The following is a 57,483-nucleotide window of genomic DNA, read 5'->3' as shown; positions in this document are numbered from 1 at the left end:
GACCAGCACGTCCTTGTCATCTACAGAGCGTCGGTAGAATATCAACTGCACATTGCATGCCATGGGGAATATGCGGTAGTCGCACCATCCCACTGCGGGCAGCTGCTCGATGTCGCTCACGGGGCGTCCGTAGCCATTGAGGTCGAGCAGACACACCAGCGGCATCACCATCGTGTCGTGGCCGTAGCGCAGCGTGGCACCGGGGTGGGGCAGAGCTATGCAGCTGTCGGCCTGGGATATAATCTTGTGGAGCAGATTGCGTTGAGAGAAGGGCTGGTTTCCGCCATTGATGGTGCTGGGGCCATAGGTGAGATACCAGAAGGCATTGTTGCAGAGCCAGTGCTGGTAGAGTTCCTCGTCGGTGAAGATGTCGTAGAGCGAGAGTTGGTGGCGCAGCTCGGTACTCTGTACATTGCTTGCCAGCTTGAAGAGTCTGTCGGCCAGTTTGTCAGCTTTAGCCTTGTCGAGCCAGTTGGGGTCGCGGAAGATGAGACCCAGCATGTGGCTGTCGTCACGGTGGCGGCGCTTGAAGCTGTCGAGCAGCTCCTTGGTGCCACCCGCCATCTTCTGCTTGTAGAGCACCTTGTCGTCCTGGTTCATGTAGTACATGTCGTGGTGGCTGGCGTCGTGGGTGATGTTGAGCTTGGGGTTGATGCTCACCAGCTCCTGCAGCGCGTTCTCCATCGACAGGATGCAGCGTATCACCACGGTGCTCTTGGCGTCTACATTGGTCTTGCCCTCAAACACTTCGGGAAACCTCTCCCACATCCTTCGGGCTATCTGTCGGTGCTGCTCGGCTCCGCGCTGGGTGAGCTCGCCGTCGCGGTGCATGGCTTCCTGACGTATCTGTGCCACCTTGTCGAGCACCTCACGTCCCTTGGCGGTGAGCTGACCCAGACTGTCGGCGCGCATGAGGGTAAGATAGGCACGGTCGTAGTCGGCAGTACCGATAAGGTAACGCGAGCCGTGGCGTCCATAATGACTCAGATAGAAAGGCTTGTATCCCTTGGGCGCGGGGGTAAGCCGGTGTTGCGGACCGGGGTAAGCCAGATAGCCACTGGCCGATACGCGGGGGTTCTTCTTGATTTCCTGACGCGCGTTCTGCGCCTCTGCGCACACTGTCAGCGACAGCAGCGCGATGATAACTAAGAGTTTTCTCATATCTTGCTACATTTATACGATTACTTGATACAGGTCGGCGAAGTCGTCGATGACATGCTGCGCACCGCACGCCTCCATCTCCTCGCGCGAACCGTTGCCGTAGGTCACGGCGGTGGTGTGTACTCCGGCGTTGACTCCCATCTGTATGTCGTAGACGGCGTCGCCCACCATCATGGTCTCGTCGGGCGTCGCTCCCATGCGCTCCATAGTCTGGACGACCATGTCGGGTGCGGGCTTGGCATGCTCCACATCGTTGACGGTGACGATGTGGCTGAAGAGATGCTCTATCTGCATATCTCTGAGGAAGACCATGAGCGAGAAGCGTTGGCGCGAGGTGGCGATGGTCAGCGTGAGTCCGGCGTCATAGAGCTTCTGCAGCGTCTCCCTCACGTGGGGGAAGAGCTGGACCACTCCGGGCTGGTTATCGCGTGCGAATATCTCCTGGTAGAGTTGGGCGCAGGCATCTCCGGTGGCGTCGGTCATAGGAATAAGCCGCGTGAAGGTCTCCTTGAGCGGCAGCCCTATCATAGCCCTTATCTCCTCGCGGCTGCGGGGCTCGAGGTGCATGGCCTCGATGGTCTTCATCATCGTCTGGGTGATGAGTGTCTCGGTGTCGGCTAAGGTGCCGTCAAAGTCGAATATGACAAGTTTCATTGTTGATTACTATTGCTATGGTTTTCATTCTGATATAGTCGCGGGAGATGTACATCATGCCTCCGAACGGATTGTCCGTGCCCCAAGAGTTCTTGGCGATGTAGTAGGGACGGCCCTGGCGGTCGTGGGCACGGCCTATGATGCACATGCAGTGGTCGTCGGTGGTCTGTCGGCGCTCAAACCAGCGCTGTCGCAACTGCTGGTCGTAGCGGGGAGAGTGGGGTAGGGTGGCAACACCACGGCTGAAGGAGAAACCGGGCTCAGAGATGTCGCCCTCCCAGCACACGGCGTAGCCCTGGTCGAGCGCCCGGTCTATGGCGTGCATCAGCGTGTCGAGAGGCACATTGAGGAAGCTGTCGCGGCGGTGGTTGTCGGGCAGCTCGAGCACCACCCTGCGTCCGAAGGGATGATGGGTGAAGCTGGTGAGAGCCTGGTAGTCTTGTGCATATACGCTTCGGGCAAACTCGCCGAAACTGTATTGGGCATGGAGCATATAGACACGCTGGGGGAGAGCACCCATACGGCTGTCGAGCATATCGCCCACCTGCCGGCGCAAGTGGCTGAGAGACTGTGAACGGCGTGCCATCGCGTTGACACCACGTGCCAAGGCGTCATAGTTCACTCCCTCGGCGGGATAGCTGTCGTAGGGCGCAGCGCCATAGGTGTCGAGCAGACTCAGAGCCATACAGGCAGTGCCGCGCATCGTGATGGCGTGGCGCCTGCCACCGAGCATGGCCTCGGCAGCCCCTTCCTCGATATAGCGGCGCAACGGGAACGCCACAGAGAGATTGACGGAGTCGCCCTGGCTGAGCCGGTCGGTCTCAATGGTCGAGAGCATGGCATACATCCAGCACACGCTGCTCGCCCCCTGGTTCTTGACAGGTGTGGTGGCAAGCCGCAGCTCGTCGGTGAATTGACTGTCGGCTGCCGGGTTGGCTGGCCTCTCGCAGGCCATCATCACCAGCGCCGCCAAGACTAAATACGTTATTCGTATATACATTATTAATAAATATAGGAACAAAGTTACACAATAAATACAACATAAGCAGCGAAATAATCATGGAAATTGCTTGGCTAATAGAAAATAATGGCTTAACTTTGGAACTGGAAATAAACAGCAAGAGTATGAATATCGACACCGTAGACTTTATCACTTACTGCATAGGTAACCTCTCGCGCAAGCTGAACCTATGCCCCAAAGAAGTCTATCATCGACTGAAATCTTCTGGCATATTGAGCGGTTACATCATTCCAAGTTACGACGTCCTCCATACCTTCGGCAAAGATTACCTTGTCGAAGACCTGATTGACTATATGAAAGAAAAAGGAGTAATTGGCTAATGGAAGTATATCATGCGTCAAGCGTTATTGTAGACAGGCCGGATGTGGTTCACTCAAGGGCTTTTCTGGATTTTGGGAAAGGCTTCTACATGACCACCATCAGAGAGCAGGCCGAGAAATACGCTCTGCGCTTCCTGCGGCGCAACAAGGAGGCTTGGCTCAACATCTACGAGTTGGACGAGGCTTACCTCGCTTATCGCGTAAAGACCTTTACCAAATATAATGAGGAGTGGCTTGACTTTGTAGCCCAATGCAGAACCGGCAGAGATGTCGAGAACTATGACATCATTATGGGTGGAATTGCCAACGACAAGGTGTTCCGCACCATAGACCTGTTCTTCGCTGGAGACATTACCAAAGAAACAGCCCTGAAGCGACTTGTCTTTGAAAAAGTCAATCACCAGATTTGCATCAGTAACCAAGAAGTTATTGACAGATGTCTTACTTATAAAAGCAGTATCCGATTATGAACGTACACGACGATTCCTTTCATGCTATACTTGAGGCCAAGTATGCGCGAATCATCAAGGAGATAAGCGAGATGCACGACATCACGCTGAAGGAGGCGATGGATATGTTTTATGACTCTGATATGCTGCCGCTCCTTGAAGATGGAGTTGCCGACTTGCACTGCCGCAGTGACAAATACCTGGCTGAAGAAATCTGGAATGAGAATAAAGACAACTCTCATGAAAATAAGCATCAAAATGCTTGTGGGAATTGATTATTTGGCTTAACTTTGTAATTACCAAGTTTATATATAGACACATACTGTATTACTATGATACCTAAGAAGATACATTTCTGCTGGATGAGCGGCGACCCGTACCCAGCCAAGATTAAACGGTGCATGAAGACATGGCGTCGGGTGATGCCCGATTACGAGATAAAGCTGTGGAACGCCCAGAACTTTGATGTCGAGGGTGCTCCCGACTATGTGCGCGAGGCCATCCGCCAGCGCAAGTGGGCCTTCGCCGCCGACTACATACGCATGTACGCCCTCTACCATGAGGGTGGCATCTATCTTGACTCCGATGTGCTGGTTCTGAAGCCCTTCGACGACCTGCTCAACCACTCTTTCATGTCGTCATTAGAGTATCACCCCATCCAAATAGAGCGCGATGGTGCGATGGCGATGATAGACAGCGAGGGCAAGCGCATCAAGGAGGGATTTGTGTCGGGCATCCAGATACAGGCAGCCGTGATGGGCGCCGAGCCAGGCTCTCCCTTCATCAAGGATGTGCTCGACTGGTATAAGGACAAGCCATTCATCAAGCCCGACGGCACCCTCGCCACCGACGTAGTGTCGCCGCAGATCTATGCCCGTGTCGCCGAGAAATACGGATTTATCTATGCCGACCGCGACCAGCAGCTCAGCGACAACATCATGATCTACCGCTCAGAGATATTCGCCGGCAACCGCCACGAGGTCACCCCCGCATCTTACTGCATACACTACTGCGCCCACAGCTGGCATCCCTCGGTCAAGGAGAAACTGCAGAAACTGTGGCGCCGTATCACCCGAAAATAACACAGCACGTCATGGAGAATAACGAACACAAGATTTCGGTGGTCATCAACACCTACAACGCCGCCGCCATGCTCGAAGAGGTCATCCGAGCCGCCGAGGGATTTGACGAGGTGCTGGTGTGCGACATGGAGAGTACCGACGACACCGTGGCCATAGCCGAGAGACTGGGAGCACGCGTGGTTACATTCCCTAAAGCTGACCATAAGAGTGCCGAACCAGCCCGAACCTTTGCCATACAGTCAGCTCTATACCCTTGGGTGCTGGTCGTCGATGCCGACGAGATTATTACCGCCGAGTTGCGCGACTATCTCTACCAGCGCATCAGCCAACCCGACTGCCCACAAGGACTGTATATACCGCGAAAGGGATACTTCATGCACCGCCTCTTTGCCTATCCCGACTACCAGTTGCGCTTCTTCATCCGCGAGGGAACCGTCTGGCCGCCTTATGTACACACATTCCCCACCGTCCAGGGCCGCATAGAGTATATCCCGAGGCGTCGCCGCGAACTGGCGTTGATACATCTGGCCGACGACTCGATACGCACACGCGTCTACAAGACCAATGAGTATACCGACAACGAGGTCGAGAAGAAGCGCGGCAAGCACTATGGCGCCTTCAAGCTGGTCTTTGACCCCCTGTTCCGCTTCGTCAAGGCCTATTTCTTCAAAGGGCAGATATGCAAAGGCGTACCCGGATTTATCAATGCGTCGCTCGACGCCTATTATCGGTTTATCACCATCGCCAAGGTGATAGAGTCGAGAAACGCCGAGCGCGACATACGCCACCGGAAGTGACCCCCACCATGACAGCCATTACGACCAACCGTCTCACCGTAGGATATCGCGGCCACAGAGTAGTCGAGGACATCAGCCTCTCGCTGCCCTGTGGCCGTCTGGTATGTCTGCTCGGTCCCAATGGTGCAGGCAAGTCGACCCTCCTGCGCACGCTGTGCGGATTTCAGCCACCCATAGCGGGCACGGTTACCATCTCCGGCAGCGACATCACCACAATGAGCGCCGCCGAGGTGGCACGCCTCGTGAGCGTGGTGCTCACCGACCGTCCGCTCACCCCCTCGCTCACCGCCGCAGAGATGGTGGGCATGGGCCGAGCCCCCTACACGGGGTTCTGGGGCAGGCTGAGCGACGATGACCGCCGCCTCGTCAGCGAGGCAATGCAGACGGTAGGCATAGCCCCGCTCGCTACCCGACGCATGGGCCAGCTGAGCGACGGCGAGCTCCAGAAGGTGATGATAGCCAAAGCCCTGGCACAGCATACGCCCGTCATCGTGCTCGACGAGCCTACCGCCTTTCTCGATTATCCCAGCAAGGTGGCCGTGATGAAGACCCTCGCCCGACTCGCCCACGACGAGGGCAAGACCATACTCATGAGTACACACGACCTGGAGCTCGCCGCACAACTGGGCGACGAACTGATGAAAATAGAGAACAAGCATATCCGAAAAATCACCGCCGATGAGGTGAGCCGCATCATCGGACGGCTGTTGCGCGGCTAACCCTGCAATATTCTGTCTACATCTTCACGACTGCCCGTGAAGACTCCGGCACGCTCTATCTTGAGTGTGCACATGGCGGCAGCCAACCGGCCCGCCTCGCCATAATCCATGCCCATAGAGCGACCATAGAGATAACCCGCCGAGTAGGTGTCGCCACAGCCCGTGACATCGACCACCTCTCGTGGAGCGTAAGCCGGAACATCGTAGAAGCTGCCGCCGGCATAAATCATAGAGCCCATGCTGCCAAAGGTGAGCACCACCTCGCTTACGCCCATCGATGCGATGTAGCGGGCCGCCTCGTGGGCATCTGTCATGCCCGTCACCACCTGCATCTCCATCTCGTTGAGCTTCACCACATCGACCTGAGAAAGCAGCGAGCGGCTCTGGTCCCAGTCTATGGGCACCACGTCCTCGCCCACCACCTGGCGCAGATAGCCCTGGACGTCGATAGACACGATGCCACGTTGGCGGAGCCAGGCAATGGTGTCGAGCGAGAAATCATCGGGAAGCAGCGTGCCGAGATGATAGACACGGGCAGAGGTGTGCATCAGCTCGTCGATGGTGAATGGCTCTGCCTTGGCGAGCACGCGCTGCCGGCGGTCGTCGAGGTTGGAGCCGTAGACATTCTCGAAGAACACGGAGTGGGGGCAGCCGTATCGGGTCACATCGACACCAGCCTCGCGGAGCCTCTGTACCTCGTCCATCGACTCGTTGCCCACCTTGGTGACCAGACTGAAGTCGAATGTAGGGTCTATGGCGTGGAGCGCCCACGAGAAGTAAAGTGCCGTACCTCCCGCCATCTCCATGGTGCGCTGGGGAGTGATAATACGGTCGTGAGTGATATGTCCTATACAGCAGATTTGGTTCATCAGTATCGATTGTTGTCGCCCTGGGGCGCGTTATAGTTCATTATTTTACCACCTGATAGCCAGCCACCACCGCCGCCATGCCCAGCACCATGCTCAGCACGGTGTAGAGCAGCGCCGCCAGCATCTGTCCGTCGCGGGCCATCAGCAGGTTGTCGTTCATGAATGTAGAGAAGGTGGTGAAGGCTCCACAGAACCCCGTCACCAGCAGGAGCTTGGCCATAGGCGATATTCCGCCGACATTGGCCATCGCCGCCAACACGCCTATCAGGAAGCACCCCACCACATTGACCGCCAATGTGGCATAGGGAAACGACGCTGCCGGCACCCAGAGCTCCATCCATCGGCCCACGAGATAACGCAGACAGCCGCCGAAGCAGCTTCCCACACATACACACATCATTTCTTTCATGGTACAAAGGTAGTGCAAGGTGAGAGAAATACAAAATAAAATCATTTATTTTTATTTCCGAACCGCCGCCTACCTTCACGGCGAAAGCCGTAGAGGTAGTGCAAGTCGAAGACAATGCAAAGGAAAAACGAATGTTTTTTACTGGCATTGTTGAGACGCAGCCTACCTTATTCAAAGGTAGGCTAAAAGGTGAGAGAAATACAAAATAAATTCTTTATTTTTATTTCCGAACCGACGCCTACCTTCACGGCGACAGCCGTAGAGGTAGTGCAAGGTGAAAACAATGCAAAGGAAAAACTTATGTTTTTTTATACGCCATCCCCCGACCATCCTCGTCAGCTCACAGTCTAACCCAAGCGCACAGGAAGACAGCTACAGCCACACCGTGACCGCCCTTGCTGGCTCGTATCAATAGTCACGAGGGCTCGTATCGTAAGTTACGTGACCGCGTATCATAAGGCACGTGACCACGTATCGGAAGGCACGAGCCAGCCGAGGTCCATCCCACTGATGCTCATTGGCTCTCCACGACCGCCGGAAGTCATCGCAGCGGTCGTGGAGAGGGTAGGGCGCCGGGCGAGCTGCGCCCCGAGAGTGGCTGAAGTGGTGGCGGGAAGGGCTAATTTCTCTCTTTTACAAGAGATTTTAACCTCGGGATAAGCCTCGTGTCGGAAATAATACGTAACTTTGCACATTATTTATATAGATAACACGTAATTATAACAATAACACGACTATGATGAAAAAGTCTCTTACGCTGGCGCTGCTACTCTTGACAGTAGTGATGGCGCAAGCCCAAATGAACATGACGGTACCTATGGATACCGCAGTACGCATGGGTAAGCTGGATAACGGTCTGACTTACTACATCCGCCACAACGGATGGCCCGAACATCGTGCCAACTTCTACATCGCCCAGAAGGTAGGCTCGCTGCAGGAGAATGAGAGCCAGCGCGGTCTGGCCCACTTCCTCGAGCACATGTGCTTCAATGGCACCGAGCACTTCCCCGACAATGGACTGATACGCTATCTGGAGACTCTGGGTGTAAGATTTGGAGCCGACCTCAACGCCTATACCAGCATTGACCAGACGGTGTACAACATCGACAACGTGCCCACCGCGCGCCAGTCTGCACTCGACTCGTGCATGCTGATACTCTACGACTGGGCCAACGCCCTGACTCTGGCTCCCAAGGAGATAGACAAGGAGCGCGGAGTGATACACGAGGAGTGGCGACTGCGCTCGAGCGCTTCGCAGCGCATGTTTGAGCGCGCCCTGCCTGCCCTCTATCCTGGCAGCAAGTATGGCCAGCGCATGCCCATCGGTCTGATGAGCGTGATAGACAATTTCAAGTATCAGGAGCTGCGCGACTACTATGAGAAGTGGTACAACCCCGAGAACCAGGGCATCATCGTGGTGGGCGACGTGGATGTGGCCCACACCGAAGCGCTCATCAAGAAGCTCTTCAGCGGCATCCAGGCCAGCCCCGAAGCCGGTAAGGTGACAGAGGAGCCCGTGCCCGACAACGCGAAACCAATCGTAGTGATAGACAAGGACAAGGAACAGAACAGCAACGTGGTCCAGGTGATGTTCAAGCACGACGCCACCCCCGACAGTCTGCGCTCTACACTCATGTACATGATAAGCCGCGAGGCCCAGGCTCTGGGAGAGGCCATGCTGGCAACCCGCTACAACGAGGCGGTGCAGAAGGCCGACTGCCCCTACGTGGCCGCTTCGGGCAACGATGGCAACTACATCTTTGCCAAGACCAAGGACGCCTTCACCATTGGCATCATTCCCAAGGAGGGACAGACAGAAGCCGCTCTGACAGCCGCTCTCGTAGAGGCACGACGCGTGGCAGAGTTCGGATTTACAGCCTCCGAGTTTGACCGCGCACGCAAAGACGCGCTGAGCATGCTCGAAAAGCAGTATACCAACCGCGACAAGCGCACCAACACCCAACTCTTCAACCAGATACTGGGCAACTTCCTCAACAACGACTGTCTGCCCTCTATCGACTTCAGCTATGCGGTGATGAAACAGGTGCTGCCCACACTCAACGTAGACATGATCAACGCCATGTTCAAGGAGTATATCACCATGAACGACAGCAATATGGTCATCATGAACTTCAACGTGGAGAAGGAAGGCGCTGCCTATCCCACCCAGGAGTCTCTGCTCGCCGCCGTCGAGGCTGCCCGCAAGGCTGAAGTGACTGCCTACGTGGACAACGTGAAGAACGAGCCTCTCATCCAGAAGCTCCCCAAGGCAGGAAAGATAAAGAAAGAGACCGAAAACAAGACTCTGGGCTTCAAGGAACTCACGCTGAGCAACGGCATCAAGGTGGTGCTGAAGAAGACCGACTACAAGAAGGACGAGGTACGCATGACCGGCGAATGTGCAGGCGGCAGCTCGCTCTACGGCATGGACGACTGGGCCAATCTGCAGCTCTTCGACGAGGTCATCGGCGTAAGCGGACTGGGCAACTTCAGCAGTACCGAGCTCGACAAGGCTCTGGCAGGCAAGATAGCCAATGCTGACCTGAGTCTGGGACAGACCTCGGTCAACGTGACCGGCAGCTCCACACCTCAGGACGTGGAGACCATGCTACAGCTCACATACCTCTATCTCACCCACATCAACAAGGACCAGGACGCATACCAGAACCTGATGACCACCATGGCTCTGACGCTCAAGAACCGCGCCTCGGACCCCATGTCGGCATACTCTGACTCGCTCACCGCCACACTCTATGGCCACAACCCACGCCATCGCGCCGTCAAGGAGAGCGACCTGCAGCACGTGAACTATGACCGCATCCTGCAGATAGCCAAAGAGATGACCGCCAACACAGGCAACTTCACTTTCACCTTCGTGGGCAACTTCGACGAGGCGGCTCTGCGCCAGTTGGTGTGCCAGTATCTCGGCTCGCTGCCCTCTAAGAAGAAGGCCAAGAAGGGTCACCGTCTGGGCCAGCTGGTCAAGGGCGAGGTAGTCAACAACTTCACACGCAAGATGGAGACTCCCAAGGCCATGAACGTCACCATGTGGTACAACGACCAGATGCCCTGGACACTCGAAAACAGCATCAACAGCCAGGTGGTAGGTCAGGTGCTCTCCATGATTTATCTGGAGAAGATACGCGAGGAAGCCAGCGCTGCCTACTCTGTAGGTGCCTACGGCGGACAGAGCCACGAAGAAGACGGCTATACCCTGGCACAGATTATGGCTCAGTGCCCCGTGAAGCCCGCCAAGGCCGACACCGCCCGCACCATCCTGCTGGGCGAGGTAGAGGCTCTGACCAAGACCTGCGACGCCGAGAAGCTGCACAAGGTCAAGGAGCAGATGGGCAAGCAGTTTGAGCTCGCCGTCAAGACCAATGGCTACTGGATGAACACCATCAACACCTACAACAAGTATGGTGTGGAATGGCACACACGCTATGCCGATGTGCTCAAGAGCATCAAGCCCGAGGACATCTGCAACTTCATGAAGGAATTTGTAAAGCAGGGCAACCGCATCGAGGTGGTTATGCTCCCTGCCGACTTTAAGGAATAAACTAAATACAAAGAAAAAAAGACATGTCATATCTATTTTCATCTGAGTCGGTATCCGAAGGACATCCCGACAAGGTTTCCGACCAGATATCAGACGCTTTGCTCGACCAGTTTCTGGCTTACGACGACAAGGCACACTGCGCCATCGAGACCTTTGTGACCACCGGACAGGTGGTCATCATGGGCGAAGTGACCTCTGAGGCTTACATCGACCTGCAGGCCATCGCCCGCAAGACCATCAAGAATATCGGCTACACCAAAGCCGAATACCAGTTTGACGGCAACTCATGCGGCATACTGAGCGCCATCCACGAGCAGAGCGCCGACATCAACCGCGGCGTGAGCCGTGAGGAGGAAGACAACCAGGGTGCCGGCGACCAGGGCATGATGTTCGGCTACGCTTGCAACGAGACCGAAAACTACATGCCCGTTTCGCTCGACCTGGCCCACCTCATCATGACCACTCTCGCCGACATACGCAAGGAAGGCAAGGAGATGACCTATCTGCGCCCCGACTCCAAGAGTCAGGTCACCGTGGAATACAGCGACGACAACGTGCCCCAGCGCATCGACACCATCGTGGTGAGCACACAGCACGACGAGTTCGACGATGACGACGACCGCATGCTGGCCCGCATCAAGGAAGATGTGCTCCATATACTCATGCCCCGCGTCAAGGCCCAGATACACAGCGAGAAGGTGCTGGCGCTCTTCGGCGACGACATCAAGTACTACGTCAACCCCACCGGCAAGTTTGTCATCGGAGGTCCCCACGGCGACACCGGTCTTACCGGCCGCAAGATTATCGTCGACACCTATGGTGGCAAGGGCGGCCACGGTGGTGGCGCATTCTCTGGCAAAGACTCGAGCAAGGTAGACCGCTCGGCTGCCTATGCCGCCCGCTACATCGCCAAGAACATGGTGGCTGCCGGAGTGGCCGATGAGATGCTCGTGCAGCTGGCTTACGCCATCGGCGTGGCAGAGCCCGTGAGCGTATATGTAAACACCTACGGACGCAGCCACGTGGCTATGAGCGACGGCGAGATAGCCGCCAAAATCAAGGAGATGTTTGACCTGCGCCCCAAGGCCATCGAGCGCAAGTTCAAGCTGCGCCAGCCCATGTATCTGGAGACTGCAGCCTACGGACACATGGGTCGCAAGAACGAGGTGGTGACCAAGACCTTCACCAGCCACTATCACGAGACACGTACCATCGATGTAGAGCTCTTCACATGGGAAAAGCTCGACAGCGTGGACAACATCCGTAAAGCGTTCGACCTGAAATGATGCAACAGCAGACTGACACGCTGACCCACACGATGGACACGGCTGCCACACAGCAGCCCGCGGCCCATCACGAGCTCACCCCCGCCGAGGTGCTGAGCTGGCTGCCGCGCACGGCTACGCCCGCCCAGATGGATTCTGCCATCAGGGCCAACATCAAGCCATGCAAAATCACATGGAGCCAGTGTCCCGATACGCTCCATCTGCCTGGCTGGCCTGCGGGGAAGAGCTACAAGAAGTTCAGTCTGCCACAATATTATAAGGAATCCTTCTTCGCGAAGGATTCCCTTTTTCATCCCGAGCTGCGGGGAGGCCGACTGGGAGTGGCAGGCACGCCTGTGCCCTACACCATCGCCAACGACGACTTCTTCGTGAGCATCCTCCTAGGTGGGTTCGTACTCATCATGGTAGCCTTCACCCAGAGCAAGGGTTTCTTTATGCGCCAGGTAAAGAAATTCTTCTACACCAATCACAGCGACAACACCACCGTCATCCCCGAGACCTCCAGCGAGATAAGATTCCAGGTGGCGCTGATGATACAGACCTGCCTGATGCTGGCACTGAGCTTCTTCTTCTACACCCGCACCCGAATAGGCGAAACATTCATGATAGAAACCTATCAGGTGATAGCCATTTACGTGGCAGTAATCATGGCCTATTTTCTGGTCAAAACCGCCCTGTCGTGGGTGGTCAACTGGACGTTCTTCGGCAGTAAAGAAAATTTACAGATTCAGAAGTCCAACCTCTTCGTGGCAGCCACCGAAGGCGTGGTGTTATTCCCTGTAGTCATGCTACAGACTTTCTTTGAAATGCCCGTCTATTTCACGCTCTTTTATGTAGGCTTGACCATCGCATCTGCCAAAATACTGACTCTTTGCAAGCAGTTTATCATTTTTTTCAGTAAGAATTCCCTTAGTTTCCAAATATTTTTGTACTTTTGTGCCCTTGAAATAGTACCTCTACTCATGCTTTGGGGAGGACTGACGATAATCAACGGGTATTTGAAAATAAATTTTTAGGACAAAATAATGAAGAAAATTTTAATCTCACAGCCAAAACCATCCAGTGAAAAATCCCCTTATTACGACATAGAGAAAGACTATGGAGTAGAGTGTGTCTTTCGCCCATTCTTCAAGGTTGAGGGATTAACCGCAAAAGAGTTTCGTCAGCAGAAAATAAACCTCCTCGATTATACAGCTGTGGTCTTCACCTCGCGCCATGCCATAGACAACTATTTCAAGCTGGCCAAGGAGATGCGCATCACCATCCCCGAGGACATGAAGTACTTCTGCGTGCTCGAGACCATAGCCCTGTACATACAGAAATATGTGCAGTATCGCAAGCGCAAGGTATTCTTCACCAATACTGGTAAAATCAAGGACCTTATTCCTCTCATGGTGAAGCACAAGACCGAAAAGTATCTCGTGCCGATGAGCGACGTACACAACGACGACGTCGAGAAGATGCTCAACGAGAAGAAGCTGCACCACCAGGAGTGTGTGATGTATCGCACCGTGAGCAACGACTTCAGCGAGGAGGAGAAGAAGAAGTTTGACTTTGACATGCTGGTGTTCTTCAGTCCTACCGGCGTCAAGGCGCTCAAGAGCAATTTCCCCGACTTCGAGCAGGGCGACATCAAGATAGCCGCCTTCGGTCCTGCCACCGCCAAGACCATCACCGATGAGGGTCTGCGCCTCGATCTGGCAGCCCCCAGCAAGGAACATCCGTCAATGACCAGCGCCCTCAAGGCATATCTCAGCAACAGCAAATAAGCACAACCATACCCATGTCGGCTGCTGAAAGATTCACGCTATCCAAGGAAGAGCGTATATGCAGCAAGAAGCTGATAAACGAGCTCTTTACAGGAAACGGACGTTCGATGACGGCGTTTCCGCTGAGAGTTGTGTTTATGAAGCGCACCATCGTCGACGACCAGCCCCGTGCCGCGATGCTCGTGAGCGTTCCCAAGCGCTACTTCAAGCATGCCGTAGACCGCAACAGGGTGAAGAGACAGGTGCGCGAGGCTTTCCGACGCCACAAGTCGATGATTACCCAGAACCTCACCGACGACCACGAATCCGTAGCCATGGCCTTCGTGTGGCTCACCAATGAGAAATACCCCTCCTCTGAGGTAGAAAACCGTATGGTCAGACTCCTGACCCGTATCAGCGAATGTCTATGAACGCCATCAAGTCTATAGGCCGCTGGATGGTAAAGGCGCTGACATGGCTCTTGCTTTTACCCATACTTTTCTACCAGAAATGTATCACCCCATTCACTCCGGCATCATGCCGATTTACCCCCACATGCTCTGAATATGCGCGACAAGCCATCGTCAAGCACGGGCCCATACGCGGACTCTGGCTCGCCGTGCGTCGCATACTGAGATGCCATCCCTGGGGCGGTTCGGGCTACGACCCCGTGCCTTAGAGACCAAGACAGAAACAACGAACAAAAACATAAACAGAATGAAAAACTTTGTAGAAGAACTGAAATGGCGCGGTATGCTGGCGCAGATAATGCCAGGTACCGAAGAGTTTCTGCAGAAGCAGATGGTATCGGCATACCTGGGCACCGACCCCACCGCCGACTCACTCCATATAGGCCACCTCTGTGGCATCATGATGCTGCGACACCTGCAGCGCTGCGGCCACAAGCCTTACCTGCTCGTGGGAGGTGCCACGGGTATGATTGGAGACCCATCGGGCAAGAGCCAGGAGCGCAATCTGCTCGACGCCGACACCCTCTACCACAACCAGGAAGCCATCAAGAAGCAGGTATCCAAATTCCTCGACTTCGACGGCAACGAGCCCAACAAGGCAGAGATGGTCAACAACTACGACTGGATGAAGGACTTCACCTTCCTCGACTTCGCACGCGAGGTGGGCAAGCACATCACCGTAAACTATATGATGGCCAAGGACAGCGTGCAGAAGCGACTCAACGGAGAGGCCCGCGACGGACTCTCATTCACCGAGTTCACCTACCAGTTGCTCCAGGGCTACGATTTCCTGTACCTCTATCAGAGACACGGCGTACAGCTGCAGCTCGGCGGTAACGACCAGTGGGGCAACATGACCACAGGCACCGAGCTCATACGTCGCACCCTCGGCTCAGAGGCCGAAGCCTACTGCCTCACCTGTCCGCTCATCACCAAGGCCGACGGCAAGAAGTTTGGCAAGACCGAGAGCGGCAACATCTGGCTCGACCGCAACCGCACCACGCCTTACGCCTTCTACCAGTTCTGGCTCAACGTGGGCGACGAGGAAGCCGAGAAGTACATCAAGATATTCACCTCGCTCGACCGCGAGACCATCGAGGCGCTCATCGACGAGCACCGTCAGGACCCAGGCCGCCGCGTGCTGCAGCGTCGTCTGGCAGAAGAGGTTACCGTAATGGTACACTCAGAGGAAGACCTGCAGATGGCTATCGAGGCCAGCAACATCCTCTTCGGCAAAGCCACCAAGGAGAACCTGCAGAAACTCGACGAGGCCACACTGCTCGATGTCTTCGCCGGAGTGCCCCACTTCACCCTCGCCAAGGACCAGTTGGGTCAGCCCGCCGTAGAGCTCTTCACCCGCGACGATGTCAAGATTTTCGCCAGCAAGGGCGAGATGCGCAAGCTCGTACAGGGTGGCGGCGTATCGCTCAACAAGGAGAAACTCACAGCCTTTGACCAGGTCATCACCACCGACGACCTCATCGACGGCAAGTACCTCCTCGTACAGCGCGGTAAGAAAAACTACTATCTTGTCACTGTGAAGTAAGAACATAAATATAGATAGCCCAAAGCGTGGTCCGGAGTCTCCGAGCCACGCTTTTTTGATGAGTAAATGCCGAATCTATGAAAAGTAAAGCCTACTGACGGTGAAGACATCACAGACAGCAGGCTTTATCCTAATATTGTTATCTCCAGAGTGGCTCATTTTCCCATCCTTGAGGGAAACCAAGTGCATTCAAATCTACCTCTGGATAATCTGCAAATAACGTCTTCATCTTCTGAAGCATATCATTGTTTGGAGATATGACATCCAAGAAATACTTAATGATACATATATTATAGTAGATGCGAAGCGAATCCGTCTGAAGCGTAATCCAAGGATAGACCATCCTATTAGGTACCATTGGACGGATAGTATTGTGCTTGTTCCAAACTCTCGAGTGATGGCAACATGCATTCCTTGTCAGTGTCACAATAGTCAGCCAAGATTCAAATGGCGCTATTTGCAGCCCAAATGATTGAGAGATTCTTTTCTTTATCTTTTTATCCTTGATGTTGCTGTATATGTTTGTGATGATACCGAAAGGAAGTATTTCTGAAACAATCCATGCTGGTGGATATGGGTCAGAATATGTCTCCTTGAAATGGATAATGAATTCCTCTTTTGATTTGCGAAGCTCATGGTCTATCAAATCTATTGTCTTTTGAAACTTTGGGGAGCTGACAAAGTTAGCGGAATCTGTTATCCAGAAGGGGGCACCTGTCATTGAACTACCGATGTTGACTATCGCACTACGCACAGCAATTTCAATCTTCTCAAGATCATTAAACAATAATAGACGCAGCTTTTTATCAAATCGATACAACATCATTACCTTGCTGAATGTCGCATCGGGTTTATATATATGACGCTCTTTCGGCATCTTGAGCAATGGATGCATATAAGCAGAGAGTCGGTAATAGCCGATATGCTCCAAGTAATGTTCCGCCTTCGATGTGTCGGAAATGGAAAGACCTCTTGATTGCAGCAACGAGACGAGGTCATGTGGCGATGAATAGCCCTTGGTGAACGGTATAGTATTTGACATATGGTTAATAAAAAAACGACCCGCACATTTGAGCATCGTTGAGAGGCTTGGCGGGTTCTAGCACTGCAAATATAGAAAGATAATATGAATTGTGCAAGCATTAAGTCGAGAAAAAAACTTTCCAATAACGATTTCTTGTCTTTTAGATAGAAACATAACATTTTTGGAGGTTTTTTTAGGAGAAATATGTGCAATTACATTAATTATCATGGTATGAAAGACAGCTATGATTTGATGCTGGATATTATTGATTTGCCCTCATTAGGTCATCAACGGCAAGTACCTCCTCGTACAGCGCGGCAAGAAAAACTACTATCTTGTCACTGTGAAGTAAGAGTCATCTCTCATCGATACTGGAGGTGTATCTGCAACCATCAGGCAGATACACCTTTTCTCTTTTGTCACCCCCGGAGTTGATATGGTCAGCCCGAATTATCCCGACCTTTCTCTGGCGCAAGCCCTCTGCTTCCCGGCTCAACGCAAAGCTAAAGGAGGGGGGTGGGGAATATGCCCAAAATAGGATGGAAATGGCAAAAAAGTGGCGATAGTGTGCGAAAAGACATCAAAAAAGTACCCTTTTCGCACACTATCGCCACTTTTTTCGTTTTTTTTACGTAACTTAGCACCGTCAGAAACATAGTTTTAACCTAAAACGAGTAATATGGCGACAGTCAATATCATCGGTAGAAAGAAGGAACTTGACCTGCTGGATAGATACTACCATTCGGGCAAAGCCGAGTTTGTGGCTCTCTATGGCAGAAGACGTGTGGGAAAGACTTTTCTTATCCGTCAGCGCTTCAATGGACAGTTTGACTTTGACATGACGGGCGTGCTGGAAGGCAGCAAGGCCGAACAGATGACCGCTTTTCATGCTGCAATGAAGTTGAATGGATATAAAGGAAGGAAGAACACCAACTGGATGGATGCCTTTGTGGCTCTGCGCCAGCTGCTTGCCGAGAAGATAACGCCCGGAAGGCGCTGCCTGATATTTATCGACGAACTCCCGTGTCTCGACACGCCCAAAGCCGGTTTTGTAAATGCCCTCGGGCATTTCTGGAACAGTTGGGCCAACTGGCAATCAGAGATTATGCTGATTATATGTGGCAGCGCCACGTCGTGGATGGTGCGCAATGTGATAGACAATCATGGCGGCCTGCACGACCGGATTACCCATGAAATGCCCTTGCATCCCTTTACCCTCGCCGAAACCGAAGAATACTTCCATACCAATGGATTCCCATGGCAGCGACTAAGTATCCTGCAGGCTTACATGGCTGTGGGCGGTGTACCTTACTATATGAGCCTCTTTGAGAAGAACGAGAGTCCGGCAATAGGCATCGACAGAGTCTTCTTCGGGGAGAATGCAGAGCTGGCCAAGGAATACAGACGCCTCTTTGCCTCGTTATTTCGCAACAGCACACCCTATGTGGAAATCATCAATATCCTCGCCAAGCATCCGCAGGGCTTGACGCGCGCTCAGATGGCCAAAGAACTGAAGCAAAGCAACAACGGAAGGTTAGGGGATATGCTCAACGACCTGGTGTACTGTGACTTCATTTCCAAAAACAATGTCAGAGAGAAGAAGGTCAACACCAACTCCGCCCTCTATCAGCTCACAGACTTCTACACCATCTTCTACAATACTTTTGTGACCAAAGGCCACACCAACCAGCACTACTGGAGCCAGCATGTGGGCACGCCAGAAGTGAATACATGGTACGGGCTCGCCTATGAGCGTATATGCAAAGCCCATATACCACAGATAAAGAGAGCACTGGGCATCGCGAGCGTAGCCACCGAATACTACTCATGGCGCAGCAGGAAGAATAAAGATGCGGCACAGATAGATATCATCATCGACAGGGCCGACAGCATGATTAATCTGTGTGAAGTCAAATACAGTGAGGCACTATACACCCTGGACAAGGACGAATATCTGCGAATCATGCACCGCCGCGACGCTTTCCGTGCAGAGACCGAAACCCACAAGTCGATTATACCCACTATGATAACCACGTTTGGTATGACGCAAGGAGCTTACAGCGACCAAATGACGGTGAAACTGGATATGAACGATATGTTTGACAACGACTGAAATGGTCTAAAAAGTGGCGATAGTGTGCGAAAAGGCAGCTGAAAAGTACCCTTTTCGCACGTTATCGCCACTTTTTTCGTTTTTTCCCTTGTTTCGGGAGAGGTGGAGAGCAGCTTGGTGGGGAAATCGGGGCGCGAAATATGGATATCTGTGTTCGCTATGATGATATCATGCCCTGAATTAGTGAAAATAAAGCGCGGAAACAAGATTAAAGAGGTGCGCAGCGGAGTGGTGGGCACGGCAGGGGGCACGATGGCGGTGCGCAGCGGGAGATATGTGGTGCGCAGTGGGATGGTGGGCACGGCAGGCGTGAGGGATGTGGTGCGCAGCGGGATGGCTATGAGGTCGGCTGTGGGGTAGGGGAATTGCGCTTATGCGGTACACCTTATTAAATTATAGGGGAGTTTATTCGTATTTATCGGCATTTATCAGTAACTTTGCAGTCAACAATATTTTAGCTAAAATGGAACAAACATTATTGATTTATAACACGCTGACGCGCAAGAAGGAGGCCTTCAAGCCTTTGCATGCCCCCAACGTGGGCATGTATGTGTGCGGCCCCACCGTATATGGCGACCCCCATCTGGGCCACGCCCGCCCCGCCATCACGTTTGATATCCTCTTCAGATACCTGAAGCATCTGGGCTACAAGGTGCGCTATGTGCGCAACATCACCGACGTGGGCCATCTGGAGCACGACGCCGATGAGGGCGACGACAAGATAGAGAAGAAGGCCCGACTGGAGCAGCTCGAGCCTATGGAGATAGCCCAGCACTATACCAACCGCTACCACCAGGCTATGGATATGCTCAACGTGCTTCCCCCCTCGATCGAGCCCCACGCCACGGGCCATATCATCGAGCAGGAGCAGCTGGTGCAGCAGATTCTTGACAACGGCTATGCCTACGTGAGCAACGGCTCTGTGTACTTCGATGTAGAGAAATACAACAAAGACCATAAATACGGCATCCTCTCGGGCCGCAATCTGGAGGATGTCATCAACCACTCGCGCGACCTCGCCGGCACCGACGAGAAGCACAACCAGGTGGACTTTGCCCTGTGGAAGAAGGCCCAGCCCGAGCATATCATGCGCTGGCCCAGTCCCTGGAGCGACGGATTCCCCGGCTGGCACTGCGAGTGTACCGCCATGGGCCGCAAGTATCTGGGCGACCACTTCGACATCCACGGTGGCGGCATGGACCTCATCTTCCCCCACCACGAGTGTGAGATAGCCCAGGCTGTGGCCAGTCAGGGCGACCAGATGGTGCACTACTGGATGCACAACAACATGATTACCATCAATGGCCAGAAGATGGGCAAGTCGCTGGGCAACTTCATCACCCTCGAGCAGTTCTTCACCGGCGACCACGCTTCGCTCGACCAGGCCTACTCGCCGATGACCATCCGCTTCTTTATCCTCTCTGCCCACTATCGTGGCACTGTAGACTTCTCCAACGAGGCTCTGAAGGCTTCGGAGAAGGGTCTGGAGCGACTCATCAACGGCATTACCGATATGGAGCGCATCCAGGCTGGCAAGGAGAGCGACGCCGAGACCCACAAGTTTGTGGCTGCGCTGCGCCAGAAGTGCTACGACGCCATGAACGACGACTTCATGACTCCCCTCGTGATAAGCTATCTCTTCGAGGCTTGCCACGTCATCAATACTCTCATCGACCACAAGGCTGCCATCTCTGCCGACGACCTCGCCGAGCTCTCGTCTACGATGCAGCTGTTTGCCTTCGACCTGCTGGGTCTGAAGAGCGAGAAGGGCATGAACAACGATGCCCGCGAGGAAGCCTATGGCAAGGTGGTCGACATGGTGCTCGAGCTGCGCGCCAAGGCCAAGGCCGACAAGGACTGGGCCACGAGCGACAAGATACGCGACGAGCTTGCCGCCGACGGTTTTGAAATCAAAGACACCAAAGACGGTGTGACCTGGAAACTGAACAAGTAACACAAACTGGATAACGACATGGAATATAACTTCAGAGAAATAGAGCAGAAGTGGCAGAAAAACTGGGTGGAGATGAACACCTACAAGGTAACTGAGGACGAGAACCGCAAGAAGTTCTATGTACTCAACATGTTCCCCTATCCCTCGGGCGCCGGACTCCACGTGGGTCATCCCTTGGGCTATATCGCCTCCGACATCTTTGCCCGCTACAAGCGTCTGCAGGGCTTCAACGTGCTCAACCCTATGGGCTACGACGCCTACGGTCTGCCCGCCGAGCAGTATGCCATCCAGACGGGTCAGCATCCTGCCATCACGACCGTCAACAATATTGCCCGCTACCGCCAGCAGCTCGACAAGATAGGCTTCTGCTTCGACTGGGACCGCGAGGTGCGCACCTGCGACCCCGGATATTACCACTGGACCCAGTGGGCCTTTGAGAAGATGTTCAACTCTTACTACTCCAACACCCAGCAGAAGGCGCTGCCTATCAGCAAGCTCATCGAGCACTTCGAGGACAACGGCACACTGGGCATGGATGTGGCCTGCTCTGAAGAGCTTGTCTTCTCTGCCCGCGACTGGAAGAGCATGAACGAGCACGAGCAGCAGAAGACGCTCATGAACTACCGCATAGCCTACCTGGGCGAGACTATGGTCAACTGGTGTGCCGGACTGGGCACCGTGCTGGCCAACGACGAGGTGGTAGAGGGTGTGAGCGTGCGCGGCGGCTATCCCGTGGTGCAGAAGAAGATGCGCCAGTGGTGTCTGCGCGTGTCGGCCTACGCCCAGCGTCTGCTCGACGGTCTGGAGACTGTAGACTGGACCGACTCGATGAAGGAAACGCAGCGCAACTGGATAGGCCGTTCGGAAGGAACCGAAGTCCAGTTCAGCGTCAAGGACAGCAATGTACGCTTCACCATCTTCACCACCCGTGCCGACACCATGTTTGGCGTCACCTTTATGGTGCTTGCTCCCGAGAGCGAATATGTGGCCCAGGTGACCACCCCCGAGCAGCAGGCCGAGGTCGAGGAGTATCTCGCCTATGTGAAGAAGCGCACCGAACTGGAGCGTATGTCAGACCGCAAGGTCACTGGCGTGTTTACCGGTTCGTATGCCATCAACCCATTGACAGGCGACGCTCTGCCCATCTGGGTTTCTGAGTATGTGCTGGCGGGCTATGGCACCGGCGCCATCATGGCAGTTCCCGCCCACGACTCTCGCGACTACGCCTTTGCCAAGCACTTCTCGCTGCCCATCATCCCGCTGATAGAGGGTGCCGACGTGAGCGAGCAGAGCTACGACGCCAAGGAGGGCATCGTGTGCAACTCGCCCGTAGAGGGCAAGCAGACCGAGTTCTCGCTCAACGGACTCACCGTCAAGGAGGCCATCGCTGCCACCAAGCGCTATGTGACCGAAAAGGGACTGGGCCGCGTCAAGGTCAACTACCGTCTGCGCGACGCCATCTTCTCTCGCCAGCGCTACTGGGGCGAACCCTTCCCCGTGTACTATAAGGACGACATTCCCTACATGATACCCGAGCAGTATCTGCCCATCGAGCTGCCCGAGATAGACAAGTACGAGCCCACCGAGAGCGGCGAGCCTCCATTGGGCCGCGCCAGAAAATGGGCTTGGGACACCCAGAACAACCAGGTGGTCGACAAGGAGCTCATCGACGGCAAGACCGTATTCCCCATCGAGCTCTACACCATGCCCGGATTTGCCGGTTCGAGCGCCTACTATCTGCGCTACATGGACCCCCACAACGACCATGAGCTGGTAAGCCGTGAAGCCAACGACTACTGGCAGAATGTAGACCTCTATGTGGGTGGTACCGAGCACGCCACAGGCCACCTCATCTACTCGCGCTTCTGGAACAAGTTCCTGCACGACTACAATGTGACCTGCAAGGAAGAGCCCTATCAGAAACTCATCAACCAGGGTATGATACAGGGTCGCTCCAACTTTGTATACCGCATCAACAGCGACAACCACAGTGCCGCTCCGCGCTTTGTGTCGCTCGGTCTGAAGGACCAGTATGACGTCACACCTATCCACGTCGATGTCAACATCGTGCATGGCGACGTGCTCGACACCGAAGCCTTCAAGGCATGGCGCCCCGAGTTTGCCAACGCCGAGTTTGTGCTCGAAGACGGCAAGTACGTCTGCGGATGGGCCATAGAGAAGATGTCGAAGTCCATGTTCAATGTGGTCAACCCCGACATGATCGTCGAGCAGTACGGCGCCGACACGCTGCGTCTCTACGAGATGTTTCTCGGCCCTGTAGAGCAGAGCAAGCCCTGGGATACCAATGGTATCGACGGCTGCCACCGCTTCCTCAAGAAGCTGTGGAACCTCTACTTCGCCCCCCGCACCGACGAGTTCCGCGTCAACGACGACGAGCCCTCGAAAGAGAGCCTTAAGAGTGTGCACAAGCTCATCAAGAAGGTGACCGCCGACATCGAAAACTTCTCATACAACACTGCCATCTCTGCCTTTATGATTTGCGTCAACGAGCTGGGACAGCAGAAGTGCTACAACCGTGAGCTGCTCACCATCCTGACCGTGCTCATCGCTCCCTTCGCGCCCCATATCGCCGAAGAACTGTGGAGCCGACTCAACATGAAGGGCAGCGTATGCGACGCCCAGTGGCCCGTATGCAACGAGCAATACCTGGTAGAGAGCGAGGTGCAGCTCACCATCTCCTTCAACGGCAAGGCCCGCTTCCAGAAGAAGTTTGCCGCCGATGCCACCAACGACGCCATACAGCAGGCAGTGCTCGCCGACGAGCTGAGCCAGAAGTATATCGACGGCAAGCAGGTGGTGAAGGTAATCGTAGTGCCCAAGAAGATTGTGAATGTCGTCGTGAAGTAATCGGGCGGCAACGCACACCAAGAATACTACATCAGAGGAAGTTGCCGCTTGCACACACCACAACCCGGCGTGTGCAAGACGACGACTTCTTTTGCTTAGAGACAAACAGTAAACAACAATGCAACTATAACTCCTATGACAATCGACCGTAATATGATCTGGCAGGAGACGAAGGACTACTTCAACATCACCCTCGGACTCATGCTCTACACCTTCGGTTTCACCGTATTCCTGCTTCCCTATCAAATCGTGACCGGAGGCATCGCGGGTATCGGAGCCATCATCTTCTATGCCACCAAGTTCCCAGTGCAGTGGACATTCTTCATCATCAACGCCCTGCTCATCGTGGCGGCACTGAAGGAACTGGGCATCAAGTTTCTCACCAAGACCATCTATGCCACGGTGGTAATAACCGTGATGCTCGACCTGGCTCAGAAGGTAGTGGAACAGCCCGACGGCACGTTCTACAAGCTCATGGGCGAAGGCAACGATTTCATGTCGCTCATCATCGGCTGTATGCTCACCGGTACGGCACTTGCCATAGTCTTCCTGAACAACGGCAGCACCGGCGGCACCGACATCATTGCCGCTGTAGTCAACAAGCACTTCAATGTCTCGCTCGGCAAGGGACTCATCATGGTCGACCTCGTCATCATCAGCAGCTGTCTTGCCATCGATACCTTTGGTGAGTTTCCACAGCGATGCCAGATGGTGGTCTTCGGTCTATGCACGATGGTCATCGAGTGTACGATGATAGACTACGTGATGAACGTACAGCGCCAGTCGGTACAGTTTATGATTTTCTCCAAGGACTACAAGAAGATAGCCGAAGCCATCACGCGCAAGACCGACCACACGCTGACCATCCTCGACGGTCACGGATGGTACACGGGCAAGGAGATGAAGGTCATCTGTCTCCTGGCCAAGAAGCGCGAGAGTGTGCTCATCTTCCGACTCATCAAGATGATAGACCCACGCGCCTTCGTCAGCCAGAGCAGCGTCATCGGTGTCTATGGCGAGGGCTTTGACCCCATCAAGGTCAAGATCAAGAAGAATAAGGAACACGAGCAAGAACTGCAACAGCAGCAACAAGAAAATGAATGATATGAACCCATCATCACACACCGCCCACAGCGCTGCCGAGGTGGAGCAGCAGGGCAGGGCGATAGTCTTTGCCACCAACAACTCACACAAGCTCGACGAGATACGTGCCATCCTCGGCGACAGGTTCAAGGTACTGTCGCTCCGGGACATCGACTGCCACGTAGACATACCCGAGACCGCCAATACCCTGGAGGGCAACGCCATCCAGAAGGCACGCTACATAGCCGAGCACTACGACTACGACTGCTTTGCCGACGATACCGGTCTGGAGGTCACTGCCCTCGGCGGCGAACCCGGCGTACACTCGGCGCGCTATGCCGACGGCACCGACCACGACTCAGAGGCCAACATGCAGAAGCTGCTCGCCCGACTCAAGGACAAAGACGACCGCAGGGCGCAGTTCCGCACCGTCATCTGTCTGGCCCGCAAGAGTGACATAGCCGACTACACCCTCTTCGAAGGCATCGTGCGCGGCACCATCGCCAAGGAGAAGCAGGGCAGCAGCGGTTTCGGCTACGACCCCATCTTCGTCCCCGAAGGCTACGACGAGAGCTTTGCCGCCCTGGGCGATGAGGTCAAGAACCGCATATCACACCGCGCCAGAGCCGTGGCCAAACTCGCCGATTATCTCAAACAGTAACTCACCCTCGACACTCTCGGTTATGAAACGCTATATCCTCACCATGCTCCTTGCCATCGCGGCAGTCTTCGCCCATGCCGACAACAGTCTGTGGAAGGCATATATGGCCTATCACGACATCACCCGGATAGAGCAGGGCGGCAAGAGACTCTATGTGCTTGCCTCGGGCAATCTCTTCACCTACAATACCGCCGACGGCGAGGTGCGCACCTTTGACAAGTGCAACGGACTGAGCGACTGCGCCATCAGCCACATCGCCTGGTGCCAGCAGGCAGCAAGGCTGGTCATCGTCTACAGCAACCAGAACATCGACCTGATGAGCGGGCGCAACAACGACGACATCACCAATCTGCCCGACTACTACCGCAAGAGCATGACCGAGGACAAGACCATCAACCACGTGTGTATCGACGGCGTCTACGCCTATCTCTCCACCGGTTTCGGCATCGTCAAGGTCAATGTGAAGAACGCCGAGGTCAGCGAGACCTACAATCTGCATACCCCCGTGGCATACAGCTATGTAGAAGGCGGCTATCTCTATACTGCCCAGCGCGGCAAGGGCATCTACCGAGCCGCTCTCGGCACCAACATGATGGACCCAGCCAACTGGACCTACGCCCGGGCTTACAGCGACATCTGGGAGACGCCCGACAGCAAGCTGCTCGACATGGTGAAAGACCTGGACCGTGGCGGACTCAAGTACAACAACTTCGGCTGTCTGCGCTTCTACAACGGCCGTCTCTACACCGTGGGCGGAGGCTACACCGTGAGCCAGGACCTGCATCTGCCTGGTGGCATCCAGGTCTACGACGGTAGCAACTGGGAGGTCTATCAGGACGATATCAACAGCCAACTGGGCGACGGCTACTTTGAAGACATCAATGCCATCGATGTAGACCCACGCGATGCCAACCACGTGTTTGTCTCGGGCCGTACGGGTATCTACGAGTTCAGCGACCGGCGGTTTGTGCGTCACTACAGTTATGACAACAGCGCCCTCTCGCCCACCTATCCCGACGACAAGATGTATGTAGTGGTGCATGATGTCAAGTTCGACACCGAGGGTAATCTCTGGGCGCTCAACAGCATCAACAAGGAGAAGAACATCATACGTCTGGGCACCGACGGACAGTGGACATCACTCTACAAGGAACCTCTGAAGTCGCTGACCAACCTGCGCGATATCACCTTTGATAGCCGCAGCCTCATGTGGTTTGTCAACGACAGCTGGAAGAAGACCGGCCTCTTCTGCTACCAGCCCTCGAGCGATGCCATCAACAGCTATACCTCCTTCGTCAACCAAGACGGCACCACGGTCAACGTGGAATACGTACACTGCGTGGCCGAAGACAAGGACCATCAGATGTGGATAGGCACCAATGTGGGCCCTCTGCGACTCTCGCCCAGCGAGATAACCTCGCAGTCGCCCGTATTCGAGCAGGTCAAGGTGCCCCGCAACGATGGCACCAACTATGCCGACTATCTGCTCGATGGCGTCAACATCTCGTGCATCGTCATCGACGGCGGCGGACGCAAGTGGATGGGCACCTACGGCAACGGCATCTATCTCATCAGTGCCGACTGCATGACCCAGATAGCCCACTTCACCGAGACCAACAGCAAGCTGCTCTCTGACAATATCCAGGCGATGGCCATCAATCCCGCCACCGGCGAGGTGTTTATCGGCACCGACAAGGGACTCTGCTCCTACAGCAGCGGAGCCACCGAGCCCGTGGACGAGATGAACAAGGACAACACCTATGCCTATCCCAACCCCGTGAACCCAGACTATACCGGCCCTATCACCATCGTGGGGCTGAGCTACAATGCCGATGTCAAGATAGTCACCGCCTCGGGCACGCTCGTAGCCCAGGGCCGCAGCAATGGCGGTACCTTCGAGTGGAACGGATGCGACCTCAAGGGTCGCCGCGTGGCGAGCGGAGTGTATATGGTGCAGACTGCCACTGCCGACGGCAGCAAGGGCACCGTGTGCAAGATAGCCATCGTAAACTGAGGTGTCTATGCCGCCGAGCAACCATCCTTCTGAACGACTGGAGTGGCTGAGCCTGATGCGCGGGCTGAGCATCGTGCTGGTGGTGATGTTTCATGTGCAGCTGGTCGACATGGCCACTGGCGAGAACCACAGTCTCTGCACCACCCTGCCCACTATTTTCACTCCCATACGCATGCCCTTCTTCATCTTCACCTCGGGCGGGCTGCTCTACCTGAGCCGCATACGCCGCGAGTGGACCACCCGGGCACTCTATGCCGACAAGCTGCGGCGCATAGCCATCCCCTTTGTCTTCTTCGTCACCTTCTACTATCTGTTCAAGCTCCTGGCTGGCACCTGGGCCAAGACCCCCGTGCCCCTGTCGCTCTCCTACTATGCCGAGTGCTTCTACCGGTTTACAGGGCATCCCTCTGCCCATCTGTGGTTTCTCGCCACGCTGCTCATGCTCATGGCGCTCTATCCCCTCTTTGTGGCGGTATGCCGCAACCACACTGCCTCGGTGGCGATGCTGCTCTTCAGCGTGGGCATCTATCATGCCGACTTGGAGAGCGTGCTGCCCGACGTGTTCTACATCAATCACCTGCACCGCTATCTGGTCTATTTCTACTTCGGCATCTTCTTCTTCAGATACCGTCTCTATCGTTTCACAGACAGTCCGCTGGTTGCCGTGGCGGCCGTGGCGGTCTATGCTGCGTCCTACTGCGTCGTGGGCGGACTCGCCACATCCATGGCAGGCATCGTGATGTGCGTGGCTGTGGGGCAGAGCGTGGCGCGCCGTCTGCCGGGCCTCTTCGGCAGTTTCCGCGACTATATCTACCAGATTTATCTCATGTCGATGTTTTTCCAGGCATTTGTCGAGCTGGTGCTGTGGAAGCGTCTCTTCTACGACGAGCGCCTTTTCCTGGTCTTCTATGCCCTCAATATCCTTGCAGGCATCTATCTGCCCACCCTCGTGGCGCGGTTGGCACAGCGACAGCCTTACCGCCTCGTGCGCCTGTGCTTGGGCATCAAGGCGTGAGTGGCGTTCGGTCTACCACCTGTACAGTTCCGCCTACCACCTATATAATGGAGATGCGCCAGAACAGCCCTTATGAGCTATTCTGGCGCATCTTTTGTCTCCCAGCGTGACTTGCTGCATCAGCTCAACGAGAGCATCTTCTCGATGGGCTTGACGGCGTCGCGCGCGATGGCTGGGTCTATCTCTACCGTAGGCCATCCGTAGCGCAGAGAGTTATAGATTTTGAGCAGCGTATTCTTCTTCATGTATTCGCACTCGTTGCAGCTGCAGCCCACACCCTCGCTCATCTCTGGCTGAACGGGGTAGAAGCGCTTGTCGGGACAGGTGCGCTCGAGCTCGTGCAGAATGCCAGCCTCGGTGGCCACGATAAACTCCTGCTTGTCGCTCTGCTGGGCGTAGGTGAGCATGGTGGCTGTGCTGCCCTTGACATCGGCGACAGCCAGCACCGGAGCCTTGCACTCGAGGTGGGCCATAACCACGGCGTCGGGGTGCTCGGCCTTGAGACGCACGATGGCGTCGACAGAGAACTTCTCATGCACGTGGCATCCGCCGTTCCAGAGCAGCATCTGGCGACCGGTGACGCTGTTGATATAGTTGCCCAGATTATAGTCGGGGCCGAAGATAATCTTCTCGTCCTTGGGGAAGGCGTCTATCACCTTCTTGGCATTGCCACTGGTCACCACACAGTCGGTGAGCGCCTTGACGGCAGCCGTAGTGTTGACATACGATACCACCTTATAGCCCGGATGCTCGTCCTTGAACTTCTTCAGATCTTCTGCCTTGCAACTGTCAGCGAGCGAGCAGCCGGCCGTGAGATCGGGGCATATCACTGTCTTTTCGGGCGAGAGCAGTTTGCAAGTCTCTGCCATAAAGTGTACGCCACACATCACCATCACCTTGGCATCGGTCTCTGCCGCCTTGCGGGCCAGGGCCAGGGAGTCGCCCACAAAGTCGGCTATCTCCTGTATCTCGCCTACTGTATAATAATGTGCCAGGATGATGGCATCCTTCTCCTTACACATGCGGCGTATCTCCTGTTTGAGATTCAGACCTTGCTCGACAGGTTCGTCTATACAACCCTTGTCAATCCACTCTTTGTTCACCATCATTATTATATTTTTTATTTATATCTTATTTCCTTATTCTTAAACTATAATTAAATACACTGTGGAAAAGTGGATAACTTATAGCCTTATTGTTTGCAGATTTGCATTATACACATTTGGTAGTCACTTATACACACCTGTGTCTAATATTAATCGGCTGAATGACAACAGTAAATGTAGTTATACACCATCTGCGTATATCTTGCAAAGTTAATAAGTTTATATCTTTTGACCATATAAAAGTATGGAAAACTTGCTGAAAACTGTCTAATTTCTCTGTGGATATCCCACCCTGAGCTCCGCGCACCCCTATAGTGTGGATATCTGCATAGGTTATGCACGCGGTTATACATAGGTTATCCACATGGTTATCCACAGCGCTGTCGGTGCATATAGCTATATATGAAATATATAGTGAAGACACCGCCGGTCATCGCATAACGACCTCCGCCGACGCCGGGATGATGTTTGTCGGCTCGTATCGGAAGGTACGGGCTTCCGTATCTTCCGATACGTATCCGCGTTTCATCCGATACGAGCATCCGCGCCGTCCGATACTCATCGACAAAGGTGGTCTCGGGATGGCTATCTATGGTCACTGTGTTTGCCATCCTATAAAAATAACTTGGGTAAGAATGTTGGAATCCCGATAATTGCCAGTATCTTTGCAGATACCTTCATCTATTATGATGTCATCCGTCAGGCTGCAGACCTTAAAGCCCATGAACTCCTTGCACGGAAATGTGACCCGCAAGAGCGCAGCGATGCTTTGCGCCATCGCGAAGAGGCCGAGCGCAAATGCAGGTTGGTCGACAGGATGAGGGTCTGGAAGCATACGCCGTCGGATGTCGTCGCCGAAAGCATCAGTATAGGCGATATCCGGGTGACTCCTTTCTCCAACTGTCATAGCATCTTACACAAGGACGCAGATGCTGAATTGTGATTTAGGAGAAACGCTCGAGATTGTAATGTGTGTTCATATTGTTATAGTCATTGTTACCTTAGTGGTTTACCAAATCAGCGATGTGCTTTTTGCATATATTCTTGAGTTTGTTGAGGAACAGGAGGAATAGCAGGAGGAGAATGCCGCTTAATGAGTCGTCTATATTCATGGAGAATACTATGCTGTCGTATATGCCGTGGGCCAAAATAGGACCGACGAGTATCAATGCGCATGTCTGCCAGTTGCGCACGATTCGGAAATGCCATAGCGAGTAATAGAATCCCATGATGACTGCATCGAGGAAATGACCTGGAACAGCAAACAAGGCTCTCGCTATGCCGACGCTTATCCATGACTCGTAGTTGTCGAAAAGGTAGAGAACATTCTCGATAGCGGCAAATCCCATACCTATACATACGGCATACACGATGCCGTCGAAGTGCTCGTCGAAGTATGGGTTGTTTCTCAACAGCAGCCACAGCATCACCAACTTTGCCAACTCTTCTGGTATCGCAGCCATAAAGAAGGCATTGAATATGGCGCTGCCTATGTTTGAAACCTCGTCATTGGCAAATTCGGTAATTGCTTCAAATGGTATGACTATCATCAGAGTAAGCAGTGCCGAGAGTATGCCATAGATGAATGCCTTTATGAGCAACTTCGTCGGTTCGGGTTGCTTGCGGTCCTTACGGTAGATGTACCAAATCACAACTGCTACTGGCGCGATGGCAGCTAATATTACTAAGACATTGAGCATAAATAAACAGATTGATGTATTAACGGTTTATGGATAGGTTGACTCTTTATCGGTTGTCAGGATATCTCTGCGTAGTATGGCAGAGAGAGTGGGGATTGCCTCCCGGTCGTCAGTGGCTCTTGCTGTACATGCGCTCTATGTGCTGGCGCAGATATTCCTTGAATTCGTCGTTGCCCAGCACCTCGATGTCGTCGTAGAGACCTAACACAAAGCGGCCTATACCAATGTAGCTGCATACGTCGAGGTCGAGCCTGAAGTGTCGCTCATCATGAGGTGTCATACAGTCTGCGGCGCGGGGCACCTCTTCGCGCAGCAGATTGGCAGAGAGCTGCCCCAGTATCATGCTGACCGGGTGGCGCTCTTCGGCACAGAACATGAACGCGTCGGTAAACATCTGCCGGTGGCGGTCTTCGTAGCTCCACAGCATGTCAATGATTTCCACGTCGCCCATGCGGGCTATCTTGAAGGTCTTGTTGAGGCCGGTGCTGGGCTCGTAGCAGCGCACGTCCATATTGTCGTTCATGAAGGCGAAGGGCTCTACTATGCGGTCGGTTACAGTCTGGCTGTGGGGCGACGAGTAGTTGCATATCTTGACCATCTGCTTGAACTTGATGGCTTCGTAGAGCCTGTCTATATTGTGGGAGAGCTGCTGGTTGGCGGTGATGTCGGTGAGTATGCGCAGGTCGTAGAACTTGTCGAGCTTGTGGCGTATGCTCTCGGTGAGGGCATTGTTGTCGTCGGTGCCGCTGATGAGCCGTCTCAGCAGCACAGCCTCCTGCTCGGTGAAGTCTATGCTTTCGTGGAGTTTGCGGAAGAAGGGCGAGTGGCGGTCGAGCCTGTAGTAGGTGCCCGACTTGACGAGTCTGAAACCGGCATCGCGGAAGAAGTCGAAGTAGTAATACAGATTGCGCAGCGAGATGCCTACACGGTCGCAGAGCTGTGCGGCGGTGTAGTTCTTGTTCTCGGTCATCAGTAGCAGCAGGTCGAGCTCGCGCTGCAGTTTGTCGTGTCTCATTTACTTGATGTTTCGGGGGTGATGGTTGAGTATCTGTTCGCGCAGGGTGGTGGTGTCGATGTGCATATAGATTTCGGTGGTGGCTATATTCTCATGCCCCAGCATGGCCTGGATGGCTCTCAGGTCGGCCCCTCCCTTGAGCAGCGCTGTGGCAAAACTGTGGCGCAGCGTGTGGGGCGAAATGGGCTTGTGGATACCTGCCGCGAGTGCCGCCTGGCGTATGATGTAGAACACCATGATGCGGGTCAGGTGGCTGCCGCGCCGCGAGAGAAACACATAGTCTTCTTCGCCGGGCTTGATGCGTAGATGGCAGCGGTCGGCATACCACAGCCCGAGCTCGTGGAGCGCCGTGTCGGAGATGGGCACCAGCCGCTCCTTGCTGCCCTTGCCCATGATGCGCACAAACCGCTCCTCGGCATATATCGCCGATAGCTTCATGTTGACCAGTTCGCTCACGCGCAGTCCGCAGGAGAAGAGCACCTCGATGATGGCCCGGTTGCGCTGTCCCTCGGCGGTGCTCATGTCTATGCTTGCCTTCATCCTGTCTACCTCTTCGGGCGTGAGCACCTCGGGCAGCCGCTCTCCCGTCTGCGGCGACTCGAGCAGCTCGGTGGGGTCGTTGTCCATGCGTCCGTCGACGAGCATGAACCTGTAGAACGAGCGCAGTCCGCTAATCATCCTTGCCTGCGACGCCGGCCCGATGCCCATGTCTCTCAGCGTGCAGACAAACTGCTGCAGGTCGGAGAGCTCGATGCGGTCGATGCTCACCCCCCGCTCATGGCTGAAGGTGACCAGGTGGCCGATATCGGTGAGATAGGCAGCCACGGTGTTGGGCGAGTAGTTCTTCTCCAGTTTGAGATACCTGGCATAGGCCCTTGTCAGTGAGCCCGAAGCTGGAGTGGCGCTGTGCATGTCTTCTGTCATAGGTATGGGCATCAATATGGGGCGTGGTACATGAAAAAAGCGGATGATTTATTTTGTACTTAGCCCGATTTAAGCTAATTTTGCAACAAGCATACGGCCTTGCGGCTATGCCGTTTACAAAGTTAATACGAATTGGGATGGTGTCAAAACAAATCAAACGGTTTTTTCTAAAAAAAGCATCATCCCCCAATACGCTACGACGATGAAAATACAAATTATCAATGGCCCCAACCTCAATCTGCTCGGTATCAGAGAGCCAGGCATCTACGGCCACGACTCCTTTGACGACTATCTTGCCCATCTGCGTACCCTCTATCCCGAGATAGAGATAGACTACTATCAGAGCAATGTCGAGGGCTATCTCATAGACCGTATGCAGGAAGTGGGCTTCGACTGTGACGGCATCGTGCTCAATGCCGGCGCCTATACCCACACCAGTGTGGCTCTGCACGACTGCATCCGCTCCATCCAGTCACCCGTCGTCGAGGTGCATATCAGCAATGTACACCAGCGCGAAGAGTTCCGCCACCACTCCATGATATCCTCAGCCTGCCGGGGAGTGATAGCAGGGTTCGGACTCGACTCCTATCGTCTCGCCATCGAAGCCCTGAAAGCCAAATGACCATAGACCAGTATATCGAACAGCATATAGACCCCGAGGGAGACTATCTCTACCGCCTCTGGCGTGCCACCAACATCCATACCGTGCACGGCCGCATGGCCTCGGGCCATCTTCAGGGCCGTCTGCTCAAGATGCTCGTAGAGATGATACGCCCGCAGCGCATACTTGAGGTGGGCACATTCAGCGGCTACAGCGCCATCTGCATGGCAGAGGGACTGGGCGAGGGCGGCAAGGTATATACCTTTGAAATCAACGACGAGATGGAAGACTTCACCCGACAGTGGATAGAAGGGTCGCCCGTGGCCGACCGCATAGACTTCCGCATAGGCGACGCCAATGTCGAGGCGCCCCGACTGGGCATCATGTTCGACATGGCCTTTGTCGACGGCGACAAGCGCACCTACCGCGAGACCTTCGACACGCTGCTGCCCATCATCAGGCAGGGCGGCTACATCATCGCCGACAATACCCTGTGGGACGGACATGTGGTAGACCCCGCCTACGCCAACGACAGCCAGACCCACGGCATAGACACCTTCAATGACTACATAGCCCGCGACACCCGTGTGGAAAAGGTCATTCTGCCCATACGCGACGGGCTCACCATCATCCGCAAGAAGTAGAAAAACGGCGCCGCCGGAACGAAATCGACCGATTTTTTTTGTATTATGGGCGATTAGAGCTATATTTGCAACTGTTATCTACCGAAATCAAGGAGTGAATATATTATATAAGGTATAGAAACCGTAAATTAAAATCATTAAATAACCTTCAACGATTATGGCAAACTTATTAGACGAGACCCAAGGTCCGGTCAACGACAATGGCCGTGATGTACATGTGATAGACCGTCAGCTCCCAGTGACCATCACTTTCCGTTCCACCCTCTTCGAGATAGCCTTGTGGGTGACCCTCCCGCTGCTCACCCTCATCTACGTGCTGGCTATGGGCGACCAGCTGGCCGACCCCACCACCGTGGCCATCGGCGGCTGCGTGGCAGGCGTGCTGCCAGGAGTGGTATTCATCTTCATGAAGATTTCGGCGCGCAACTATTTTCTCAAGCTCGAGCAGCGCATCCAGGCCGAGGCGTCCAATATAGACAACTATCTGGAGCAGCGCGTGCAGATACTGCAGAACGTGGTGGGACTGGTAAACCGCGCCATAGACCTGGACAAGGACGTGATGAAGGCCGTTGCTGCCCTGCGTGGCGGCAAGGTAAACGAGGCCAACCGCAGCGACGTCAACAGCCAGCTCAATATGGCTTGCGGCCGTCTCTTCCCCCAGGTTGAGGCTTATCCCGACCTGAAGGCCCACCAGGCCATAGCCGACGCCATGCAGCAGAACAACTATCTGCAGCGTGAGATTACGGCTGCCCGCACGGTCTACAACAGCCGTGTGACCCAGTGGAACACCGACCTCTTCTCCTGGCCTACCAAGATGATAGTAGCTGCACGACAGGGATATACCACACGTATACCTTTCACCGCGTCGGCAGAGACCCGCGAGATGGCCCGCAGCAAGTTCTTCTAAGCCGGGGGCTATGACAGAGGATATCTATGACCCCCTGGACGAGTATGCAGGCAAGTTCCGTCCGCGCTTTGAGCAGGTAGCCAAGGAGACCTTTGCCCAGCTCGCCCGCGAGGCCAATGTGAACGTGGCTGCCAACCGTGAGACCTGTCGTCTGCTGGATATGACCGAGGACGAACTGGGTTCGGTGAAGTCGAGCATTAACTGGACCACCTTCTTATGCGTCGTCCTCTGGTGCGGACTGGCCGTAGGCGGATGGGTGCTCTACTCCCAGTGGCAGGTGATAGACTCGTGGTATGTGGTGGGCATAGGTCTGGCCATGGTGGTGGCATTGATACTGCTGCTGGCCAAGGTGCATCCCCGACTGTCGCAGCTGAAGGACGAGCGCGACAATCTGCAGGACAAGGCAGAGCAGTACAAGGCTGAGGCGTGGCGCCAGATGGAGCCCCTCAACCGGCTCTACGACTGGGATGTGCTGATGCGCATGATGACCCAGACGGTGCCCAGACTGGAGTTTGACCCTTACTTCACCACCCAGCGGCTCGCCGACCTGCAGGAGATATATGGCTGGGACGGCTCGTTCAACAAGGAGCGCTCGGTCATCTACTCCCACTCCGGACTCATCAACGGCAACCCCTTTGTGCTCTGCCGTACGCGCAAGATGGAGATGGGCAGCAAGACCTATCAGGGCTCGAAGACCATACACTGGACCACCCGTGAGCGAGGGTCGGACGGCAAGATGCAAACCGTGCACCACTCTGAGACCCTCATAGCCACCGTCACCGCGCCCTATCCCGAATACTACGAGAAGACCCGTCTCATCTATGGCAACACGGCTGCCCCCGACCTGAAGTTCTACCGCCAGCAGAGCGGTATGGCCAACCGCGAGGGCTCGCTCTCCTACAAGTGGAAGCGGCGCAAACTGAGAAACAAGGCACGCGACCTGGACAACAGCGACTTTGCCATGCTCACCAATGAGGAGTTTGAGGTGGCCTTTGACACCAGCAACCGCAACAACAACCAGCAATATGCGATGCTTTTCACGCCTCTCGCCCAGTCCAGCATGCTCAAGCTGCTCAGAGACCAGGAGGTGGGATATGGTGATGATTTCGATTTCGGCAAAAACTGCATGATCAATACCATCATCTCTGACCATATCCAGAGCATGGACCTCGACATGGATCCCCGCAGGTATCACAACTACAACTACGACCAGGCCGAGCACGACTTCTATACCCTCAACGCCGGCTACTTCCGTGCCATCTATTTCTGTCTGGCTCCGCTGCTCTGTGTGCCTATGTATCAGCAGATACGCTCGCAGCAGGACATCTATGGCCGCGATATGCAGCGCCGCAGCGCCTTCTGGGAGCACGAGGCGCTGGCCAACTTCTGGGGTCAGGACCGCTTCAAGCATCCTCGCTGTGTGACCGACTGCATCCTGAAGACCCAGTCCAAGAGCGAAGCCGACGGCAATACCCGCGTCACCGTCTTTGCCCATGGCTACCGCGTAGAGAAGCGCGTGACCTATGTGAGCAAGTGGGGCGGCGACGGTCGCACCCATCAGGTGCCTGTCTACTGGGACGAGTATCTGCCCGTGACGGGTCAGGGCAGTATGCACATGCAGGAAGACAACAGCAGCGAAGACCCTGCCACCACCCAGCGCCAGCGTTTGGACCACATAGCCCAGGTGCTCGACCGTGCTGGCATGTCTGTATACCGTCGGCACATCGCCTCGAAGATATAACCCAAGTTTCACCTTATTATATTATACGCGCAATGAAACCTGTAAGACTCAAATTATCTACCGTTGACCAAGCCTTGCCCACCGGCGCATCGCGCTTCTGGGGCAACCCCGACCTTCCACGCGGATTTGACTATCCCATGTACAAGGATTTTGAGGGCGACGACGTGCCCTATGTGTTTGTGTGCCAGCTGGACTTGAGCGAGCTGGCCCAGATGGACACCGAAGGGGTGCTGCCCCACAAGGGACTGCTGTCGTTTTTTGCCAAGATAGACCACTACACGGGCAACTACTTTGACACCGACAGCATAGGCAGCGCCATCAGCGATACCGACGATGTGAGGGTCTTCTACTTTGAAGATACCCGCGACATGGAGCAGGTGGTGCTCATCGACGACGATGATATCCCCATGGCGTTTCATGAGATGAAGATTGAGTGTACGATGGAGGAGAGTATGGAGGACCACTTTGTGATGGCCGAGCCTACCTACCGTGAGTGGGAGACCTGGGACCATCCCTACGAGGACTGGCAGATACTCCTGCAGATAGACTCGTGTGAGGGCAGTGACTTTGCGCTCAACTTCATGGACTGCGGCGTGCTCGACTTTCTGATAGACCCTGCCGACCTCGCCGCCCGCCGCTTCGACCGCGTGCGCGCCATAGTGCTGTCTACCTGAGATACGCAGACATAAGACAAGAGGGTGTTATATAGTGAACCATTTTTTCCTCCCCGTCCGCTGACAGGTGTGGATTAAAAGTGTTATCTTTGCAATAAAGTTGGGAAATAATGGCAAAGAAAGATATAACATCTCATGCGGAGGTCGCTAATGGTGATGTCTGCGATACAGAATGCAAGGCCACAAATAGTGCTCCTGTGGATGGACAGGCAGAGGTGGTGAAGGTGATGACATGCGGTGACCGGCTCAGCATGGACTATGTGCGTTCTCATATTTATACTATACGAGGGGTAAATGTAATGGTCGATGCTGACCTTGCAGCCATGTATGGTGTGGAAACCAAACAGTTGAAACGTCAGGTGAAGCGTAATATAGAACGTTTCCCCGACGACTTCATGTTTGAACTGACATCAGAAGAGTATGAATCTTTAAGGTGCCAAAATGGCACCATAGAGAGCGGTAGGGGGCAGCATTCAAAGTATCTTCCTTTTGTCTTTACTGAGCAGGGAGTCTCCCAGTTGTCGGGTATCTTGAGGAGTGAATATGCTATAGAGGTGAATATCCGCATCATGCGTGCTTTCGTAGCCATGCGTCGCTTCCTCTCGGCCAATGCCGGTATGTTTCAGCGTATAGAGAGGCTGGAACATCATCAGATGCTGACTGACCAGAAGATGGAACAGGTGCTGAAGCGTATGGACGAGCTTGCTCCTGCCATCACTCCTGAACAAGTCTTCGCCACAGGTTGCGTGTGGGACGCTTGGAGCTATGTGTCCCAGCTGGTTCGTAGTGCCAAGCAACGCATCATCCTTATTGATAACTTTGTGGACGAAAGAGTGCTCCTGCTGTTGACCAAGAGGGCTGAAGGGGTTTCGGCAACCATCCACTCTCGCTACACACAGCAATTCCTGTTGGATCTGGAGAAGCACAACGGGCAATACGAGCCGATTGAGTTTGTGCAGACGCCTCACAAATCCCACGACCGTTTCCTTATTATAGATGATGATGTGTATCTCATGGGTGCCAGCATAAAGGACATGGGCACAAGCCTTTGTGCCATAACAAGGCTGGAGATGAAGCCCGACACGATAATGTCATTGTTAAGGTAGGCAGAATTCGACTTTACAACAGAACGGAAACAGCAGATAGAAATCTTTGATATACGAAAGTCAAACGTAAAACAGAAAATTATAAAAAGAGCATTGGTGTGTATTCTCTCTCTTGTGGCTTGCCTTTTGACAGGCGCTCAAGGTAAAGTGCGTAGTTCGAAGTTGGAGAGCATTACGGTTCAGGACGGCTATGTGTATTATTATCTGAGAGGCATGGAGAAGACTTTTACGGTAATGTTCTTGGCTGACACGCATTTTACTATTGAGGATGAACGGGGACGTGAGTTCTATGATAACACCCGACGGATGGGTGGAGCTGCTGTTCAACCTCAGAATTATGGCAAAAGCAATGGGCGGGAACGGGCTCTTTTGCGTTCGTTGGATAAAGCAAAAAAGGAACAGGCTGCGCTGGTCATATTGGGAGGCGACATTGTCAACTTCCCCTCGCTGGCTTCTGTAGAGCATCTCAAAGCCATGCTGGATGCTTCGGGGCTGAATTGGACTTATACGGCAGGCAATCATGATTGGCATTATGAGGGCGAACCAGGAACGTCCTTTGCCCAAAGGGAGAAATGGTAGCAGGCCAACCTGAAGCCTCTCTACCAAGGCCAGAATCCTCTCTATTCTGCTCAGGTCATTAACGGAATCAATTTTGTCACGATTGACAATTCTCTCTTTGAAATCACAGAAGAGCAACTGAAGTTCTTCAAGAAGCAGGTGGAAAGGGGACTTCCTGTGGTGCTTTCCATGCACATCCCTGTTTATGTGCAAGGCCATGATATTGACTATGGATGTGGCAGCCCGCATTGGAACAAGGCAAATGACTGCTATTATGAGATAGAAAGCCGCGAATAGGATCACCTTTCCAATAATAAGGGTTTTCTTCTACTGGTACAGATTTGTCCCACTTATTAATAGGGGCTTGTTCTTCTACCAATTGTTTCTCTTGATTATTATAGGTATCTGTCATAGTCTGAAAATCAAGCATTTCTTCTCGAACTACTTCGGTTTTTTGATTTACTTTCTTTGCTATATACTGTTTTAATGTTCTTGCTTAACTATGGGAGGGGTAGCCCATTATAATTTGAGTGTAAAGATACTAAAATCATAATTGTTTTCAGTGCAAATTGTATACTTTAACGTTCAATTCTTGTAAATATCAGTATAATTGTCAAGCCCATCTACCATAATACCACAAAAATGGCACTCTATAAAGGAATTGAATGGTGACTATTGCCAGCTATATTAAGCCCCAAAACAGTCATTAGGCCGTTTGAGGTGTTATGTTATGACCTATTTGGGTTAATAAGCCATTCTGACATTGTCTACCCATAGCGTGTTGCCGATGGAGCCTATGTAGGCTCCGCCGTGACTGGAGTCAAACTGCAGAATAAGGTGGGTAGGGATGTCGTCGGCGTGTGCCCATCCTATTTCTTTGACAGGCACCATCTTGCCCTTGGAGTTCTTGGCCCACTTGGTGTCATCGCCAGTAATCAGCCCCATGTAAGGTTTGTAGAACGGCTGGTGGGTGATGTCGCCATAGTGGATGGGGAAGGAGGCGTCTTCTACCCATCCGCTGGTGTTGTTGTCAAAGCGCACCACCATGGTGCCCACGCGCTTGGCGTAGAGGTTGCCCTTGGCGTCTTCCCATCGTTTCTGCAGCAGGCAGATGCAGTCGCACATGTCTATGCCTGGCACGGTCTTCACCTTAGAGAAACCTGTCTCCTTGATGCGGTTGGGCTGGCCTGCGAGCTTCACCTTATAATCAAACATCAGCGCCTTGGGTCTTGCCGTGAAGCGCATGCCCGCATCGAGTTTGGCCATGGGGTTGGAGGTAGAGGTGATGGGTTCGAGCATCTGTCCGAGGTAGATGCTTCCGGCAGCCAACACCTTGATATTGACGATACCCAGCACCTTGCACGTCTCGATATGGGTGACGAGCTTGGCGCAATAGCCATGTCCAGGGTGGGTGTCGCGGTAAACTGACTGATTGGTCTTGATGATGCCCGACACCTTGGCCATGACATTGGATGTGCCCCATGGCGAACCAGCCCAGTTGACATAAGGTGTATTTCGCTTCCATGCCTTTGCGGGTGCAATCTCATAGAGTGTCTTCAGTTGTCCGCCGATGATGGCGCTCTCTTTCACTTGGCGTGTGACCCATTGGTTCATATCGCCGTACTTGATGAGTACGGTTTTGGAGTACAGAGCGCTATCGTAGTCTGTCTGTAGCGTGTCTTGTTCACTTCTATAGTCGGCCTTTACCACAACGGCCATTCCCATGATGAGGGTGACTCCAAGAATTATTTTCTTCATACTCTGTTTTCCTTTCATTTTAGAGTTGTCTATGGTTGGCTCGCTCATGGCGACGGGTGCTTGTTATTTCATCCTCTTCTTCATCTGCTCCATGTCGATGGGTTGCATACACGCATCGTAGGTGCGTGGCTGGTTGTGATCGTCGATGAAGAGGCGGGGATGGTCTGTATATGACTGGCTGGCCAACGACAGTGAGTCGTTGCGGTAGCGTGTGGCTACACCGCCCATAGATAGCAGAGTATGAAACACGCTGTTGCTCTCGGCAGGGCGATGCCTGTTGGCGGCAAGGTGTGTCACGATGTCGGCATGGTGCTGCTGGTAGACGGGTGAGGTCCACACCACGAGAGGCACATGGAGCTGCCAGTAGGATGGGAACGGTGAGGCGTGGAGGAAGAGATTGCGATGGTCGTCGAAGATGTCTTCGCCATGGTCTGACGTATACATCATCGCCGCACAGCCGCCTGTACCTTCGAGCGCCGTCATCACCTGGCTGAGCAGCAGGTCGGTATGGCGAATGGTGTTGTCGTAGGCGTTGATGAGCTGCTGTCGGTATGACCGTTTGGCGCCGTCATAATGGTCGGGGGTAAAGATGCGTGCGGCCTTGGGGTAGCGGTCTGCGTAGTTGAAATGAGAGCCATAGGTATGGAGTACCACAAACAGGCGTTGGCCTCGATGTGCTGTCAGTTGTTGCTGCAGTGGTGTCAGCAGATAGGTGTCGTCGGTAGTCTCGGGATGACGGTCGCGCAGGAACAGACAGTAGTCGGCCTGCTCGCCGAGGTAGTCGATCAAGGAGTGGTTGCGCTGTTGGTTGCTCAGAAATACGGTGTGATAACCCGCCTCTCTGAATGCCTGCATGATGCCCTTGGTGTGGTAGAGTATGTCGTAGTTGTCGGCATCGGCCATCGACAACAGGATGGGTACGCTCTTGTGTGTGGTATTGCTTTGGCTCATGTAGTCGGTGAAGACTGTCAGTCCGTGTGCTTTGGACAGTAGTGGGTTGGTAGGTCGGTGGTAGCCATACAGTTGCCAGTTGTCGGCACGGCTGGTCTCGCCGATGACCAGCACCAGCGTCTCAGGCACGGAGTCGGTGAAGGTGTAATGGGCGTGGTAGCTGAAGGATGCCGATGCCGAGGGATAGTCGGTGGTGGCTTTCTGCCGGGTGAGCGCGATGCCAAAGTTGTATACGGCATTGAGAGGGAACAGGTCGGTCGTGGGCGCATAAGGGGTGACTCCCGCGAGTACTGTGGTGATCACTGCTGTGCTTGCGGTGGCTATGAGTGCTGGTCGGCGCTGTCGGCGCAGGAGTGTCTTGTCCAGATATAGGTGTCGCCGCCACAGTATGGCTGCCAGCGTGAGCGTGGGGATATAGATGATTACCACCCATACGATGGCAGGCATCAGTTGTGAGAGCAGTTCGCCCACCTCGCCCGGGTTTGTGGTGACGAGGTTGAGCCACATGTCGACGGCGATAGGTCCGCGCCCATAGAGATAGGTGAGTACCATCTGAAAGGCGCCTAAGAATAGCAGAGGAAAGAGCAGGATGATGGTGCGCCCCACCTTGCGCGAGAGAGTCAGCACCAACCAGTAGGCAGCCAGAGGCGTCACCACATTCAGCAGGCGTCCGCTCCATGAGAGCGACTCGGTAACGGCCAATATCAGGTTGGGAAGGATGAGTACCCCAAGAAATATGAGAAAGAATGTTTTTTTCATAAACATTGGTTTTATTGAGCCTCAAGCCGGGCATCCTGCGCTACCCTTAGAATGCCTCATTGATATTGAATATAAAACCTGTGCCTCTGCGACTGAACCCATAGTCGAGTCGCACGTTGACACCTTTTTTGAACTGCCAGCGGTAACCGATGCCAGCGTTGGGCAGAATCTGTCGGAATCGCAGGCTACTATAGTCGGGAAACACTTCGGCGGCGCCCAACCATACCACCATGCCATTGCGATGCCAGATATGCTGGCGTAGCTCCACTTGGGCGTCGATGATATTCTTGTCGCGATAGCGCCCCTCGTAGTAGCCGCGCATACGATTGCTCGACCCCACATCAGAGAGCATGGGCCAGGGCACGTGGCCTGCCGATTGTCGTGTGTGAAATTCGCCCGCAATGACGGCACCTCTCCAGGCACGGCGATAGGTCGACACTTGCAACTCGCCCGACCAGTAGGTGTCGTTGTTGCCCAGGAATGTAGGGTTGGCTGTGAGGTCGGCCTGGACAAACCAGCCTCGAGAAGCGTTGAGCATGAAGTCGCGCGAGTCAAACGTATAGCTCAATCCCACCGACACGTCGCTCACCGTGAGCGGTTGTCCGGCCAGCAGTTGAGGAGCGCGGTTCTTGAGCTTGTAGGCGTGTACGTATTGGTAACGCACAATGGGACCGAGATAGGTGTAACGGTTGAGCGGCACAAGAAAACGTGCCATCACCTCAAACTTGGTCCGGTTGTACTTGCTCTTGTTGTCGTTGTTGTCGCTCTGCGGAAAGTTAAAGCCCCATAGGTAGGAAGGGAAGGTGTAGACATAGAGTCGGTAGTCGATCCGATAGTGTCTGTGGGGCAGGAAGGTGTTGCCTCGTAGGCCTATCATCAGAAATCCCTTGGTGGAAACGTCGCTATAGAGAGAGGCGTTGGAGAGTTTGAGGGTGCTGTCGGAGCGGTTGGTGGAATAAAGTGCCGATGCCACCAGGCCCACGCCCAGTCCTGTGTCAGAGGCGTAGTGCGGACCGCCAATGATGCCAAAGTCTATCTTCTTATCGGGCTTTGGCTTGTCGGACTCGGAAAAATACTGCAATAGTCGGGCTACCAGACTGCGTTTGGGCTGTATGGCCAATGTGTCGAGTGGGGCTGCAATGCTATCCTGCGCCCAAATCGGGGTGTGGACGGCCAGTAACATTCCTATGATAATCAAAGCCTTCATACTATTGCCATAGAAAACTTTTGCAAAGATAATATTTTTTTTCGTTATACACTTGTATTATCCCAAAAATCGAACAAAGAAGTATGAATTATGTCGTTTATCCCCGGTAATGCCCTTTGATTCGTGGAAAAACATGTCGGCCCTACTTACGATTATGAGCAGCCAAGTCCATGGCTGCCCATAATCGTAAGTAGGATTGCGGATATACTATATATTATAAGGTATAGAAAGCATCCATGAGGTCGCGGCGGTAGTTCTTGCTCACCTTGAGCTCGCGGTTGTCTTCGTAGGGATAGCCCAGTATGCAGGTGTTGTCTTGTATCATCATGATGTGGCTCACGTTGACGATATATCGCTTGTGGATTTGCACAAACGATGGCGAATAACGCAGGATGAAGTCGCTGTTGGTGCGGCTGCGCAGGATGTAGGTGCTGCCGTTGGTGCATACCGCCTCCCAGTGCTTGCCGTCGGCGTCGAAGCGGAAGAATGCCACATCGGCGTCGCGCAGGGCTATGTGCTCGTTCATGGCGTTGACCACGAGTATGCGTGGCTGGCGCTGCTCTGCGGGGCCTGCCGCTTGGGGCAGACTGGCGAGCTTGTCTTCATAGAAGCGGGTCATGGTCTGGGCCAGGTCTTGGGGCGATGGCGGCTTGAGCAGATAGTCGAACGCCTTCTGGCGTATGGCGTCTATCATATACTTGTCGTGGCCGGTGTAGAATACCACCTTGGTGTTGGGGTCTACCTCCTGGTGGAGCAGCTGGCAGAGCTGTATGCCCGTCATGGTGGGCATCTCGACATCGGTGAAGATGAGGTCGGGAGCCAGCTGTATGATTTCTTCTATGGCTGTGTCGGCATCGGTGCTGGTGCCTATCACCTTGACCGAATACTGGCTTTCCAGCATGCGGCGCAGCACTTCGATGGCGTCGCTGTTGTCGTCGACGATGTATACGGAGGTGAGCTGTTTGCGTCCGAACATAGTGTATGGCTGTTATAAGTTATAGTTGTACTCGTCGGGCACCATTATCCATGAGCGGCAGCCCGACATGCCGTTGTCGTCCTTGTAATTGGTCACGCCGAATGTAATCTTCTCGCGGTTGTGGTCGTTGAGTATCTGTATGGTCTGGCGCACTACCTTCATGCCGGTATGCTCGCCCACGCTGCCGGCGGTGAGTCCCACTCCGTTGTCCTTGACCTCGATGCGGGTCATGGTCTGCTCGCGTGTCACGCTGATGTCGAGCAGTCGGGGAGAGTCGGCCTTGAGCGGGCGCAGTCCGTGCTTGATGGCGTTTTCGGCGAATATCTGTATCACCATGGCTGGCAGCCGCACGCGGTCGGCATCCACATCGGGCGCCACGTGGGTGGTGTAGCTGAAGTTGTCGCCCATCTGCTTGGCTTCGATGTTGACGTAGTAGCCCACAAACTCCATCTCCTCGTTGAGGGTGCTCATGAGTGCGTCGGCACGCTCCACGCCTCGGCGCAGCAGCTGGGTGAGGGTGTTGAGGTTGACCTCGTGTCCGTTCATCTGGGCGAGCATCTCGTGGTTGAGCGCATTGTAGATGAAGTGGGGCGATATGCGGTTGCGGGTGTTCTTCATGCGCAGCTTCAGCATCTCCTGGCGTGCCTTCATCTCGCGCATCTGTCGGCGTCGGCGCAGCAGCACGATGGCGAAGCACATGGCGAGGATGACCACTACGGCGAAGAGGAAGAGTCCCCATGCCAGTGCGCCGAGATAGCGCTGGTGGTCTATGATGTGCTGTTGCTCGGCTATCTGCTTGTCGTGGCGGTATCTGAGCATATTGGCATTCATACGCATCTGGATGTTGGCGGTCTGCAGAGAGTCGTTGATGGTGTGCATCTGTCGGTGGGCGGTGTAGGCTTCGTCGTATCGGCCCATCTGCTGGAACACATTCTCCTTGGCCTTGAGCCTCTGCACGATGGCGGCGGGTATCATGTATTGTGGCGTGTCGCTCTCGCGGGCTATGCCCAGCGCCAGGGCGTGATGGCCTTCGAGCATGGCGATGTTCATCTCAGAGGTGTGGGTGTAGTAGAGGCCGATGTCAAAGCCCACCTTGCGGAAGAAGCTGTCGGCCTGGTGTATGGCGACTTTGGCGGGCGCTGCCTTGCCCAGACAGGCATAGGTCTCGCCCAGGTTGGCCTGCACGGTGTAGTAGTCCCACTCTCGCTTGGGGTCGTTCTTGACCAGCTGGGCAGCCTTGAGGAAGTAGGGCAGAGCCCGTCGGTAGTTGTCCTGCAGATAATAGTCATTGCCCCGGTTGTTGTAGTAGATGAAGCGGTCGCCCTGCTGCATGTGGGGCAGCAGTCTGGCTGTGCGCTTCCACCACAGGTCGCTGTTGGTGTAGTCGGCCATGAAGGTATAGGCGGTGCTGATGCCGAGCATCACCACGATGCGTGCGTTGGGATTGGTCTGCATCGAGTCGGCGAGCGCCAGTGCCTGCAGATACGAGTCGGCGCTGAGGTCGAGCCTTCCCATCTGGCGGTAATAGTCGGCCTGGTTGGTCAGCGCGGTGAGTATCTGTTCGCGCTCCTTGTCGGTCTGTCGCAGCAGGGTGATGGCATGGCCGTTGTAGACCTGTGCCGAGTCGGGGCGGCCCAGTATCACGCTGTTGTAGACGCCCTTGCCCAGATACCACTCGGCGCGCAGCTGGTCGGTGGCTTGGTCGTGATGGTCGGCATGGCGGTCGAGATAGGCTCCTATGCGGTCGAGGGTGGCGGTCATCGAGTCTATCTTCATGTCGGTGTAATAAGCCTTGTTGAGGGTGGACAGCCAGAGATAGTAGGTGGTGCTGTCGTCGGCCTCGGCCATCTTCCGGGCGATGGCCTTCATGGCATAGTCGTCGTTGCCGGCGGCGATGGAGTCTTCTATCGCGTGGCGCTGCTGCTGAAACGTGTCGTCGGTATGTCTGCAGTTGCAGGCTGCCAAGAGGAGAGAGGCAGCGATGAGTGATAATAGGTGTATATGTCTTTTCACGTGGTTCATATTCGGCAGATTGAGAGTAAGATGCTACAAGACAGCGACTTGGCGATGGCTCCCGATGGCTCTAAGCGACGGTGCGACGGCTGTCTTAACCATACAAAGTTAGTCATTTATCACAATAGTAAACCTTTTATCCACGATTTTTTTGACCTGCACGGTTATTTTTTCCCTTTTATCCCCGTTTTCGGCCTCTTGTCGGGCTTTTCACCCTTTCAGGGCATAATGCCGGAAAAGGGGGGTTGGCAGGTGTTGCGGTTTTTCGTATATTTGCAGTCACAAGAGTTAATTACAAAAGATGTATGATGTTATCCTATGCAAACACTAACTAATCGGAATATATTTTATCTGAGTTACAAACACGCAAGGACACTATGCTGAATAGTGGGCCTTGCTCTTAAAAAAAACGAATACATAAGGAGTGCAATATGTGGAAACGATGACGTAAGAAAATACTCTCCACGATAATCCTATATTAAATCTCTCCACAGTGTTGTTGACCCATATATGGCTGAGACAGCCACAGGCTTATTTTGTACGAATCTCCAACACGACCACACATTTCTCCCCACATCATTGCACTCCTTATTGTTTGTCACAACCTTATTCTCAACTGCATCTCTATATCGGTCTGCGAGCTGGCGTCTATCTGCTGCAGGCCCGACGATATGTGGTCGCGGTCGAAGTAGTCGGTGGTGGCTGCCTTGAGCGCTATCATCACCCTGCGCGACAGTGTGGCGCGGGCTGTGAGTGCGTAGCGTATGCCGTGGCCGTAGAATGCAGGATTGGCAAACGAGTAGAGCAGTCCGTACTCGTAGCCATAGAGGCGGCTTTCGTAGTCGTCGGTGTCAAAGTAGGAGAGTGTGGCGGAGAGCTGCAGCCAACTGCCGGCGTAGCGTATCTGCTCGGCGGCGCTCCATCCCATGCTGCTCTCGCCCTTGGTGCTGTAGGCCATGCCCATCTGTGTCTTCGAGGTCCATCGTCCGCTCTGTATGCTGAGCGTAGTCTGTGCGCGGTGGGTGGCATAGTCGTCGAGAGCCGTATGGGTGGCATTGTCCTTCTGCCGCAGCTTGATGCGGTAGCGCGTCTGCCATGTGAGCAGCCGACGGCGATACTCTATCTGCACCAGATTGTCAGACGCGTGGGTGGCGAAGGACACGCCGTAGCGGGGCCAGGTGAAGTAGGCATAGTCGGTATAGGCGAGTAGGTTCCAGTGGCGCGCCAGGTGCCAGATGGCAGAGAGGTAGAGTCCGTTCTCATTGCTCACCTGGGTGCCTTCGGCAAACGAGCGGCCCATGAGGGCATGGTAGCGGTAGCTGTAGAAGCGCTGGATGGCTATGAGCGACAGCGACTGGGTGGGGGAGAAGCTGAGGCGGTTGATGGTGGCTATGCCGCCGCCGTCGCCCGTGGCTGTCTCTCCGGAGAAAGCCCACTGGGGTGACAGCCAGCTGTACTCGGCGCCGATATTCCAGAACCTGTCGCCCGTGGGAGCATATCGGCGGTAGAGGGCAGTGGTGTCGGGGCGCAGCAGTCGGTTGTAGCTGTTGTAGACTCCCGTCAGCCCCAGTCGCAGTCCGCCGTGGTGATAAGCCACATTGGCTCCCCATAGCGTCTGGGCGGTGTTGTGGCGTCGGTCTATCTCGCTCTGGGTGCGGTGGTAGCCGCTCTTGAGCAGGGTGGCCACGGTGAGCGAGTCAGAGTTGAGCGTAGCATCGACGAGGCGGTGAGAGGCAAAGAGGGTGGTTTCGATGCGACTGCTCATGTCTATCGTGGCAGCGGCTCCCTGCAGATAGTTGGCTTCCGAGCGCGACGAGTGTCCGCTTATCACGGTACTCTGGCGCCCCAGGCCGTTGAGTGCCGACAGTTTGCCGAAGCTGTAATTGGTGTTCATCACCAGTCCCGACCCTATCCGCAGCCGGTAGCGTCCCACCACCAGTGAGCGCAGCCATCCCCGGTTCTGCAGTTGGATGTAGAAACTGTAATAGTCGTAGCCCATAGAGTTGGGCTGACTGAAGAAGGGTTCGCCCGCGTCCTGCGCGCCCACAAGTCCCACCTTGACATCCTGTCCGTAGTTGAAGGTATATCTCACCCAGTGGCGGTAGGGATAACCCAGATAGCCATGGTCGTCACCGCGCCGTTCGTAGCAGGGCAGTTTGAAGTAGCCCATGGCCTCGTGCTTGCCATATTTCAGGATATTGTCGAGCGAGAACGCTTTCTTGCTGCTCGCCGGTTCACCGAGATAGGCAAAGTATTGCAGGAGTCGCATCCGCCGTTTGTCGGTGATGTCGGCCACCAGCAGCTCGGCCCATGTATGCACCTCGCCCACCTTATCTATATATTCCACCAGCCGCAGATACTCTTCGGGCGTGATAAAGGGCAGCTGTCTGAGTTGCTCGGGAGTAGAGTGATTGAGGTTGATGGGGTTGGCAGCGAGTTCGCACAGCTCGTCGTAGCGCTCGCTGATATCCTCGTTCTCGATGTCTTCTATCAGCCCCGACTGCATCAGATATTCCTCCCAGGGCTGGCGCGACTGGGCAGATATGTGTAGGGTGGCAAGCAGACACAGGGCTGCGATAAGCCATTCTCTTCCGTGTTTCAATAGGCGTGACATCTGTAGTAATGTGGTTTGCAGTAGTTATTATATGTAGAGACTCCATGCGCTGTTCTTCATCTACGGCTGGAGCGGGGAGCGTCGTCGGTTGCCGCATGCCCCTCTGGATGAAGACCGGTCATAGGTTCCCTATGTTTATGTAAGATAATCGCTGTCACAAAGATACTGCTAATTGTTCAGAGAGGAAAACTTATTTGGATAAATTTCAGATAATGTGTAGTCTTGGTTGGCATTTGATGGTAAAAATGGTTATTCCCTCTTAGTTCTATCGCGATTAAACAACTCAGCCATCTGGTTTTGTGTCAGCCATACGGTCTCATTTTCCAGCTTTACATTCCAGCTGCACACTTCCGTCTTCCGAACGGTATATTTCTATCGAATTGCTCATTTAGTCTCAGTTGTGCGTTAGCCCATCCATTGCCTTACAGTCCTCTCTCAGCCCAATCGCCTCTATCGAGGTTGCGGTATCCGATGGCTTCGCTGATGTGCTGCACCTCTACACGTTCTGAGCCATCGAGGTCGGGGCGATGGGCTCGACCGGCTCCACCTTGGAGATGTCCTTGAAGGGTACGGGCGTAATCTTGCATTGGATGTCTATTCGTTCTAAGAAAAGAGGGGCCGCTGATTGTCCCACTTTTTGGCTCGCTCCATGCCATCTAGCACTACGCCTACGATGATTTATCAAGGACATAGGTGAATGGCCATTGTTTATGTTCACGATGTAAAGATAACACTTTTTGTTTAATTAGTCGAGCCTTTTTGATTAGAATTGCTCCATTGTGCATAGACTCTATACATTCCCACATGGGCCAGGTGAATTTCTGATAGACAGAATCTAAGGAATGTATTTCGACGAGGTTGAGTCCGATAACATGTTTTTTGAGGTCTGTATTGCGGTATTGCTTCTTTACGACAGCATAGGCGCGTCCCAGATCCTCAAAAATGTAGGGCGCAACGTCGGCGAAAGGTTCCGATTCAAGACCATCCATAGTGATAATATAACACTCGGGAACCACATCATTATATGTGAACCCCCACCAGTATGCCACTATCTTCGAACAGATAAATAGGTGATGCGGCTTTATTCTTCAAAAAGCAGCAATTTTGTTGATAAAAAAATTGCAAATGCGAAATATTATCATTAACTTTGTTGCATCAAAATACGAGAAGAATGGAAAGTACGGAGATTATAAAGAACGCAGGCCTAAAAATCACTCCGCAACGTAAAGTGGTTTATGAGGTTATGATGGAATTGCGTCATGCTGCCATTGATGAAATAATCAAGTGTGTGCAATCCAAAGATAATGAGATAACCATCTCAACCATCTATCGCATTCTTGATTCGTTTTGCAAGGCTAATCTGTTATCACTTGTGTTCCATCCCGAAGTGGGGAAAAGCTATTATGACATTACCGTGACAGAGCATCACCACATATTCGAGGGAGAGAGCATCTTGGATTATATGGATGAAGAGCTTACGGAATTGATACGACAGTATTTGAAAGAAAAGAATTTTGCATCGGTTGACATTAGCCGAATACAGGTGCAGATAACGATAAATAACCCAAAGTTAAACTCTAAAAAGTAAAAAGTATGAGAAGTATCACGACTTTCGATTTGCAGTATGCACATCGGTTCTATGGCTTCCAAGGCGAAGCCCAGTATCTTCACGGTCACACTGGCACACTGACCATTGAGGTGGAAGATACGGTTGAAGAAGGTGTAAACATGGTGTACCCTTGTAATGAAATCCAAAAGGTGGCATGGAGCCTGTTGAAGAATTTTGACCATGCCTTGGTGCTCCGCGAAGATGACCCTTTGCTTCCTGCCATTCTTGATGTGTATGAAAAGCAAGGCATCAAGAACGGCCATCCGCAAAACAAAATGAAAGGAGAGGCCTTCAAGACAGAATTGGCAACGGCTTACCCCGATGCCCGTCTGGTTGTTACCAAAGAAACCATGACAGTGGAAGGTATGATTAAGATTGTATATGACTTGTTGAAAGACAAACTGAACATCGTTAAAATCACTTTCACAAGCGGTGTGAATGCCGGGTCTGCCGAGTTTACCACAAAGAATAACATCGACCGCTGTCCTCTTTGCGGTGTCGCCCTCAATGCGGATGGAGTATGCCCAAAATGTGGTTATCGGAAAAAATAATCCACGTAAAGCTGCATATAAAATAAAGTAATGATGAAAATATGGGGCTGTGTCGTAATTAAGGTTTACGGCGCAGCCTCGTATTTTACAAGTTAGAAAAATAATTTGAAATTCGGCTAATGGCTTCAACCTTTGTTTCCATAACCACATCGGCATACACCTGTGTTGAATTTATGCTCGTATGTCCGAGCAACTTGCCTACTGTGTACAAGTCACCTCCGGCAGCCAGTGTCAGCACGGCAAATGTGTGACGGCCCGAATGGAAACTGACATTTTTCGTAATCCCTGCATCCGCAGTCATTTTTTTAAGATACCTGTTACATACTCCCAATATAGTCAGTTCAAACACCTTTTGGCTCGGCTTGCATCCGTTTCGCTCAGGTAACCAATGCAAAGCCGATGGGTTTAGAGGGATTATTACCTGTCTGCCTACTATCAGTACTTTTGCGGTCTTGAGGCTTTCAGTATATCTGCACCTTGCGCCTCATCCGAGCTTGTACATTTCCGTCACCGTATCGGAGAGGAGGGCGTGGAGCTTATCCTCAAGGAAAGCATCCACATCAATCTTGCCATGGAGGACAAGAAGAAGGAGGAGGATGACAGGAATAAGGGAAAGGACGGTCATGGACGCAAGAGCGACCATCGTCTGGGACGGAACTTCTACAAGGGTCTTTTCGGAGACTCTATAAATGTCATGCTCGCTGCTGCCGCATATAACCTCAAAAGAGCCATGAGGCTCTTTTTGTGCCTTTTCAAATGGGTCATTAGGAGGCTCATGACAGAGGGACAATGGTCGGTTATCACATATAATGCATTCACATGCGCGCATGTGCGAAGTTTTTAAGGCTCGACTAATTATAGAGAGGCTATCATTCTCGTTTAATTTGTAAATTTTACTGTTTTATAGTGATTATTCTTTATCCTTGCTAAGGGAAGCATCGTGGCATCACAAAGTTTTTTTGGGGGGAGGCTGTCCGAAAACCTATTAGGATAGTGAACAGCTGATAATGGTTACTATTCATTATGCTTGTTATATTTGTTTTAACTTTGTATATTCTTGAAAATCAATCATTTTGCTTATATTTATAGTATATAATTCACTAAAATATGGCATATAAAAAAGGTCAAGATAGACGTCAGAGGGTTCTTTTCCCAGATTGCATTGACGAGTATGTAGAGTCAGACGCCCCGGTTCGCTTGTTTGATGCTTTCGTTGACAGCCTCAAAATGGATGAACTTGAATTTATTCGCAGTACTCCGGCTGAGACTGGCACTCCTGGATATGATCCTCGCGATCTGCTCAAACTCTATATTTATGATTACTTCTATCAGGTACGTTCCTCTCGTAAACTAGCCCGTGAATGCAAGTGTAACGTAGAGGTTATGTGGCTGCTTAACAAGCTGACTCCCGACTTTCGTACAATCTCTGATTTCCGCAAGGATAACAAAAAGGCTATAACTAAAGTATATAAGGAGTTCAACAAGTTCTACATGGGACTGAAGCTCTTCTCCAAGTCATATATCTCCATTGACGGAAACAAGTTCAAGGCTGTAAATGCCAAGGACAACAACCTAACTCTTAACAAACTCGATGATCGAATCAAGCGTCTTGATGAGCATATTTCAATCTACATGGAAGAGCTTGATGCATACGACCATGAAGAAGGGCGCAAGCTCTCAAAAGACGAGTTGCAACGTAAACTCGATGTTTGTAAGGAGCGCAAGGAACGTTATGAGGGCTATTGTGATACTCTTGAAAAGAGTGGCGAAAGTCAGATTTCCCTAACCGACCCAGGCTCCCGACTAATGAAAGCTAACGAAGGCTTTTGTGTCGGCTATAATGTGCAGACCGCCGTTGATGCAGGAAGCCACATGATAGCCGGCTTTCAAGTAACAGACAGTCCTACCGACTATGGTCTAATTACAAGCGTTGCATCAGAGGTGAAAGCCGATTATGGCGTAGAGGTTCTTGAAACTACAGCAGATAAGGGATATGAATGTCCTGAGGATCATGCTGATGCATTGGCTAATGGTATTATACCAAATGTTATACAGCGTGATGGCGGATGCACAGAGCAAGTTCAGTTTAACTACAATGAGGCGACTATAACTGACGCACAGAAGGCAAGCACAAAGCCCGAAGATATGAAGGCTTGCCTTGAAGCAGGTGTTATCCCAGATACATACAAGGATATCCTAACCGATATCCATATCGCAGAAATCAAGGAATACTCATCTGATGTGGCTGATTCTGCAGTACTTCAGATGACACCAGAACAAATGCGTGCTAAGGCTCTTGAGGGATACTTTGTAAGGGATGCCGAACGTAACCTTGCCTATTGTCCTCAAGGGGAAATACTGAGACAGAAGTCAACCAAGAGAAACGGCATGATACGATACTGCAACAAGCTCGCTTGCAAGAAATGCAAGTGTAAGTGTACCGTACAGAAATTCAAGGAGGCTGACTTTGGTAAGGATACCTTGATTAGAACAACCAAAGCAAAGCGTAAGCAACTTAAAGATGAGAACGATGACAAACCGAAACCTCCAAGAACGAAGGTTATAAAGAAAGTTGTTTGTTACATTTTGCATCTCGATCAGAACAAGATGGATAATCGTAAGTGTCTCTCCGAACATCCTTTTGGAACCATGAAGCGGGCACTTGGACAATACTATTTTTTACTGAAAGGCAAACTGAAAGTAATGGCTGAGATGGGTCTATTCTGCCTATCTTACAACCTTCGTCGTGCCATATCCCTCAAAGGGGTGCCAGCACTTATAGCATCTCTTATATAAAGACTATTACCATCGAAAAACACGCATAATTATTACTCATATCGGCTTTTCTTGGCCCTTATGACAATTTGTTTAACATAAACTGAAATTTTAATATGAAAACTTGTATGCCCTTAGATGGGTTTAGGTGAAGTTGCGATAGCGACTCTGCCCTCTGTGATATTCCCCAAACTAATGTTTTCGGACGGACTGGGGGGACGCACGTTCGTGAGGTCCTTAAGGTTCAGCTGACTACCTCTCCGCCCAATCGCCACGGTCGAGGTTGCGGTAGCCTATAGCCTCGGCGAGGTGGTGTTGCTGCACGCTGTCGCTGGCGTCAAGGTCGGCGATGGTGCGCGCCACCTTCAGTATGCGACTGTAGGCGCGTGCAGACAGTGAGAAGCGCTCCATCGCCATGCGTAGGAGGTCCATCCCGGTGTTGTCGGGTTCGGCGTATTGGTGAATCATGCGCTCCGTCATCTGCGCGTTGCAGTGTATGCCTTTGTGTGTGCGATATCGCTCCGCCTGTATGTCGCGTGCCTTGATGACGCGCTGGCGTATGGTGGCACTCGCCTCGCCTGGCGCCGCCTTTGATATGTCTTTGAACGGCACGGGGCTTATCTCGCACTGTATGTCTATGCGGTCTAAGAAAATGCAGACCGCATATTTTATGCTACTTTGATATTGTATCGGATAATTTATCAGCATTTATTGGAAATGCAATAGCATTATGTGAATATGAAATACGTTTAATACTATATGGCTGCTCTAATCCTGGGCAGTATTCGTTGATTTGCCGATTACTGAAAATCTTAATGTCATTGATGATGTTTTTGCTATTCCAGCGTTCAGGCATCAATGTCTTCTCATTATAGAAAATAATTGTGAAGGTTTTGCCAGGTTCCAAGTATTTGACAAAGCAGTATTTCGGCGCAGAAGGATGCCACCAATCCCCTATCATATTGGGGTCGGCACCGATGTCAAAAATAGAGAAGTCTCCTCTGCGCTTCATCAAATATCGTCTAATGGCCTTTCTATGGTCACGCCCATAGTCATTGTTGTCAAGCCATATCCACAAAACCTCATTGTCAGTGTTATCAATTGTAGCTATCAATTGAAGCGTTCTGCAGCTGTCGTTAGTTACTACCACTGTATCTATCTTCAGGTTATATGCCAATGCTGATTGTGAGGTTGTCAGTACAAGCAGCAACAATATTTTTATCGTTCTCATTGTGGTCATGAAATCCTTTTATGTTTTGTAGAGAATATCATAGAGACAATACTATTTTTATTCTCTGCCCCGTCGCCACGGTCAAGACTACGGTAACAAATAGCCTCGCCCACTAATTTATATAATTCGATTAAATCATAATAATTACTTTGCTTTTCTTTTGAAATTCTTGCATGTTTGTGCGTATGATGGTGGGGTGTTTTGAGGAACTCCCATACTCTTAAAGGCTCCACAATGAGCAATTCCATCATTTCTATTAAGCCATGAGAGATTAGTGGTACAATCGAAACAACTCCTTTCAGAAGAATCTTGTGAACTTTCTTGTTCGTCTAATATATGTTGCCGTTGTTCACATTTGGTTTGCTGTCTTCTCAAGTATTCTTTTTGTTTTTGTTCTTCTTTGCGCCTACGTATTAATGTAGCTTGCCTTTCATCTTCCTCTTCATTTTTTATTCGCAGTTCTTTCTCATCAGGTTTGCAAATTCGATATTGTCTATCATTGTTCTTTAGAGTAAGTGGAGACGAAGCATCTTTCTTCCTAACGCCACAGCAGTTATTACTTATTGGGCAAATATCACATTCTGATACTTCAACTACTCTAACTTTCTTGTTTGCCTTGGCATATCTCTCTTCAATACTGTTAAAGTAAGTCTCATTATTTATCCATTTTCTATCGTCTTCTGTTGTAAGAAGAAAATCTTCTAAAGACTCAAGGGTTTGGTTAGACAAATTAATTTCGAGACATGTAAGATTATTATAATCAATAACTTGTTTGTGCTTAACTTTATCTTTAAATGTAAACTCTATCATGAATTGCTTACCTTCCGATGTCGTTGCTATTACATCAGGTTGTTTATCCTCCCTTTCGTAACTACTATCAATCTTGACACTAACAAATTCTATATGTTTGGGATGGAAGATATCATAATCCTAAAATCCGCAACTATCATCCAATACACGATTAAGGGTAGATTTATGAGTCGTTAGTAGCAGCTTTCAGTAAAAAGCAACAGCACAACATCAATATGTAGCCACCATCCCCTTACCCCACGATGCGACTTGAGGTAATACGCAGATTCAAACCGGAAAGAAAGGATTCTTATCCGAATTCTGTTTTGAAGGGTTTTGCATAAGCTCGGTTCTCTGTGTAGATATTCAGCACGTATTGCCTTGCAGTCATGATCCACTTGGCAGGTACGGAGATGAATCTGAAGACAAAAGCCTTTATGCGACTCGTTTTC

General features: G+C 52.8%; 56 protein-coding genes and 5 pseudogenes (1 of these 61 only partly in view). 35 read left to right on the top strand and 26 right to left on the bottom strand.

Going from position 1 to position 57,483, the window contains the following annotated elements:
- The 3 genes in view from CIK87_RS13280 to CIK87_RS13270 are tightly spaced (at most 12 nt apart) and all read right to left on the bottom strand, a layout consistent with a single transcriptional unit that may run on beyond the window.
- Positions 1-1,161 carry the 5' portion of a histidine-type phosphatase gene (locus CIK87_RS13280; RefSeq protein ID WP_094387559.1) on the bottom strand. It extends 135 nt beyond the left edge of the window, so only the first 1,161 of its 1,296 coding nucleotides appear in the window; it begins with the start codon at positions 1,159-1,161; its stop codon lies off the left edge, out of view.
- Between the two features lie 12 nt (positions 1,162-1,173).
- The gene (locus CIK87_RS13275) at positions 1,174-1,815 is read right to left on the bottom strand and encodes an HAD family hydrolase (RefSeq protein ID WP_022310947.1); all 642 of its coding nucleotides are present in this window, start codon (positions 1,813-1,815) and stop codon (positions 1,174-1,176) included.
- On the bottom strand, positions 1,790-2,815 hold the full coding sequence (locus CIK87_RS13270) for a C1 family peptidase (protein ID WP_254046565.1): 1,026 nt from the start codon (positions 2,813-2,815) through the stop codon (positions 1,790-1,792). The genes CIK87_RS13275 and CIK87_RS13270 overlap by 26 nt, the downstream gene beginning before the upstream one ends.
- A 98-nt stretch (positions 2,816-2,913) precedes the next feature.
- On the opposite strand from CIK87_RS13270, the gene CIK87_RS13265 reads away from it, so the two are divergent.
- Genes CIK87_RS13265 through CIK87_RS13240 form a run of 6 tightly spaced genes read left to right on the top strand, consistent with a single transcriptional unit; the run spans position 2,914 to position 6,203 of the window.
- Entirely contained in the window at positions 2,914-3,156 is a 243-nt protein-coding gene (locus tag CIK87_RS13265) for a DUF3791 domain-containing protein (RefSeq protein WP_254046090.1), read from the top strand.
- A complete protein-coding gene (locus tag CIK87_RS13260) occupies positions 3,156-3,626 on the top strand; it encodes a DUF3990 domain-containing protein (protein ID WP_094387558.1) in 471 nt (156 codons plus the stop codon). The genes CIK87_RS13265 and CIK87_RS13260 overlap by 1 nt, the downstream gene beginning before the upstream one ends.
- Positions 3,623-3,880, top strand: coding sequence for a DUF3791 domain-containing protein (locus CIK87_RS13255; RefSeq protein ID WP_094387557.1), 258 nt, complete (start codon positions 3,623-3,625; stop codon positions 3,878-3,880). The genes CIK87_RS13260 and CIK87_RS13255 overlap by 4 nt, the downstream gene beginning before the upstream one ends.
- A 57-nt stretch (positions 3,881-3,937) precedes the next feature.
- The gene (locus tag CIK87_RS13250; protein WP_022310942.1) at positions 3,938-4,687 is read left to right on the top strand and encodes a glycosyltransferase family 32 protein; all 750 of its coding nucleotides are present in this window, start codon (positions 3,938-3,940) and stop codon (positions 4,685-4,687) included.
- A gap of 11 nt (positions 4,688-4,698) precedes the next feature.
- Complete coding sequence (locus CIK87_RS13245) at positions 4,699-5,484, top strand: glycosyltransferase family 2 protein (protein WP_094387556.1); 786 nt, start codon at positions 4,699-4,701, stop codon at positions 5,482-5,484.
- Between the two features lie 8 nt (positions 5,485-5,492).
- Positions 5,493-6,203, top strand: a complete 711-nt coding sequence (locus tag CIK87_RS13240; protein ID WP_094387555.1) for an ABC transporter ATP-binding protein — start codon at positions 5,493-5,495, stop codon at positions 6,201-6,203.
- On the opposite strand, the gene CIK87_RS13235 is transcribed toward CIK87_RS13240, so the two are convergent.
- The 3 genes from CIK87_RS13235 to CIK87_RS14160 all read right to left on the bottom strand — a co-directional run bounded on the left by CIK87_RS13235 (position 6,200) and on the right by CIK87_RS14160 (position 8,176).
- Entirely contained in the window at positions 6,200-7,072 is an 873-nt protein-coding gene (locus CIK87_RS13235; protein WP_094387554.1) for a PfkB family carbohydrate kinase, read from the bottom strand. The two genes, CIK87_RS13240 and CIK87_RS13235, sit on opposite strands and share 4 nt — an antisense overlap.
- Before the next feature lie 40 nt (positions 7,073-7,112).
- Entirely contained in the window at positions 7,113-7,472 is a 360-nt protein-coding gene (gene crcB / locus CIK87_RS13230; protein WP_254046091.1) for a fluoride efflux transporter CrcB, read from the bottom strand.
- 461 nt (positions 7,473-7,933) lie between these two features.
- Positions 7,934-8,176, bottom strand: a complete 243-nt coding sequence (locus tag CIK87_RS14160; RefSeq protein ID WP_144008232.1) for a hypothetical protein — start codon at positions 8,174-8,176, stop codon at positions 7,934-7,936.
- Positions 8,177-8,217: 41 nt separating this feature from the next.
- Here CIK87_RS14160 and CIK87_RS13225 point away from each other — a divergent pair, with 41 nt between their 5' ends.
- Genes CIK87_RS13225 through tyrS form a run of 7 tightly spaced genes read left to right on the top strand, consistent with a single transcriptional unit; the run spans position 8,218 to position 16,090 of the window.
- Entirely contained in the window at positions 8,218-11,040 is a 2,823-nt protein-coding gene (locus tag CIK87_RS13225) for a pitrilysin family protein (RefSeq protein ID WP_094387552.1), read from the top strand.
- A 23-nt stretch (positions 11,041-11,063) separates the two neighbouring features.
- The gene (metK, locus tag CIK87_RS13220; protein ID WP_022310936.1) at positions 11,064-12,326 is read left to right on the top strand and encodes a methionine adenosyltransferase; all 1,263 of its coding nucleotides are present in this window, start codon (positions 11,064-11,066) and stop codon (positions 12,324-12,326) included.
- Entirely contained in the window at positions 12,323-13,342 is a 1,020-nt protein-coding gene (locus tag CIK87_RS13215) for a DUF4271 domain-containing protein (protein WP_254046116.1), read from the top strand. The genes metK and CIK87_RS13215 overlap by 4 nt, the downstream gene beginning before the upstream one ends.
- A 6-nt stretch (positions 13,343-13,348) precedes the next feature.
- Positions 13,349-14,095, top strand: a complete 747-nt coding sequence (locus CIK87_RS13210; RefSeq protein ID WP_094387551.1) for a uroporphyrinogen-III synthase — start codon at positions 13,349-13,351, stop codon at positions 14,093-14,095.
- 14 nt (positions 14,096-14,109) lie between these two features.
- Positions 14,110-14,505: a ribonuclease P protein component gene (locus CIK87_RS13205; RefSeq protein WP_094387550.1), complete on the top strand. Its 396-nt coding sequence runs from the start codon at positions 14,110-14,112 to the stop codon at positions 14,503-14,505.
- Entirely contained in the window at positions 14,502-14,753 is a 252-nt protein-coding gene (gene yidD / locus CIK87_RS13200; RefSeq protein WP_094387549.1) for a membrane protein insertion efficiency factor YidD, read from the top strand. Before CIK87_RS13205 ends, yidD begins: the two co-directional genes overlap by 4 nt.
- Positions 14,754-14,791: 38 nt before the next feature.
- Entirely contained in the window at positions 14,792-16,090 is a 1,299-nt protein-coding gene (tyrS, locus tag CIK87_RS13195) for a tyrosine--tRNA ligase (protein ID WP_094387548.1), read from the top strand.
- 139 nt (positions 16,091-16,229) lie between these two features.
- Here the strand turns inward: tyrS and CIK87_RS13190 are convergent, their stop codons facing one another.
- A complete protein-coding gene (locus CIK87_RS13190; protein ID WP_094387648.1) occupies positions 16,230-17,132 on the bottom strand; it encodes an Abi family protein in 903 nt (300 codons plus the stop codon).
- 661 nt (positions 17,133-17,793) lie between these two features.
- Here CIK87_RS13190 and CIK87_RS13185 point away from each other — a divergent pair.
- The 8 genes from CIK87_RS13185 (at position 17,794) to CIK87_RS13150 (ending at position 28,822) form a co-directional block, all read left to right on the top strand.
- Positions 17,794-19,227: an ATP-binding protein gene (locus tag CIK87_RS13185; protein ID WP_094387547.1), complete on the top strand. Its 1,434-nt coding sequence runs from the start codon at positions 17,794-17,796 to the stop codon at positions 19,225-19,227.
- A gap of 159 nt (positions 19,228-19,386) precedes the next feature.
- A complete protein-coding gene (locus tag CIK87_RS13180; RefSeq protein ID WP_144008231.1) occupies positions 19,387-19,587 on the top strand; it encodes a hypothetical protein in 201 nt (66 codons plus the stop codon).
- A gap of 103 nt (positions 19,588-19,690) precedes the next feature.
- Positions 19,691-21,181: a cysteine--tRNA ligase gene (cysS, locus tag CIK87_RS13175; protein ID WP_022310928.1), complete on the top strand. Its 1,491-nt coding sequence runs from the start codon at positions 19,691-19,693 to the stop codon at positions 21,179-21,181.
- A gap of 18 nt (positions 21,182-21,199) precedes the next feature.
- Positions 21,200-24,049 carry a leucine--tRNA ligase gene (leuS, locus tag CIK87_RS13170; protein WP_094387545.1) on the top strand — a complete coding sequence of 950 codons (2,850 nt, stop codon included), beginning with the start codon at positions 21,200-21,202 and terminating at the stop codon, positions 24,047-24,049.
- Positions 24,050-24,184: 135 nt separating this feature from the next.
- On the top strand, positions 24,185-25,153 hold the full coding sequence (locus CIK87_RS13165) for a YitT family protein (protein ID WP_022310926.1): 969 nt from the start codon (positions 24,185-24,187) through the stop codon (positions 25,151-25,153).
- A 1-nt stretch (position 25,154) separates the two neighbouring features.
- Positions 25,155-25,793: a non-canonical purine NTP diphosphatase gene (locus CIK87_RS13160; protein WP_254046092.1), complete on the top strand. Its 639-nt coding sequence runs from the start codon at positions 25,155-25,157 to the stop codon at positions 25,791-25,793.
- Positions 25,794-25,815: 22 nt separating this feature from the next.
- Entirely contained in the window at positions 25,816-27,807 is a 1,992-nt protein-coding gene (locus tag CIK87_RS13155) for a two-component regulator propeller domain-containing protein (protein ID WP_094387543.1), read from the top strand.
- A 7-nt stretch (positions 27,808-27,814) separates the two neighbouring features.
- Complete coding sequence (locus CIK87_RS13150; RefSeq protein WP_094387542.1) at positions 27,815-28,822, top strand: acyltransferase; 1,008 nt, start codon at positions 27,815-27,817, stop codon at positions 28,820-28,822.
- Between the two features lie 119 nt (positions 28,823-28,941).
- On the opposite strand, the gene nadA is transcribed toward CIK87_RS13150, so the two are convergent.
- Positions 28,942-29,928, bottom strand: a complete 987-nt coding sequence (gene nadA / locus CIK87_RS13145) for a quinolinate synthase NadA (protein WP_094387647.1) — start codon at positions 29,926-29,928, stop codon at positions 28,942-28,944.
- 368 nt (positions 29,929-30,296) lie between these two features.
- Complete coding sequence (locus CIK87_RS14155) at positions 30,297-30,527, bottom strand: hypothetical protein (RefSeq protein ID WP_144008230.1); 231 nt, start codon at positions 30,525-30,527, stop codon at positions 30,297-30,299.
- Between the two features lie 26 nt (positions 30,528-30,553).
- Here CIK87_RS14155 and CIK87_RS14150 point away from each other — a divergent pair, with 26 nt between their 5' ends.
- Positions 30,554-30,871: a hypothetical protein gene (locus CIK87_RS14150; RefSeq protein ID WP_144008229.1), complete on the top strand. Its 318-nt coding sequence runs from the start codon at positions 30,554-30,556 to the stop codon at positions 30,869-30,871.
- Positions 30,872-30,929: 58 nt separating this feature from the next.
- On the opposite strand, the gene CIK87_RS13135 is transcribed toward CIK87_RS14150, so the two are convergent.
- From CIK87_RS13135 to CIK87_RS13125, 3 genes are all read right to left on the bottom strand, one after another.
- Entirely contained in the window at positions 30,930-31,580 is a 651-nt protein-coding gene (locus tag CIK87_RS13135) for a PrsW family intramembrane metalloprotease (protein ID WP_158216258.1), read from the bottom strand.
- Positions 31,581-31,737: 157 nt separating this feature from the next.
- Positions 31,738-32,643, bottom strand: a complete 906-nt coding sequence (locus tag CIK87_RS13130) for a YafY family protein (protein ID WP_094387539.1) — start codon at positions 32,641-32,643, stop codon at positions 31,738-31,740.
- Positions 32,644-33,555, bottom strand: coding sequence for a site-specific tyrosine recombinase (locus CIK87_RS13125; RefSeq protein ID WP_094387646.1), 912 nt, complete (start codon positions 33,553-33,555; stop codon positions 32,644-32,646).
- 214 nt (positions 33,556-33,769) lie between these two features.
- Here CIK87_RS13125 and aroQ point away from each other — a divergent pair, with 214 nt between their 5' ends.
- From aroQ to CIK87_RS13090, 7 genes are all read left to right on the top strand, one after another.
- The gene (aroQ, locus tag CIK87_RS13120; RefSeq protein ID WP_094387538.1) at positions 33,770-34,189 is read left to right on the top strand and encodes a type II 3-dehydroquinate dehydratase; all 420 of its coding nucleotides are present in this window, start codon (positions 33,770-33,772) and stop codon (positions 34,187-34,189) included.
- Positions 34,186-34,812: an O-methyltransferase gene (locus CIK87_RS13115; RefSeq protein ID WP_094387537.1), complete on the top strand. Its 627-nt coding sequence runs from the start codon at positions 34,186-34,188 to the stop codon at positions 34,810-34,812. The genes aroQ and CIK87_RS13115 overlap by 4 nt, the downstream gene beginning before the upstream one ends.
- A 157-nt stretch (positions 34,813-34,969) precedes the next feature.
- Positions 34,970-35,719, top strand: coding sequence for a LemA family protein (locus tag CIK87_RS13110; protein WP_022310915.1), 750 nt, complete (start codon positions 34,970-34,972; stop codon positions 35,717-35,719).
- A gap of 10 nt (positions 35,720-35,729) precedes the next feature.
- A complete protein-coding gene (locus CIK87_RS13105) occupies positions 35,730-37,460 on the top strand; it encodes an MAG1210 family protein (protein ID WP_094387536.1) in 1,731 nt (576 codons plus the stop codon).
- A 32-nt stretch (positions 37,461-37,492) separates the two neighbouring features.
- Positions 37,493-38,134 carry a YwqG family protein gene (locus CIK87_RS13100; RefSeq protein WP_094387535.1) on the top strand — a complete coding sequence of 214 codons (642 nt, stop codon included), beginning with the start codon at positions 37,493-37,495 and terminating at the stop codon, positions 38,132-38,134.
- Positions 38,135-38,244: 110 nt separating this feature from the next.
- Positions 38,245-39,240: an ORF6N domain-containing protein gene (locus tag CIK87_RS13095; RefSeq protein ID WP_022310912.1), complete on the top strand. Its 996-nt coding sequence runs from the start codon at positions 38,245-38,247 to the stop codon at positions 39,238-39,240.
- A gap of 213 nt (positions 39,241-39,453) precedes the next feature.
- Complete coding sequence (locus CIK87_RS13090) at positions 39,454-39,819, top strand: metallophosphoesterase (protein WP_144008228.1); 366 nt, start codon at positions 39,454-39,456, stop codon at positions 39,817-39,819.
- Between the two features lie 127 nt (positions 39,820-39,946).
- On the opposite strand, the gene CIK87_RS14145 is transcribed toward CIK87_RS13090, so the two are convergent.
- From CIK87_RS14145 to CIK87_RS13065, 6 genes are all read right to left on the bottom strand, one after another.
- Complete coding sequence (locus tag CIK87_RS14145; RefSeq protein WP_144008227.1) at positions 39,947-40,210, bottom strand: hypothetical protein; 264 nt, start codon at positions 40,208-40,210, stop codon at positions 39,947-39,949.
- Positions 40,211-40,542: 332 nt separating this feature from the next.
- A complete protein-coding gene (locus tag CIK87_RS13085) occupies positions 40,543-41,556 on the bottom strand; it encodes a PCMD domain-containing protein (protein WP_254046564.1) in 1,014 nt (337 codons plus the stop codon).
- Between the two features lie 63 nt (positions 41,557-41,619).
- Positions 41,620-43,266 (bottom strand): phosphoethanolamine transferase, encoded by a 1,647-nt coding sequence (locus CIK87_RS13080; protein WP_158215066.1) that lies wholly within the window; start codon positions 43,264-43,266, stop codon positions 41,620-41,622.
- 46 nt (positions 43,267-43,312) lie between these two features.
- Entirely contained in the window at positions 43,313-44,473 is a 1,161-nt protein-coding gene (locus tag CIK87_RS13075; RefSeq protein WP_022310908.1) for a BamA/TamA family outer membrane protein, read from the bottom strand.
- Between the two features lie 214 nt (positions 44,474-44,687).
- Positions 44,688-45,449, bottom strand: a complete 762-nt coding sequence (locus tag CIK87_RS13070) for a LytTR family DNA-binding domain-containing protein (protein ID WP_022309537.1) — start codon at positions 45,447-45,449, stop codon at positions 44,688-44,690.
- A 12-nt stretch (positions 45,450-45,461) separates the two neighbouring features.
- Positions 45,462-47,471, bottom strand: a complete 2,010-nt coding sequence (locus CIK87_RS13065) for a histidine kinase (protein ID WP_094387532.1) — start codon at positions 47,469-47,471, stop codon at positions 45,462-45,464.
- Positions 47,472-47,492: 21 nt separating this feature from the next.
- Between CIK87_RS13065 and CIK87_RS13060 the strand changes: the two genes are divergently transcribed.
- On the top strand, positions 47,493-47,771 hold the full coding sequence (locus CIK87_RS13060; RefSeq protein WP_094389274.1) for a hypothetical protein: 279 nt from the start codon (positions 47,493-47,495) through the stop codon (positions 47,769-47,771).
- Positions 47,772-48,060: 289 nt separating this feature from the next.
- Here CIK87_RS13060 and CIK87_RS13055 read toward each other — a convergent pair whose 3' ends face one another.
- From CIK87_RS13055 to CIK87_RS13045, 3 genes and pseudogenes are all read right to left on the bottom strand, one after another.
- Positions 48,061-50,064, bottom strand: a complete 2,004-nt coding sequence (locus tag CIK87_RS13055; RefSeq protein WP_094387530.1) for a hypothetical protein — start codon at positions 50,062-50,064, stop codon at positions 48,061-48,063.
- 434 nt (positions 50,065-50,498) lie between these two features.
- Positions 50,499-50,725, bottom strand: a pseudogene (locus CIK87_RS14695) (hypothetical protein); the annotation flags it as partial.
- A 19-nt stretch (positions 50,726-50,744) separates the two neighbouring features.
- Positions 50,745-51,065, bottom strand: a complete 321-nt coding sequence (locus tag CIK87_RS13045; RefSeq protein WP_094387529.1) for a hypothetical protein — start codon at positions 51,063-51,065, stop codon at positions 50,745-50,747.
- Between the two features lie 182 nt (positions 51,066-51,247).
- Here CIK87_RS13045 and CIK87_RS13040 point away from each other — a divergent pair, with 182 nt between their 5' ends.
- On the top strand, positions 51,248-51,664 hold the full coding sequence (locus CIK87_RS13040) for a Fur family transcriptional regulator (protein ID WP_022310596.1): 417 nt from the start codon (positions 51,248-51,250) through the stop codon (positions 51,662-51,664).
- A gap of 5 nt (positions 51,665-51,669) precedes the next feature.
- Positions 51,670-52,236, top strand: a complete 567-nt coding sequence (locus CIK87_RS13035) for a 6-carboxytetrahydropterin synthase (RefSeq protein ID WP_094387528.1) — start codon at positions 51,670-51,672, stop codon at positions 52,234-52,236.
- Positions 52,237-52,321: 85 nt separating this feature from the next.
- On the opposite strand, the gene CIK87_RS14690 is transcribed toward CIK87_RS13035, so the two are convergent.
- Positions 52,322-52,585: a tyrosine-type recombinase/integrase gene (locus tag CIK87_RS14690; protein ID WP_256388309.1), complete on the bottom strand. Its 264-nt coding sequence runs from the start codon at positions 52,583-52,585 to the stop codon at positions 52,322-52,324.
- Positions 52,586-52,660: 75 nt separating this feature from the next.
- Between CIK87_RS14690 and CIK87_RS14130 the strand changes: the two are divergent.
- The 3 genes and pseudogenes from CIK87_RS14130 to CIK87_RS13020 all read left to right on the top strand — a co-directional run.
- A pseudogene (locus CIK87_RS14130) lies at positions 52,661-52,819 on the top strand (transposase); the annotation flags it as partial.
- A gap of 48 nt (positions 52,820-52,867) precedes the next feature.
- A pseudogene (locus tag CIK87_RS14685) lies at positions 52,868-53,080 on the top strand (hypothetical protein); the annotation flags it as partial.
- A 263-nt stretch (positions 53,081-53,343) separates the two neighbouring features.
- Positions 53,344-55,032, top strand: a complete 1,689-nt coding sequence (locus CIK87_RS13020; protein WP_094387525.1) for a transposase — start codon at positions 53,344-53,346, stop codon at positions 55,030-55,032.
- 231 nt (positions 55,033-55,263) lie between these two features.
- Here CIK87_RS13020 and CIK87_RS13015 read toward each other — a convergent pair.
- From CIK87_RS13015 to CIK87_RS14125, 4 genes and pseudogenes are all read right to left on the bottom strand, one after another.
- A pseudogene (locus tag CIK87_RS13015) lies at positions 55,264-55,659 on the bottom strand (magnesium chelatase); the annotation flags it as partial.
- 25 nt (positions 55,660-55,684) lie between these two features.
- Entirely contained in the window at positions 55,685-56,242 is a 558-nt protein-coding gene (locus tag CIK87_RS13010; RefSeq protein ID WP_094387524.1) for a hypothetical protein, read from the bottom strand.
- A gap of 144 nt (positions 56,243-56,386) precedes the next feature.
- Positions 56,387-57,052: a hypothetical protein gene (locus CIK87_RS13005; protein ID WP_094387523.1), complete on the bottom strand. Its 666-nt coding sequence runs from the start codon at positions 57,050-57,052 to the stop codon at positions 56,387-56,389.
- A gap of 289 nt (positions 57,053-57,341) precedes the next feature.
- Positions 57,342-57,483: pseudogene (locus CIK87_RS14125) on the bottom strand (IS1380 family transposase); the annotation flags it as partial.

This window comes from Prevotella sp. P5-64 (assembly GCF_002251285.1).
Classification (GTDB): Bacteria; Bacteroidota; Bacteroidia; order Bacteroidales; family Bacteroidaceae; genus Prevotella.
Note: the sequence above shows the minus strand (reverse complement) of the source record. Positions and strands in the feature narration are given on the sequence as shown.

What these genes read in the sequence shown, in the direction of transcription:
- CIK87_RS13275 (WP_022310947.1), bottom strand. Translation starts at nt 1,815, where the DNA reads ATGAAACTTGTCATATTCGACTTTGACGGCACCTTAGCCGACACCGAG.
- CIK87_RS13270 (WP_254046565.1), bottom strand. Translation starts at nt 2,815, where the DNA reads ATGTATATACGAATAACGTATTTAGTCTTGGCGGCGCTGGTGATGATG.
- CIK87_RS13260 (WP_094387558.1), top strand. Translation starts at nt 3,156, where the DNA reads ATGGAAGTATATCATGCGTCAAGCGTTATTGTAGACAGGCCGGATGTG.
- CIK87_RS13255 (WP_094387557.1), top strand. Translation starts at nt 3,623, where the DNA reads ATGAACGTACACGACGATTCCTTTCATGCTATACTTGAGGCCAAGTAT.
- CIK87_RS13250 (WP_022310942.1), top strand. Translation starts at nt 3,938, where the DNA reads ATGATACCTAAGAAGATACATTTCTGCTGGATGAGCGGCGACCCGTAC.
- CIK87_RS13245 (WP_094387556.1), top strand. Translation starts at nt 4,699, where the DNA reads ATGGAGAATAACGAACACAAGATTTCGGTGGTCATCAACACCTACAAC.
- CIK87_RS13240 (WP_094387555.1), top strand. Translation starts at nt 5,493, where the DNA reads ATGACAGCCATTACGACCAACCGTCTCACCGTAGGATATCGCGGCCAC.
- CIK87_RS13235 (WP_094387554.1), bottom strand. Translation starts at nt 7,072, where the DNA reads ATGAACCAAATCTGCTGTATAGGACATATCACTCACGACCGTATTATC.
- crcB (WP_254046091.1), bottom strand. Translation starts at nt 7,472, where the DNA reads ATGATGTGTGTATGTGTGGGAAGCTGCTTCGGCGGCTGTCTGCGTTAT.
- CIK87_RS14160 (WP_144008232.1), bottom strand. Translation starts at nt 8,176, where the DNA reads ATGTGCAAAGTTACGTATTATTTCCGACACGAGGCTTATCCCGAGGTT.
- CIK87_RS13225 (WP_094387552.1), top strand. Translation starts at nt 8,218, where the DNA reads ATGATGAAAAAGTCTCTTACGCTGGCGCTGCTACTCTTGACAGTAGTG.
- metK (WP_022310936.1), top strand. Translation starts at nt 11,064, where the DNA reads ATGTCATATCTATTTTCATCTGAGTCGGTATCCGAAGGACATCCCGAC.
- CIK87_RS13215 (WP_254046116.1), top strand. Translation starts at nt 12,323, where the DNA reads ATGATGCAACAGCAGACTGACACGCTGACCCACACGATGGACACGGCT.
- CIK87_RS13205 (WP_094387550.1), top strand. Translation starts at nt 14,110, where the DNA reads ATGTCGGCTGCTGAAAGATTCACGCTATCCAAGGAAGAGCGTATATGC.
- yidD (WP_094387549.1), top strand. Translation starts at nt 14,502, where the DNA reads ATGAACGCCATCAAGTCTATAGGCCGCTGGATGGTAAAGGCGCTGACA.
- tyrS (WP_094387548.1), top strand. Translation starts at nt 14,792, where the DNA reads ATGAAAAACTTTGTAGAAGAACTGAAATGGCGCGGTATGCTGGCGCAG.
- CIK87_RS13190 (WP_094387648.1), bottom strand. Translation starts at nt 17,132, where the DNA reads ATGTCAAATACTATACCGTTCACCAAGGGCTATTCATCGCCACATGAC.
- CIK87_RS13185 (WP_094387547.1), top strand. Translation starts at nt 17,794, where the DNA reads ATGGCGACAGTCAATATCATCGGTAGAAAGAAGGAACTTGACCTGCTG.
- CIK87_RS13180 (WP_144008231.1), top strand. Translation starts at nt 19,387, where the DNA reads ATGATGATATCATGCCCTGAATTAGTGAAAATAAAGCGCGGAAACAAG.
- cysS (WP_022310928.1), top strand. Translation starts at nt 19,691, where the DNA reads ATGGAACAAACATTATTGATTTATAACACGCTGACGCGCAAGAAGGAG.
- leuS (WP_094387545.1), top strand. Translation starts at nt 21,200, where the DNA reads ATGGAATATAACTTCAGAGAAATAGAGCAGAAGTGGCAGAAAAACTGG.
- CIK87_RS13165 (WP_022310926.1), top strand. Translation starts at nt 24,185, where the DNA reads ATGACAATCGACCGTAATATGATCTGGCAGGAGACGAAGGACTACTTC.
- CIK87_RS13160 (WP_254046092.1), top strand. Translation starts at nt 25,155, where the DNA reads ATGAACCCATCATCACACACCGCCCACAGCGCTGCCGAGGTGGAGCAG.
- CIK87_RS13155 (WP_094387543.1), top strand. Translation starts at nt 25,816, where the DNA reads ATGAAACGCTATATCCTCACCATGCTCCTTGCCATCGCGGCAGTCTTC.
- CIK87_RS13150 (WP_094387542.1), top strand. Translation starts at nt 27,815, where the DNA reads ATGCCGCCGAGCAACCATCCTTCTGAACGACTGGAGTGGCTGAGCCTG.
- nadA (WP_094387647.1), bottom strand. Translation starts at nt 29,928, where the DNA reads ATGGTGAACAAAGAGTGGATTGACAAGGGTTGTATAGACGAACCTGTC.
- CIK87_RS13130 (WP_094387539.1), bottom strand. Translation starts at nt 32,643, where the DNA reads ATGAGACACGACAAACTGCAGCGCGAGCTCGACCTGCTGCTACTGATG.
- CIK87_RS13125 (WP_094387646.1), bottom strand. Translation starts at nt 33,555, where the DNA reads ATGCACAGCGCCACTCCAGCTTCGGGCTCACTGACAAGGGCCTATGCC.
- aroQ (WP_094387538.1), top strand. Translation starts at nt 33,770, where the DNA reads ATGAAAATACAAATTATCAATGGCCCCAACCTCAATCTGCTCGGTATC.
- CIK87_RS13115 (WP_094387537.1), top strand. Translation starts at nt 34,186, where the DNA reads ATGACCATAGACCAGTATATCGAACAGCATATAGACCCCGAGGGAGAC.
- CIK87_RS13110 (WP_022310915.1), top strand. Translation starts at nt 34,970, where the DNA reads ATGGCAAACTTATTAGACGAGACCCAAGGTCCGGTCAACGACAATGGC.
- CIK87_RS13105 (WP_094387536.1), top strand. Translation starts at nt 35,730, where the DNA reads ATGACAGAGGATATCTATGACCCCCTGGACGAGTATGCAGGCAAGTTC.
- CIK87_RS13100 (WP_094387535.1), top strand. Translation starts at nt 37,493, where the DNA reads ATGAAACCTGTAAGACTCAAATTATCTACCGTTGACCAAGCCTTGCCC.
- CIK87_RS13095 (WP_022310912.1), top strand. Translation starts at nt 38,245, where the DNA reads ATGGCAAAGAAAGATATAACATCTCATGCGGAGGTCGCTAATGGTGAT.
- CIK87_RS13090 (WP_144008228.1), top strand. Translation starts at nt 39,454, where the DNA reads ATGGAGAAGACTTTTACGGTAATGTTCTTGGCTGACACGCATTTTACT.
- CIK87_RS14145 (WP_144008227.1), bottom strand. Translation starts at nt 40,210, where the DNA reads ATGACAGATACCTATAATAATCAAGAGAAACAATTGGTAGAAGAACAA.
- CIK87_RS13085 (WP_254046564.1), bottom strand. Translation starts at nt 41,556, where the DNA reads ATGAAGAAAATAATTCTTGGAGTCACCCTCATCATGGGAATGGCCGTT.
- CIK87_RS13080 (WP_158215066.1), bottom strand. Translation starts at nt 43,266, where the DNA reads ATGAAAAAAACATTCTTTCTCATATTTCTTGGGGTACTCATCCTTCCC.
- CIK87_RS13075 (WP_022310908.1), bottom strand. Translation starts at nt 44,473, where the DNA reads ATGAAGGCTTTGATTATCATAGGAATGTTACTGGCCGTCCACACCCCG.
- CIK87_RS13070 (WP_022309537.1), bottom strand. Translation starts at nt 45,449, where the DNA reads ATGTTCGGACGCAAACAGCTCACCTCCGTATACATCGTCGACGACAAC.
- CIK87_RS13065 (WP_094387532.1), bottom strand. Translation starts at nt 47,471, where the DNA reads ATGAACCACGTGAAAAGACATATACACCTATTATCACTCATCGCTGCC.
- CIK87_RS13060 (WP_094389274.1), top strand. Translation starts at nt 47,493, where the DNA reads ATGCTACAAGACAGCGACTTGGCGATGGCTCCCGATGGCTCTAAGCGA.
- CIK87_RS13045 (WP_094387529.1), bottom strand. Translation starts at nt 51,065, where the DNA reads ATGGATGGTCTTGAATCGGAACCTTTCGCCGACGTTGCGCCCTACATT.
- CIK87_RS13040 (WP_022310596.1), top strand. Translation starts at nt 51,248, where the DNA reads ATGGAAAGTACGGAGATTATAAAGAACGCAGGCCTAAAAATCACTCCG.
- CIK87_RS13035 (WP_094387528.1), top strand. Translation starts at nt 51,670, where the DNA reads ATGAGAAGTATCACGACTTTCGATTTGCAGTATGCACATCGGTTCTAT.
- CIK87_RS13020 (WP_094387525.1), top strand. Translation starts at nt 53,344, where the DNA reads ATGGCATATAAAAAAGGTCAAGATAGACGTCAGAGGGTTCTTTTCCCA.
- CIK87_RS13010 (WP_094387524.1), bottom strand. Translation starts at nt 56,242, where the DNA reads ATGAGAACGATAAAAATATTGTTGCTGCTTGTACTGACAACCTCACAA.
- CIK87_RS13005 (WP_094387523.1), bottom strand. Translation starts at nt 57,052, where the DNA reads ATGATAGAGTTTACATTTAAAGATAAAGTTAAGCACAAACAAGTTATT.